Annotated in this window: 57 protein-coding genes, 1 tRNA gene and 8 pseudogenes (2 of these 66 running past the window's edge); 23 read left to right on the top strand and 43 right to left on the bottom strand. The window is 44.3% G+C overall.

Features of this window, described 5'->3' with window-relative positions; genetic code table 11:
- Together MMY81_RS12150 and MMY81_RS12145 are read left to right on the top strand one after the other, a co-directional pair.
- Positions 1–1,447: the 3' portion of a plasmid pRiA4b ORF-3 family protein gene (locus tag MMY81_RS12150; protein WP_252313110.1), read on the top strand. It extends 41 nt beyond the left edge of the window; only the last 1,447 of its 1,488 coding nucleotides appear in the window; its start codon lies off the left edge, out of view; the stop codon is at positions 1,445–1,447.
- A 141-nt stretch (positions 1,448–1,588) separates the two neighbouring features.
- Positions 1,589–2,464, top strand: coding sequence for an SDR family oxidoreductase (locus MMY81_RS12145; RefSeq protein ID WP_252313109.1), 876 nt, complete (start codon positions 1,589–1,591; stop codon positions 2,462–2,464).
- A gap of 23 nt (positions 2,465–2,487) precedes the next feature.
- Here MMY81_RS12145 and MMY81_RS12140 read toward each other — a convergent pair whose 3' ends face one another.
- The 3 genes from MMY81_RS12140 to MMY81_RS12130 form a co-directional block, all read right to left on the bottom strand.
- Entirely contained in the window at positions 2,488–3,120 is a 633-nt protein-coding gene (locus tag MMY81_RS12140; RefSeq protein WP_252313108.1) for an NAD(P)-dependent oxidoreductase, read from the bottom strand.
- A 60-nt stretch (positions 3,121–3,180) separates the two neighbouring features.
- On the bottom strand, positions 3,181–3,594 hold the full coding sequence (locus MMY81_RS12135) for an Rrf2 family transcriptional regulator (RefSeq protein WP_120192967.1): 414 nt from the start codon (positions 3,592–3,594) through the stop codon (positions 3,181–3,183).
- Positions 3,595–3,707: 113 nt separating this feature from the next.
- The gene (locus tag MMY81_RS12130) at positions 3,708–4,532 is read right to left on the bottom strand and encodes an aldo/keto reductase (protein ID WP_252313107.1); all 825 of its coding nucleotides are present in this window, start codon (positions 4,530–4,532) and stop codon (positions 3,708–3,710) included.
- 288 nt (positions 4,533–4,820) lie between these two features.
- On the opposite strand from MMY81_RS12130, the gene MMY81_RS12125 reads away from it, so the two are divergent.
- The 3 genes from MMY81_RS12125 to MMY81_RS12115 all read left to right on the top strand — a co-directional run bounded on the left by MMY81_RS12125 (position 4,821) and on the right by MMY81_RS12115 (position 7,423).
- The gene (locus MMY81_RS12125; RefSeq protein WP_252313106.1) at positions 4,821–5,912 is read left to right on the top strand and encodes a glycosyltransferase; all 1,092 of its coding nucleotides are present in this window, start codon (positions 4,821–4,823) and stop codon (positions 5,910–5,912) included.
- Between the two features lie 126 nt (positions 5,913–6,038).
- Positions 6,039–6,536, top strand: a complete 498-nt coding sequence (gene pgaD / locus MMY81_RS12120; protein WP_252313105.1) for a poly-beta-1,6-N-acetyl-D-glucosamine biosynthesis protein PgaD — start codon at positions 6,039–6,041, stop codon at positions 6,534–6,536.
- Positions 6,533–7,423, top strand: coding sequence for a polysaccharide deacetylase family protein (locus MMY81_RS12115; protein ID WP_252313104.1), 891 nt, complete (start codon positions 6,533–6,535; stop codon positions 7,421–7,423). The genes pgaD and MMY81_RS12115 overlap by 4 nt, the downstream gene beginning before the upstream one ends.
- A 50-nt stretch (positions 7,424–7,473) precedes the next feature.
- Here the strand turns inward: MMY81_RS12115 and MMY81_RS12110 are convergent, their stop codons facing one another.
- The 3 genes from MMY81_RS12110 to MMY81_RS12100 are packed head-to-tail and all read right to left on the bottom strand — an operon-like array spanning position 7,474 to position 10,441.
- Positions 7,474–8,994 (bottom strand): glycosyl hydrolase family 18 protein, encoded by a 1,521-nt coding sequence (locus tag MMY81_RS12110; RefSeq protein ID WP_252313103.1) that lies wholly within the window; start codon positions 8,992–8,994, stop codon positions 7,474–7,476.
- Complete coding sequence (locus MMY81_RS12105) at positions 8,991–10,238, bottom strand: hypothetical protein (RefSeq protein ID WP_252313102.1); 1,248 nt, start codon at positions 10,236–10,238, stop codon at positions 8,991–8,993. The genes MMY81_RS12110 and MMY81_RS12105 overlap by 4 nt, the downstream gene beginning before the upstream one ends.
- Positions 10,239–10,255: 17 nt before the next feature.
- Positions 10,256–10,441, bottom strand: coding sequence for a hypothetical protein (locus MMY81_RS12100; protein WP_252313101.1), 186 nt, complete (start codon positions 10,439–10,441; stop codon positions 10,256–10,258).
- 331 nt (positions 10,442–10,772) lie between these two features.
- On the opposite strand from MMY81_RS12100, the gene MMY81_RS12095 reads away from it, so the two are divergent.
- Positions 10,773–10,967: a hypothetical protein gene (locus MMY81_RS12095; protein ID WP_120192975.1), complete on the top strand. Its 195-nt coding sequence runs from the start codon at positions 10,773–10,775 to the stop codon at positions 10,965–10,967.
- Between the two features lie 45 nt (positions 10,968–11,012).
- Here the strand turns inward: MMY81_RS12095 and MMY81_RS12090 are convergent, their stop codons facing one another.
- The 5 genes and pseudogenes from MMY81_RS12090 to garR all read right to left on the bottom strand — a co-directional run bounded on the left by MMY81_RS12090 (position 11,013) and on the right by garR (position 16,748).
- Positions 11,013–11,819, bottom strand: a complete 807-nt coding sequence (locus tag MMY81_RS12090) for a carotenoid biosynthesis protein (protein ID WP_252313100.1) — start codon at positions 11,817–11,819, stop codon at positions 11,013–11,015.
- 14 nt (positions 11,820–11,833) lie between these two features.
- Positions 11,834–12,886 (bottom strand): aldo/keto reductase, encoded by a 1,053-nt coding sequence (locus MMY81_RS12085; RefSeq protein ID WP_252313099.1) that lies wholly within the window; start codon positions 12,884–12,886, stop codon positions 11,834–11,836.
- A gap of 134 nt (positions 12,887–13,020) precedes the next feature.
- Positions 13,021–14,370, bottom strand: coding sequence for a GntP family permease (locus MMY81_RS12080; protein WP_252313098.1), 1,350 nt, complete (start codon positions 14,368–14,370; stop codon positions 13,021–13,023).
- 13 nt (positions 14,371–14,383) lie between these two features.
- Positions 14,384–15,813, bottom strand: a pseudogene (locus tag MMY81_RS12075) (four-carbon acid sugar kinase family protein).
- On the bottom strand, positions 15,813–16,748 hold the full coding sequence (gene garR, locus MMY81_RS12070) for a 2-hydroxy-3-oxopropionate reductase (RefSeq protein WP_374561722.1): 936 nt from the start codon (positions 16,746–16,748) through the stop codon (positions 15,813–15,815). The pseudogene MMY81_RS12075 and the gene garR overlap by 1 nt, the downstream one beginning before the upstream one ends.
- 177 nt (positions 16,749–16,925) lie before the next feature.
- On the opposite strand from garR, the gene MMY81_RS12065 reads away from it, so the two are divergent.
- Positions 16,926–17,630, top strand: coding sequence for a GntR family transcriptional regulator (locus MMY81_RS12065; RefSeq protein ID WP_252313134.1), 705 nt, complete (start codon positions 16,926–16,928; stop codon positions 17,628–17,630).
- Here the strand turns inward: MMY81_RS12065 and MMY81_RS12060 are convergent.
- From MMY81_RS12060 to MMY81_RS12050, 3 genes and pseudogenes are all read right to left on the bottom strand, one after another.
- Complete coding sequence (locus MMY81_RS12060; protein ID WP_252313096.1) at positions 17,569–18,048, bottom strand: GNAT family N-acetyltransferase; 480 nt, start codon at positions 18,046–18,048, stop codon at positions 17,569–17,571. The genes MMY81_RS12065 and MMY81_RS12060 overlap by 62 nt on opposite strands.
- A 71-nt stretch (positions 18,049–18,119) precedes the next feature.
- Positions 18,120–20,162 (bottom strand): annotated as a pseudogene (locus MMY81_RS12055) (molybdopterin-containing oxidoreductase family protein).
- A gap of 5 nt (positions 20,163–20,167) precedes the next feature.
- The gene (locus tag MMY81_RS12050) at positions 20,168–20,614 is read right to left on the bottom strand and encodes a MarR family winged helix-turn-helix transcriptional regulator (protein ID WP_252313095.1); all 447 of its coding nucleotides are present in this window, start codon (positions 20,612–20,614) and stop codon (positions 20,168–20,170) included.
- Between the two features lie 120 nt (positions 20,615–20,734).
- Between MMY81_RS12050 and MMY81_RS12045 the strand changes: the two are divergent.
- The 5 genes and pseudogenes from MMY81_RS12045 (at position 20,735) to MMY81_RS12025 (ending at position 23,594) form a co-directional block, all read left to right on the top strand.
- Positions 20,735–21,674, top strand: a pseudogene (locus MMY81_RS12045) (ATP-binding cassette domain-containing protein).
- A gap of 30 nt (positions 21,675–21,704) precedes the next feature.
- A complete protein-coding gene (locus MMY81_RS12040; RefSeq protein WP_252313094.1) occupies positions 21,705–21,908 on the top strand; it encodes a hypothetical protein in 204 nt (67 codons plus the stop codon).
- 8 nt (positions 21,909–21,916) lie between these two features.
- A complete protein-coding gene (locus MMY81_RS12035; RefSeq protein WP_252313093.1) occupies positions 21,917–22,519 on the top strand; it encodes an ABC transporter permease in 603 nt (200 codons plus the stop codon).
- 536 nt (positions 22,520–23,055) lie between these two features.
- Positions 23,056–23,259 (top strand): hypothetical protein, encoded by a 204-nt coding sequence (locus tag MMY81_RS12030; protein WP_252313092.1) that lies wholly within the window; start codon positions 23,056–23,058, stop codon positions 23,257–23,259.
- Between the two features lie 5 nt (positions 23,260–23,264).
- The gene (locus MMY81_RS12025) at positions 23,265–23,594 is read left to right on the top strand and encodes a DUF4352 domain-containing protein (protein WP_252313091.1); all 330 of its coding nucleotides are present in this window, start codon (positions 23,265–23,267) and stop codon (positions 23,592–23,594) included.
- Between the two features lie 321 nt (positions 23,595–23,915).
- Here MMY81_RS12025 and MMY81_RS12020 read toward each other — a convergent pair.
- The 4 genes and pseudogenes from MMY81_RS12020 to MMY81_RS12005 form a co-directional block, all read right to left on the bottom strand.
- Positions 23,916–23,990 (bottom strand) — tRNA-Arg (locus MMY81_RS12020).
- Between the two features lie 424 nt (positions 23,991–24,414).
- A pseudogene (locus MMY81_RS12015) lies at positions 24,415–26,192 on the bottom strand (L-lactate permease).
- A gap of 288 nt (positions 26,193–26,480) precedes the next feature.
- Positions 26,481–27,239, bottom strand: coding sequence for an IclR family transcriptional regulator (locus MMY81_RS12010; protein WP_252313090.1), 759 nt, complete (start codon positions 27,237–27,239; stop codon positions 26,481–26,483).
- Positions 27,240–27,309: 70 nt separating this feature from the next.
- The gene (locus tag MMY81_RS12005) at positions 27,310–28,119 is read right to left on the bottom strand and encodes an SGNH/GDSL hydrolase family protein (protein ID WP_252313089.1); all 810 of its coding nucleotides are present in this window, start codon (positions 28,117–28,119) and stop codon (positions 27,310–27,312) included.
- Positions 28,120–28,245: 126 nt separating this feature from the next.
- Here MMY81_RS12005 and uvsE point away from each other — a divergent pair.
- From uvsE to MMY81_RS11965, 8 genes and pseudogenes are all read left to right on the top strand, one after another.
- Positions 28,246–29,201 (top strand): annotated as a pseudogene (gene uvsE / locus MMY81_RS12000) (UV DNA damage repair endonuclease UvsE).
- 100 nt (positions 29,202–29,301) lie between these two features.
- The gene (locus tag MMY81_RS11995) at positions 29,302–29,739 is read left to right on the top strand and encodes a MarR family winged helix-turn-helix transcriptional regulator (protein ID WP_120192992.1); all 438 of its coding nucleotides are present in this window, start codon (positions 29,302–29,304) and stop codon (positions 29,737–29,739) included.
- Positions 29,740–29,762: 23 nt separating this feature from the next.
- Entirely contained in the window at positions 29,763–30,932 is a 1,170-nt protein-coding gene (locus MMY81_RS11990; protein ID WP_252313088.1) for an MMPL family transporter, read from the top strand.
- Between the two features lie 32 nt (positions 30,933–30,964).
- Entirely contained in the window at positions 30,965–32,767 is a 1,803-nt protein-coding gene (locus MMY81_RS11985) for an MMPL family transporter (RefSeq protein WP_252313087.1), read from the top strand.
- A gap of 121 nt (positions 32,768–32,888) precedes the next feature.
- Positions 32,889–34,283 (top strand): YfcC family protein, encoded by a 1,395-nt coding sequence (locus MMY81_RS11980; RefSeq protein ID WP_252313086.1) that lies wholly within the window; start codon positions 32,889–32,891, stop codon positions 34,281–34,283.
- 27 nt (positions 34,284–34,310) lie between these two features.
- The gene (locus MMY81_RS11975) at positions 34,311–35,102 is read left to right on the top strand and encodes a PhzF family phenazine biosynthesis protein (protein WP_252313085.1); all 792 of its coding nucleotides are present in this window, start codon (positions 34,311–34,313) and stop codon (positions 35,100–35,102) included.
- Positions 35,103–35,279: 177 nt separating this feature from the next.
- The gene (locus MMY81_RS11970; RefSeq protein WP_170146882.1) at positions 35,280–35,444 is read left to right on the top strand and encodes an antitoxin VbhA family protein; all 165 of its coding nucleotides are present in this window, start codon (positions 35,280–35,282) and stop codon (positions 35,442–35,444) included.
- A 3-nt stretch (positions 35,445–35,447) separates the two neighbouring features.
- A complete protein-coding gene (locus MMY81_RS11965; protein WP_252313084.1) occupies positions 35,448–36,074 on the top strand; it encodes a Fic/DOC family protein in 627 nt (208 codons plus the stop codon).
- A gap of 31 nt (positions 36,075–36,105) precedes the next feature.
- Here the strand turns inward: MMY81_RS11965 and MMY81_RS11960 are convergent, their stop codons facing one another.
- The 4 genes from MMY81_RS11960 to MMY81_RS11945 form a co-directional block, all read right to left on the bottom strand.
- Positions 36,106–36,663: a GNAT family N-acetyltransferase gene (locus MMY81_RS11960; RefSeq protein ID WP_252313083.1), complete on the bottom strand. Its 558-nt coding sequence runs from the start codon at positions 36,661–36,663 to the stop codon at positions 36,106–36,108.
- A gap of 61 nt (positions 36,664–36,724) precedes the next feature.
- On the bottom strand, positions 36,725–37,588 hold the full coding sequence (locus tag MMY81_RS11955) for a GAF domain-containing protein (RefSeq protein WP_252313082.1): 864 nt from the start codon (positions 37,586–37,588) through the stop codon (positions 36,725–36,727).
- Between the two features lie 98 nt (positions 37,589–37,686).
- Entirely contained in the window at positions 37,687–38,604 is a 918-nt protein-coding gene (locus MMY81_RS11950; RefSeq protein ID WP_252313081.1) for a hypothetical protein, read from the bottom strand.
- A gap of 73 nt (positions 38,605–38,677) precedes the next feature.
- Positions 38,678–39,262, bottom strand: a complete 585-nt coding sequence (locus tag MMY81_RS11945; RefSeq protein ID WP_252313080.1) for a GNAT family N-acetyltransferase — start codon at positions 39,260–39,262, stop codon at positions 38,678–38,680.
- 373 nt (positions 39,263–39,635) lie between these two features.
- Between MMY81_RS11945 and MMY81_RS11940 the strand changes: the two genes are divergently transcribed.
- Together MMY81_RS11940 and MMY81_RS11935 are read left to right on the top strand one after the other, a co-directional pair.
- The gene (locus tag MMY81_RS11940; RefSeq protein ID WP_252313079.1) at positions 39,636–40,292 is read left to right on the top strand and encodes a cache domain-containing protein; all 657 of its coding nucleotides are present in this window, start codon (positions 39,636–39,638) and stop codon (positions 40,290–40,292) included.
- Positions 40,202–41,434: a methyl-accepting chemotaxis protein gene (locus MMY81_RS11935; RefSeq protein ID WP_252313078.1), complete on the top strand. Its 1,233-nt coding sequence runs from the start codon at positions 40,202–40,204 to the stop codon at positions 41,432–41,434. Before MMY81_RS11940 ends, MMY81_RS11935 begins: the two co-directional genes overlap by 91 nt.
- Before the next feature lie 140 nt (positions 41,435–41,574).
- On the opposite strand, the gene MMY81_RS11930 is transcribed toward MMY81_RS11935, so the two are convergent.
- The 4 genes and pseudogenes from MMY81_RS11930 to MMY81_RS11915 all read right to left on the bottom strand — a co-directional run bounded on the left by MMY81_RS11930 (position 41,575) and on the right by MMY81_RS11915 (position 45,136).
- Positions 41,575–41,919, bottom strand: a complete 345-nt coding sequence (locus tag MMY81_RS11930) for an AbrB/MazE/SpoVT family DNA-binding domain-containing protein (RefSeq protein WP_252313077.1) — start codon at positions 41,917–41,919, stop codon at positions 41,575–41,577.
- A gap of 91 nt (positions 41,920–42,010) precedes the next feature.
- A complete protein-coding gene (locus tag MMY81_RS11925) occupies positions 42,011–43,660 on the bottom strand; it encodes a putative bifunctional diguanylate cyclase/phosphodiesterase (protein WP_252313076.1) in 1,650 nt (549 codons plus the stop codon).
- Positions 43,651–43,836 carry a hypothetical protein gene (locus tag MMY81_RS11920; RefSeq protein ID WP_252313075.1) on the bottom strand — a complete coding sequence of 62 codons (186 nt, stop codon included), beginning with the start codon at positions 43,834–43,836 and terminating at the stop codon, positions 43,651–43,653. Before MMY81_RS11920 ends, MMY81_RS11925 begins: the two co-directional genes overlap by 10 nt.
- A pseudogene (locus MMY81_RS11915) lies at positions 43,823–45,136 on the bottom strand (D-serine ammonia-lyase). Before MMY81_RS11915 ends, MMY81_RS11920 begins: the two are co-directional and overlap by 14 nt.
- 117 nt (positions 45,137–45,253) lie before the next feature.
- Here MMY81_RS11915 and MMY81_RS11910 point away from each other — a divergent pair.
- On the top strand, positions 45,254–45,697 hold the full coding sequence (locus MMY81_RS11910; protein WP_252313074.1) for a hypothetical protein: 444 nt from the start codon (positions 45,254–45,256) through the stop codon (positions 45,695–45,697).
- A gap of 153 nt (positions 45,698–45,850) precedes the next feature.
- Here MMY81_RS11910 and MMY81_RS11905 read toward each other — a convergent pair whose 3' ends face one another.
- From MMY81_RS11905 to MMY81_RS11825, 17 genes and pseudogenes are all read right to left on the bottom strand, one after another.
- Positions 45,851–46,489 (bottom strand): alpha/beta hydrolase, encoded by a 639-nt coding sequence (locus MMY81_RS11905; protein ID WP_252313073.1) that lies wholly within the window; start codon positions 46,487–46,489, stop codon positions 45,851–45,853.
- 181 nt (positions 46,490–46,670) lie between these two features.
- On the bottom strand, positions 46,671–46,814 hold the full coding sequence (locus MMY81_RS11900; protein ID WP_252313072.1) for a hypothetical protein: 144 nt from the start codon (positions 46,812–46,814) through the stop codon (positions 46,671–46,673).
- A gap of 298 nt (positions 46,815–47,112) precedes the next feature.
- Positions 47,113–47,358, bottom strand: a complete 246-nt coding sequence (locus tag MMY81_RS11895; RefSeq protein WP_252313071.1) for a hypothetical protein — start codon at positions 47,356–47,358, stop codon at positions 47,113–47,115.
- A gap of 231 nt (positions 47,359–47,589) precedes the next feature.
- Positions 47,590–47,868: an SDR family NAD(P)-dependent oxidoreductase gene (locus MMY81_RS35195; protein ID WP_374561716.1), complete on the bottom strand. Its 279-nt coding sequence runs from the start codon at positions 47,866–47,868 to the stop codon at positions 47,590–47,592.
- Complete coding sequence (locus MMY81_RS11890; RefSeq protein WP_308215314.1) at positions 47,823–48,212, bottom strand: SDR family NAD(P)-dependent oxidoreductase; 390 nt, start codon at positions 48,210–48,212, stop codon at positions 47,823–47,825. Before MMY81_RS11890 ends, MMY81_RS35195 begins: the two co-directional genes overlap by 46 nt.
- A gap of 569 nt (positions 48,213–48,781) precedes the next feature.
- Positions 48,782–49,062, bottom strand: a pseudogene (locus tag MMY81_RS11880) (AbrB/MazE/SpoVT family DNA-binding domain-containing protein).
- A gap of 24 nt (positions 49,063–49,086) precedes the next feature.
- Entirely contained in the window at positions 49,087–49,500 is a 414-nt protein-coding gene (locus tag MMY81_RS11875) for an Asp23/Gls24 family envelope stress response protein (protein WP_252313070.1), read from the bottom strand.
- Between the two features lie 393 nt (positions 49,501–49,893).
- On the bottom strand, positions 49,894–50,550 hold the full coding sequence (locus MMY81_RS11870; protein ID WP_252313069.1) for a carboxymuconolactone decarboxylase family protein: 657 nt from the start codon (positions 50,548–50,550) through the stop codon (positions 49,894–49,896).
- Positions 50,551–50,695: 145 nt separating this feature from the next.
- Positions 50,696–51,584, bottom strand: a pseudogene (locus MMY81_RS11865) (cation diffusion facilitator family transporter).
- Positions 51,585–51,874: 290 nt separating this feature from the next.
- Positions 51,875–52,240: an ABC transporter permease gene (locus MMY81_RS11860; RefSeq protein WP_252313132.1), complete on the bottom strand. Its 366-nt coding sequence runs from the start codon at positions 52,238–52,240 to the stop codon at positions 51,875–51,877.
- Positions 52,241–52,283: 43 nt separating this feature from the next.
- Positions 52,284–52,445, bottom strand: coding sequence for a hypothetical protein (locus tag MMY81_RS11855; protein WP_252313068.1), 162 nt, complete (start codon positions 52,443–52,445; stop codon positions 52,284–52,286).
- A 78-nt stretch (positions 52,446–52,523) separates the two neighbouring features.
- Positions 52,524–53,291 carry an ABC transporter ATP-binding protein gene (locus MMY81_RS11850; RefSeq protein ID WP_308215308.1) on the bottom strand — a complete coding sequence of 256 codons (768 nt, stop codon included), beginning with the start codon at positions 53,289–53,291 and terminating at the stop codon, positions 52,524–52,526.
- A gap of 134 nt (positions 53,292–53,425) precedes the next feature.
- On the bottom strand, positions 53,426–54,463 hold the full coding sequence (locus tag MMY81_RS11845; RefSeq protein ID WP_252313067.1) for a LytTR family transcriptional regulator DNA-binding domain-containing protein: 1,038 nt from the start codon (positions 54,461–54,463) through the stop codon (positions 53,426–53,428).
- Positions 54,464–54,544: 81 nt separating this feature from the next.
- Complete coding sequence (locus MMY81_RS11840; protein ID WP_252313066.1) at positions 54,545–55,045, bottom strand: MFS transporter; 501 nt, start codon at positions 55,043–55,045, stop codon at positions 54,545–54,547.
- Complete coding sequence (locus MMY81_RS11835; protein ID WP_252313065.1) at positions 55,042–55,746, bottom strand: MFS transporter; 705 nt, start codon at positions 55,744–55,746, stop codon at positions 55,042–55,044. The genes MMY81_RS11840 and MMY81_RS11835 overlap by 4 nt, the downstream gene beginning before the upstream one ends.
- A 105-nt stretch (positions 55,747–55,851) precedes the next feature.
- A complete protein-coding gene (locus tag MMY81_RS11830; protein WP_252313064.1) occupies positions 55,852–56,235 on the bottom strand; it encodes a Rieske (2Fe-2S) protein in 384 nt (127 codons plus the stop codon).
- Positions 56,235–57,080 carry the 3' portion of an amidohydrolase family protein gene (locus tag MMY81_RS11825; RefSeq protein WP_252313063.1) on the bottom strand. 234 nt of this gene lie beyond the right edge of the window, so the window shows 846 of its 1,080 coding nt (coding positions 235–1,080); its start codon lies beyond the right edge, outside the window — the gene reads right to left on this strand; the stop codon is at positions 56,235–56,237. Before MMY81_RS11825 ends, MMY81_RS11830 begins: the two co-directional genes overlap by 1 nt.

The raw sequence follows: 57,080 nt of genomic DNA, 5'->3' as shown, positions 1-57,080 counted from the left end.
TCCTGTCTGGAGGCGTGTTCAGCTCGACAGCCAAACATCCCTTGCCGATGTTCATTCTGTAATAGCCACCAGCTTTCTGCTTGAAGAGAAAGCGTCTTATACTTTTTCCATAAATAATACTTCACTTGATTCCAACACTTCCCTGGATTCTGTCTTAAAAGAAGAAAAAGACCAGGCTGCTTATGACTCAGAGGCGGACAGTGAAGCAGGCTATATCGTTCAGCTTGAAAAAAAGACAGAAGAGGATCCGAAAAAAACATACCCGCTCTGCATAAAGGTAACGAAACCTTTGGCCCAGCATGGCGAAGATTTTAATGAAACACAAGAAAAACACCGTTTGAATGAAGCGTTCGCTTCCCTGCAGCAAGGAGAAAGCAGCGAAGACAGCCGTTCCCATGATAACAGCATTACCGTACCCGGCATTCCAGCTTCTGAACAGGCCAGTGCCTCCGAATGGAAAACCCTGTTTGAAAAAGCAAAAACATTTTATCACCAGGCACCGTGGGAACGGATCGAAGACCAGGAAATTTTCATTGTCCGGGATGAACAGACAGATGAGACAGATGAGACAGATGAAACAGCTTATTGCAGTATTTTAAAAGGTAATACAAGCGTACACGGCATTGCCGTATACCATGGAGAAGAAGGAAAAGACGCGCTTTACAGCCTTCTTCACGGCAATAATTACCAGGCTCTTCACCAAAAGTGCATCATATTAACATTTGACAGCCGCGAGGATCTTGAAACAGAAGATGCCCGTATTATCGATGAATCCGGTGCTTCCTTCGGAGAAGGACAGGAATGGCCTGTTATCCGCAGTATGCTGCCCGGGTATTATCCGTGGTTTTTAACGTCTTCGGAGACGATATTCATGACAAAAGTTCTCGAGCAGGCCGCTGTAGTAGACGAGCATGTTCGAAACGACAGCAGCTTTCTGGAAGAAACACCTAAAAAACAGCGCCGCGCCCGTCTTTATACAAACGGAGCATGGATTGACACAGAACTTCCCTTTACATCATCAGACGAACCTCTCCGCTATACCGGCGGCTTAAAAGTAGACCAGTGGACGATGACCCGCCTGCAGCAGCAGCCGCAGATTAAGACAAAGCTTGCGCTTGGCGTATTCACGCTTCCAAATGCTCTTCAAAGCGAAGAAGAAGAACGTCCCCTTCTCGTAGAGAGCTCCATATGGTTTAACGCAGACAATGAAAAAATGATCGATCATAAAGAATTTCCTTTCTTAAAAAGAGCTGCGTACCTGCAGAACAAATTAGTAAATATTATTTTCAACCATTTAAAAGGACGCCCTTCCCAGATTTTAGCCGCCGATCCGGAAATCTGCGACATTCTGATGCCCGTTGCTAAACAGATTGGAGTAGAAGTATATTTAACATCCAAGCTGCCTCCAATGGAAAAATTAATGAAGCAGATGGCGAAATCCAAATAATAAATAAAAAAACAAGGTTCAGATTAAAAATCTGCCTTGTTTTTTTATTTATAAAGCGGGATAGTTAATATATACAAACGTTTTCCTGCGCTTTTTCTCTGTTTGTCACACTATCTTTAATAAAAAAGGAGGCGGCAGAACATGAAAGCTTTAGAAGGAAAAACTGCCCTTGTGGCCGGCGCTACGAGGGGAGCCGGCCGGGGTATTGCAGTGATGCTTGGAGAAGCCGGAGCCACAGTCTACTGCACCGGAAGAAGCACCCGCGGCGCTCCATCAGACTTAAACAGGCCGGAAACCATTGAGGACACAGCGGAAATGGTCACGGCTTACGGCGGCCGGGGTATCCCTGTACAAACGGACCATACGGTTATTTCTGAAGTAGAATCTTTATTTGCACGCATTGACCGCGAACAGCAGGGCCGGCTTGATTTGGTTGTTAACGACATCTGGGGCGGCGAAAAATGGACGGAATGGAACACACCTTTTTGGAAGCACAGCCTGTCCAATGGCCTGATGATGCAGGAACGGGCGGTTCACAGTCATATGATTACCAGCTACCATGCAGCCGGGATGATGGTCAAAAACCGCAGCGGCCTGATCGTAGAAATTACGGACGGCACCGATTACAGCTACCGCGGTAATCTTTATTATACGCTTGCCAAATCTTCCGTTATTAATCTCGTTACTTCCATGTCCGAAGAGCTGAGTCCTTATAATATATCCGCCGTTTCTCTCACTCCCGGCTTTCTGCGTTCCGAAGAAATGCTGGATCACTTTGGCGTGAGTGAGAGCAATTGGCAGGATGCAGCCGCTAAGGATTCGCATTTTGCGCAGTCAGAGACACCGTTTTTTATCGGGCGTGCGGTAGCTTCGCTCGCCGCAGATCCAAAAGCTTTTTCAAAAACCGGCCGCTCTCTTTCGAGCTGGGGTCTCTCTGAAGAGTATGGATTTAAAGACATTGATGGAAGAAAGCCGCACTGGGGCAACTACTATAAAACCATCAAGCATATGTATTAACCCCCTGTTGAGGGGGCGGGGAATTATTCTGCTTCCCCAACGATGGTAAAGCGCTCATTGACATGCTGTGGATTTTCTATTTCATCCAGCACAGCGACGGCATAGTCGGGATAGCTGATATAGCTGTCCCCTTTTTTGTTCATCATGAGGTGATCTTTTCCGGTTTCATAAGAACCTGTTTTTGGTCCGTCCGGGTCAAACATGGCTGCCGGACTCAGAAAAGTCCAGGTAATGCCTTCTGCCTGTTCAAGCTGAGTTAACAGTTTGGCCATACCGCCTGCCATCGGTTTATAGGCATCCGGAAATTCCGGTGTATCAATCAACCGGGTCGTTTTATCTTCGTCCACAAACAAGCTTGCCGCTCCGCCTACCACGATCATTTTGGTATCTACTTTTTGCAGCGCCGGTATAAGAACATGTCCCGCCTGAACGTAAGGCTCTCCTTCAAAGGAACCAAACGCATTGACTATTACTTCATAAGGGGCCAGGTCTTCTGCGTTTATATCAAAAATATCTTTCTCCACTACTGATACTTCCGGCGTATCAACTTTAGATGAGTTCCGGACAATTGCCGTAACTTTATGTCCTCTGTTCAACGCCTCTTGTGTGATTAATTTCCCTGCTTTACCTGTTGCTCCTATAATTCCAATATTCATCTGTCATCCTCCTATTTGTAACTAGTATTGTTACATTGATGGTCTGAAAAAATCTCTTTCTTAAGAAAAGAGATCGTTCATAATATTCTTCAGTGAGATGCCGGCCAGTTCCTGCTCCATTGCATGCCGGGCGCTTCCGAAAGCTGTATCAAGAGCCCCTTGAATATTCTGTCCCACCGGACAGCGCGGATTGGGACTCGGATGTACCCCAAACAATGCTTCCTCTTCTTTTTGTACAGCCTGATAAATATCCAAAAGCGTGATAGCTTCCGGCTGTGCAGCCAGAGCGAAGCCGCGGATACCTGCCTGGGACTCAAGAAGTCCTGCTTTTTTCAGCATACTTCCAATCCTTCGAATAACAACAGGGTTCGTATTCACGCTTCCAGCAATATATTCAGATGTGAGCTTTTCCCTTGGCACCGAAGCAGACAAAGCTAAAATATGGACCGCTACTGAAAATCGAGTATTAATCATTGCTTCACCACCATTGTAACTATCTTAGTTACATTACAGCCATTTGTCAACTGTCTTTATTCAGTATTTTCCCCATAAAAAAAAGCGCCGTGCAGGCGCTTTTTCTTCTGTTCTTAGCGTGTATTCATTTCACTTGGCTGAGGTCCTTTTCTTTCGCCCCGGTCCAATTCGTTTATTTTCTGCATCTCTTCTGAAGACAATTCAAAGTCAAACACATCGAAGTTTTCTTCAATACGGGACGGAGTAACCGATTTAGGAATAACGATAGTATTATTTTGAAGGTGCCAGCGCAGAACGACCTGTGCCGGAGTTTTGCTGTGTTCTTTAGCAATACTCTGAACAACCTCATCCTTTAAAACATCGCCGCCCTGCATTAATGGGCTCCATGCTTCTACAAAAATATCATGCTTCGCACAAAACTCTTTTACTTCTTTCTGAGCAAGGTATGGATGGCATTCAATTTGGTTTAGCACCGGCTTGACATTACATTCATCCAAAATACGCTGCAGGTGGTCGACATCGAAATTACAGACGCCAATGGCTTTTACCTTTCCATCGTTATACAGCTTTTCCATTGCTTTATACGTATCCACATAATCATCAAATTCCGGAGTCGGCCAGTGGATCAGATAAAGATCGACATAATCCATGCCCAGTCTTTCCAGACTTTCGTCAAAAGCACGGATAGTATTATCGTACCCTTGATCAGCATTCCATACTTTTGTTGTTATAAACAAATCTTCGCGATTAATGCCGCTGTTTTTAATTCCACGGCCTACGCCATTCTCATTTTTATAAATCATAGCAGTATCAATAGAGCGGTAGCCTGTCTGAATCGCTTTCTCTACTGCCGAGGCGGCTTCGTCGTCCTCAACCTGCCATACTCCAAATCCAAGCTGAGGCATTTTTAATTTATTGTTCAACGTTACATGCTGCATCCTATCGCTCCTTCAAATATTATTTCGAATCCAGAAATAATTATACCATTCCTTATTTAAACATGCTTCTTCTTTGATTTTCCGGAATAATTGTCCATTAAACGTTCGTTATAAAAAATTAACAAAATTGAAACATACTGATTAAAACCTTGAAGTGTAAGGGAAATGTCAATACTTTCCCAAAAAATTATTAATAGGCTGTTGTGTTTTATAAAGAACGGGTCTATACTGTCGATACGTTCGTTATAGCGTATTAAAAATAATTTTTTAAAGAACAGGAGATTGAGAATGCCCGCTTGGTTTGAAACATCTAATGAATTTATACAATGGTCGTCCCCATTTGTTTTTCTTGCTCCTTTTTTATTGTCTTTATTCTGGATAGCAGGAGCACTCGTGTTTGCATGGTACAGAGAGCGCAGAGAACCGCTTGACTTAAATGAAATCAACTGGCCTCACGTTAATATATTGGTACCCTGTTACAACGAAGAAGAAACCATAAGGGAAACAATACGCCTCCTTCATGAACTTCCTTATCCGTCTTTTGATATTATCGCGGTTAACGATGGAAGCAGTGACCATACAAGCGATGCTCTTCATGAACTTGTTGATCATTATCCAAATTTAAGAGTTATTGACTGCCTGGAAAATAAAGGAAAAGCAAATGCCCTTCACATGGCCGCTCATGCTTCTAATTCAGAATATCTTGTCTGCGTAGACAGCGATGCCATTCTTGATCCTTATGCCATTCATCACCTGATCCGGCACTTCTTCCACAGAGGAGAAAGAGTGGGCGCCGTTACGGGGAACCCGAGAATCCGTAATCGCGACACGCTTCTCAGCCGGATGCAGCTCGTAGAATACGCTTCTATCATTGGCTCTATTAAAAGAACCCAGCGCGTCATCGGAAAAATTATGACCGTTTCCGGTGTCGTTGTCGCTTTTCGTAAAAAAGCGCTGATTGACGTGAATCTCTGGGACCGCGACATGATTACAGAAGATATTGCTGTCTCCTGGAAGCTTCAGGCTAATTTCTGGGATATTCGTTTCGAGCCGCGCGCTTTATGCTGGATGCTTGTTCCGGAAACCGTTAAAGGCATCTGGAATCAGCGCGTCCGCTGGGCCCAGGGCGGACAGGAAGTAATGTTCCGGTACTGGTATCTGATGTTCAGCTGGAAAACACCGCAGGCTGTGGCCCATTTATATCGAGCAGTGCATCAGCACGCTCTGGTCTTTTGCATGGGTATCCGTCACTTTCTATTTGATTATGTTTTCAGATTCCCCGCAGGATCTATTGATCTGGCTGACGTTTACATCGTTTGCCCTTGTCCTTTTGTGCCTGATCCAGCTGTTTGTTTCGATCCGTATCGACTCGCAGTATGACCAGATTAAACGTTATTATTTCTGGGCTGCCTGGTACCCGATTTTCTACTGGTTTATCAACGCTTTTGTTGTTGTAGCCGCTATGCCTAAAACAATCAAGTCCCGTCTTAAAGGAGGATATGCTACATGGAACAGCCCAGATCGTGGCCAGCGCAAAACCGATTCATAATCAAATCCCGCCAATCCTATCTGACCACTTTTGTATCGGTTATTCTTACGCTTGTACTTTGGGCCTACAGCGCAGTGGTCGCATGGTTTTTTCTCAGCGCCGCACTGTTTATTAACGACCCCTACTCCAGTTTGTTAAAAATCACTTTTAAAATAAACAACGGAGAAATACGAACGTTTATGCTGAGTACGCTGATAGCCTTTGTCGCTATGCTCGTACTGCTTCTACTGTGGAGAAAATACAACTATCATCGTTTCGGCTCACTAAGAAGAAGAAATTATCCGCCTGATTCCACTAAGGCTGATATGGAAGAGCTCGGTCTGATGTCTAAAAAAGATATCAATAAACTCAAAAGCTCCCGCTATGTGACCTTCACGAAAAGTCCAGTAAGAGAAATCTCAAAAGACACAAAAAGTTCCGTAAGAGAAATCTCAAAAGAAAGGAAGCGGTCATGAAATTGAAAAAAGGAATGAGCATACTTCTGGTCATTGCGGTTATAGGAGGAATGGCTGCGTTCCTTATCCCTCATTACCAGGCTGAAAGCGAAAAAATTCATAAGCTTGAGGAGCCTTTGAATGATGAGGGCTGCCTCGCCCTGAACTACCACCGCGTAAAAGATGGAAGCGTCTGGAATAAAGGCGTTCAAGCAATGACCAACTCTGATGAACTGACTACGTATACTGTCTACTCCGATGATTTCGAAGATCAGCTCGATAAAATGATCGAAGAAAATGCCACCTTCGTTACTCCCGATGAACTTCGTGAATATCAGGAGCAGGGGGAATTCCCTCCTAACTGCGTCTGGATTTCTTTTGATGATGCAGATAAAACGATTGTAGATGAAGCTCTTCCTATTCTCGAAGAACGGGATATCCCCTTCACTGTATTTGTTATTTCCGGGCAGGTCGGCGAAAATGATTTCGAAAGCCAGCCACTTGCAGATTGGGGCGATTTAAGAACTCTCCGGGACAGTGGACTTGCTACGATCGGCTCGCATACGCATGATCTTCATAAGCTTGCAGAGGAAAATCAGGACAAAGCGATCTTCCTGGAAAAAGAAAATGAGGAAATGTTCGAAGAAGATCTGGCTAAAAGTGTGGAAGTGCTGGAATCCCAACTCGATATTGACGTAACCGAATTCGCTTATCCTTTTGGTGAAGGCACTGAAGACCTTGCAGACATTGCCCGAGCGCAGGGAATCGAAGGCACACACATCCTTGCTCCACGGGCCGTTATGCCCGATGAAGACCCTCACTGGACCAACCGTATTCTGTTGAGTACACCATTCTTTGAAGAAAACATTGATCCTTACCTGGAACGAAATGACCCGGAAGCTTCATAACCACAAAAAAACAAGAGAAGGCAGCTGAGCTGCTTTCTCTTGTTTCGTTTTTACCACGGAAGCCATTTTTTATAAAAAGGCTTTTTCTTTCTGCCAACGGCTTTCTCTTCATAGAAATAATCGAGGACGTCTCCATCGTCTGCTTTCCATATTCCGATGCCGCCATAGCCTCTTGCGGCGGCCGTCTTTTCAGCTCTTTCTATCGTAAGAGGGGAAGAAAAATAACAGGCAGCTTCTTCCGTTTCCCAAAAACACTCCCCGTTTTTAAATTCTTCGATAAAGGCTTTATGAAGAACAGCTTCTGCCACCGCTTCATGGGTAGTCACATACCTGCCTTGAAAAGAACCATCTTCCTGTTTTGTCCATATGCGTCCAAAAGCGTTGACGCCAACCAAAATTTTATTCCGGTCTTTTTTTCTGATGGAGCGGTCCACGCAGTCATACACCTGCTGATGAAAATGATCCGGGGCATGAGGCTGGGGAGGCTCATCGTCGACTCCCTCGGTATAGGACATAATTTTCAGGGCGTCTACGTGCTCCGCCAGAAATCTATAATCCGCCCATCCGGTCCACTCCTCTAGATCATAGGAAGTGCCGGTTGCAGCTGGAACTGTTTGATGAAGCAGCCTGCCCTTCTGGTGAAGAACGGAAGCTAATTCTTTTATAAATTCATTCATCGGCTGTCTATCACCGGGATAGACCCACTCCAGATTAATGGTGACTCCATCCCAGCCGCCCTGCTCGCATATTTCTGCAATTTGGCTGATGTAATTGGATTTGTCCTGAAGAACGCTGTGGGCAATGGCCCCATCCGGCTCATCGAGTTCAAAGCTGAAGTTGGAAAAAACAAGCAGTATATCTGCTCCGCGTTCTTTAGCCGCCTGCTTATCCTTTTCGTTAATGTCTCCCGGTTCAATATGTCCGCCGTGTTCGAAATAATACGTATCAAACGCTGCATACGAAAAGGAATGATTATAGAGCGTGGCTGTGCCGGCTGCATCGTATTCAATCGATATCTGTCTTAGAGGCGTTTCCTTCAGGTTTGATTTTTTGTCAAAGAGAAGTCCTGTATACACTTCAAGCTGCCGAAGCAGGGAAGCATTGTCAGCGTCCCCATACACCATAAACCTCGGAAGGGCATAACGGTCATGCCGGAGGCCCGGCTCTGCCGGTTCTCCTCTGAGCCGGATTCGTTCCGGATAAACACTCCATCCTGCCTGTATGTTTTCTCTTTTCAACATTTCCCGGATAACAGGGTGCACCATTGTATCCCCTTCGTCGGTTTGAGGATAATAGGCTCCAAACGGAAAACAAAATTGATCAGCCTGATGCTTTTTCTGCTGTGGTACTGCTTCCATAAAGACAAAGGGAGTTTCTCCATTTTTGACTGTTAGATATCCTGGATTTGCAGAAGGAATCCCTTTGGTTTCCAATGTCACAACGTATCGTTTTCCCTTTTGAAAAGCATACGGTTTTAATGCAGCCTCTTCCATCTCTTCTCCCCATCCAGGCACATACGATGCGGCTTCAACAGGGTCTTTTCCTTCGGCTTCTTGAATCGAAACGGTCATTCGGAATGGATACCATGATCCTCCCGCTCCTCCCCAGTGGAACTTGATGAGTTCGGCTGTAAAATCAGCCGCCGCTTCATAATAAAAGAGGTGTGTATTTTCTCTCCGGCTTCACTTGTGCCGGCTGTTTCCTGCTGGTCTGGTGTATGGTTTTCTATTTTCCCTTTATGTTCAATCCACTCTGCGCCAAGGTAGGTCTGAACGGCAGAATTCCAAAGCTGCACATCTTCTCTAATCAGACTCTTATAGACTTTACTGCTCATTGGAGAGCCTTCACCGCTGCCGAGCAGTCCTATTAATTTCACCGGCCATAGGGCGCCTGCTTCAATGTCGGCAGAGACGTCCGTACTTACAGCGGTGCTGTCCTGTTCTGCATTAAGCCGGGCATGTGCACGGAACGTACCGTTTCCCTGATTTTTAGTAATAAAGCGTACGGTCGTTTCTTTCCCCTGCTTCAATTTCATTCTTTCGGTGAAGGAAAATACTATCCATTCGTTTTCTGTCCAGTCTGCAGACAGGCTTCCACTGAAGACGGACTTCTCGTTAATTCTTATTTCCACTTCTACTTCGTGCGGGACACCGGCATGTCCGCAGGCAAAAATAGTGAGCTCCTGAACAAGAGCTGTTTTTTTCGGTTGAAAGGTGACGGACGATTCAATCGGCTGCCCGGTTTCCGGATCGGTTCCGAAAATAGGAAAAGCCAAAGAATCTTCCAGAAGTCTCCGCTCATACACTTTCGGTGATCCTTTCTTTTCCTCCCACATTACAATCCCGTCCTCTATCCAGGGCGGTGCTTCGAGAAAAGGGGCGGATGCCGTGCTTCCATCTTCCTTGTTTAAAACGTAATGATGCGCGTCATACGTATGATGGAGAAGTTCAGCCAGCCCGGTATCCACATAAGAGGCGATCTGTTTCCATGACAAATACCCATCTTCCGGAATTCGTTTTCGCTGCCTGGAGGCAATAACAGCAATGCCAAAAGGAATGGCTTCTGTTATCAGCCACTGTGCTGCGGTATCCATACTTTCCAATGCATCATCGAAATGAATAACGGCAGGAGGATTTCCAGCGGTACGTCCCTCATACCATTCCGGAAACTTCGAAGGAGAAACAAATACATATCCCTGGTTTTGAAGCATAGTTATCTGCGCTTTTATATCGTCAATATGAGAAACCAGCTCGTCCGTTTCGCTTCTTTTGTCTGTTACGCCGTGATAGCATAAAATAACCGGATATCTGCTCATGCCGGGCCCTCTTTCTTTTATATCGTATTCTTCTTTTTTACCCATACACTTACAGCTAAAAACATGAGTCCGGCCAGTACATGGGCAAGGGCCCAGATAAAATTGCCAACGATAAAATAAACCGCCGCTGCAAGACCGAGGTTCCATACCCCGAGCAGAATCCATACTAATACAAGAAACAGCTTAAACTTACTACTTTTCATATAATTTCCTCCTTTTCATCCTGGCTTCTATGACGTATTCAGGCAGAATTAATGGTAAAATAATGGTATTCATACTGAGAAAGAAGGAATACCCATGCTTCGCTTACTGCTTTTCCCTTTCTTTTCTCTTATTCTTCTGTTGTTTTTGACCGGACTATATTTATTACTTGAACCATACGAACATGCCTTTTTCACGTTTTTTACGCGAGACGTTCTTCTACTGCTCACAGGCGGGGCCCTTGTCCTGTTTTTATTTTCTATGCTTCCTGTTTTCACAACGCTTTATAGAAAGCGCAGCAGCATAAAATCCCAGCGAAAGAAGTGAAGATACATGGATTCTTTCATCATATATGTGCTGTTGGGATTTATTTATTTCCTTGCAGCTCTAGCTGTCCTTATTTTTCTTCTTGGAAGCCAGCCTGTCGCGGCCCTGGTTATTTTAGCCATCCTCGCCGTCACCGTTTACCCGGCCAAGAAAACATTGGATGGGTGGAATAGACGCTGGCTCGACAAAAAGCAGCGCTGATAAAAACAAGCAAAGCAGGATCTGTCTGCTTTGCTTGTTTTTTCATTACTGTACTCGGCTCAAGCGTCGTTTCCTCGCCAGCTTATTTCCCTGCACTGTAATAACAGTACATACAATAACCAGCACCAGACCGATCACTCCTGCCACCCACAGACCTCCGGCCGCAGCAAGAATCGTAAACATTGCCGTCATCAGTACATAAACCGCAGCAGCTCTCGGCTCCCAGTAAACGGACCGATTCAGCTTAAAGCCGGAATGGTTCCGCAGGACAAAAAACAAAAGTGCATGCATCAGGATACCGATAATAAACCAGCCTTGAAAATTAGAGAAAGGAATATCATAATACCAGCCTCCTTCATTCCAAAGCCAGTACTCCTGCAGCTTATAGTTAACCGGATCGAGAACGAAATCAATGCCGACTACAAGAATCCCCCCCAGAAAGATAAACCCCGGCGCCCTGCGCCATCTGCTTGCTGCAGGAAACAGCCAGTAAATATACTTTACAATATTATGCGACGTCGCTACAATCGCTACCCACGCGGCTCCTATGGTGAGCGGCACGCCGAGAATCATCATTCCAAAATCAGAATTATACTCATAGCTCCCAAAAAATAAGTTGTACTGGACACCAATGCCTTCAAGCGTCATCGAAAAAAAGAAAATGATCAGTGCCAGTAAAGTACCAAGCGCTGTTCCATAGGTTCTCGCCAGGTAAACAGCACCAATCAGACCGGCTCCCCATAAATAAACGGCATTAGCCCATTCCAGCCAGGAGGGTACCAGGTCAAGCAGAAGAAGGACAACTCCAATACTGTACCAGGTCAGAAAAATCGAAACAGCCAGTGATCCCAAGCAGTATTTCTCATCTAATACCCCGCTTTGACTATGTATTGTACTTTCTCTAATATACAGAAGCGTTCGTTATAAGAAAAGCAAAGCGCCGTGAATGTTTTTTGACAGAATAAAGGATCCCTGCTTTGAGGGACCCTCTTCCATTTATTTCTGCACGGCCTGTGGATGGTTTGTTGTAACAATATCAATTCTGCAGCTTTCGCGTTGGCTTCTACCTGTTCCGGATTTTTACATCCTGGAATAACTGTGGAAACAGCCGGATGTTTCAGACACCATGCCAGCGCCCACTGGGACATAGGAACGCCTTCCGGTACTTCCGTATTATATAACGTTTCTACCATTTCCAGCTTTTTGCGGGTTTCTTCTTTGTCGTGACGGTGACGAACATCATTATCTGCAAATACAGCACCGGGTTTATATTTCCCGCTTAAATAGCCGCTTGCCATTGGAACACGTGCCATGACGCCAAGATCCTGCTCTTCACAGAGAGAGAACACTTCTTCTTCCGGCGTCCGGTCCAGACGGTTGTAGACGATCTGCATGCTTTTGGCACCAATATCAGCCGCATGTTTTGTCTGGTACGTATTATCGTTTTTACTGATCGACAAGCCGATATGGCCTATTTTTCCAGCCTCTACCTGCTTATCAAGCATTGTCCAAAGCGCATCATTATCAAATTCTTCATCTGTTCCTGAATGAAACTGGTAGATATCAATATAATCAGTACGTAGAGCCCTGAGAGAATCCTCCAGCTGCTTTTGCACGTCTTCTGCTTTGTAATGACGGGTGCGCTCATACAAATCATGAAATTTGTGGCCGAACTTGGTAGCAAGCACCCAGCGGTCCCTGTTTTTTTCGATGGCTGCCCCTATGAATTCCTCGGATAAATGGTCTCCATAGCACTCCGCGGTGTCGATAAAATTAATGCCGGTTTCTTCCGCTTTGTTAAAAATGGCATCCACTTCTTTTTGTTTATAATCAATGCCCCATTCTCCGCCAAACTGCCATGTTCCCAGGCCGATAACGGATACATCTAAATTGGTTTTTCCTAATCTCCGGTACTTCATTCTATTCGCTTCCTTTCTATACTAAAGGTCTTTTCTATTATATCTTCCCACAAAAGCATTCATCCACACCTTTTCCTTCTATCTGTATTCGGCAAAACAAAAACACGCCGCTGCATCAGGGCGTGTTCTGTTCGTTAAGATAGTCCCGGAAGAATACCAGATAGTGCTTGCAGCAGGTACACCATTCCAAGAGCAGTAAGGCCAGCGATAAATCCTCCGACAGTCCATGCTTTCAGCGTTTGCGGAATTGTCAGCTTACCAAATTTATTTACAACCCAGAATCCGGAGTCATTTGGAAGAGATAGACCAACAGCACCGGCACATATAGCCAGTCCCAGCAGAACAGGAGAAGCTCCAAGCTCTCCGGCAAGCGGACCGAGAATGCTGGACGTTGTAACAAGAGCTACTGTTGCAGACCCTAGAGAGGCGCGTAAAATCTGTGAGAAAATGAAGGCCAGTATAAAAACAGGAATACTCCAGCCTTGCATGACAGCAATTAAATGATCACCAATTCCGCTTTGGTTAATAACAGCGCCAAATGCACCACCGGCTCCTGTTACAAGGATAATCAGACCTGCTGAACTGATAGCGTCTGAATAAAGAGTCTGACTGGAGGTTGAAATGTAAGGACGCAGCACTACAACAGCGACAATCACACTTATAAATAAGGCCACATTTTTGTCCCCGATAAACCCAATAATAGTAGAGAGTATTCCCTCTCCAATCCAGAACTGCGATATCGTATTAGCCAGAATTAAAAAGATCGGAAGAATAAGAAGGGCAAAGGATAAAGATGTGCTGATTTCTTTCTTTGGTTCAGCTGCTACTTTTTCTGCTATTGTTTCTTCTAAATCGACAACAGATTTTACATGCCTTCCAATAAACATGCCATACAAGTATCCACCAACGATTGTAGCCGGAACCGCGCAGATAATACCGTACAATATAAATAAACCAAGATCTGAATTAGTATTTTCTGCTACAACCAGCGGGCCGGGAGTTGGGGCAATCATACTATGGGAAACAATCAATCCAACTCCTAAAGCGGTTACAAAACTGACAATAGAAATACCTGTTTTTTTCGAAAGGCTTTTAATTAACCCGCTTAAAATAACAAATGCAGCATCAAAAAACACTGGTATAGAAACAGCGGTTCCTGTAAGAGCGAGCCCCATAGGAGATTTCTGGATGCCGAATACTTTCAGAACAGCCTGCGCTATTTTTTCAATAGCACCAGAGGCTGCCAGAAACTGTCCAAATATAACGCCCAGGCCTATTAAAATCCCGACTCCTATTAACGTTTCACCAAAACCCGTTGTTACAACTCCCGGCACGTCAGCTGCGGGAATACCTACTGCAAGAGCGGTGGCAAAAGCCACCCCTATTAATGCAATAAAAGGCTCGAGCTTGAGCTTTAAAATTAAAAAGAATAAAGCAGCCAGTGATAAGATAAATACAAGAATTAATAAATTACCAGTTAACATCCTTTTTCCTCCTTCAGCTCTGCTCGAGCATCATCACAATCTTTTTCATCGTATCTATCTCTCCAACATTTCCAGGGAAAACAATATAGGGGATATAAGGAAACAGACTTTCTTCCTTCGTCTCCCATACTGGAATTCCAGGTGCAATCTGACCTTTCACTGTAGCTTTTCTTACTCCCAGCCCTTTGGTCCCCACATCACTTGATGTAATGCCACCTTTAGCCAGAATGTAAGCCGGACTTGACGCAGCATTCCGTACAATACTTGTCAGAGCATCTGAAATCCGCACCGATTGTTTCAATTCTTCTTCTTTTCTGCCTTCTCCCATGTCGAGACGCTCGCGATTTGTGTATACAACGGTAGTAATTCCTTCTTTTAACCGTTATCTACCTGCTTTTGAACGTTTTCTACTTCTTTTTGGAAAACTTCCGGCTCTACAATTAAGTGGCTGTCAAAATGAATAAAGCGCAGATCTCCTAATTCCATTAAAGCTTCCAGCTGCTGCGTTGTTTTCTTTACATGGGAACCGATAACAATCAGTCCACCCTTTTGGCTTTCTGCTGAAAGAAGATCTTTTTTTTCAAGCAGCGCCTTTTCAGAAATATCTCCAATAATTTTTGTAAATGTGGCAGCTGTTCGATAGAGGAATTTTTTGTTTTGCCTTAAAGCCCGCATCAACGCAATCGTGAAAACCCTGACATCTGCTTCTTCTACAGCATTGACGATCACTTTATGAAAATTCTGCACCGCCAGCAGCTGTTCAGTTATAGCCTCTATCTGCAACCCTCGAAGAGAAGCAAGGCTTATATATATAGCTTTATCTTTTTTATAGCGCCCTTCCGTTTTTTCCTGCACCCATTCACCAAGATGACTCGAGGTGAAACCGAATGTCCGGTCTTCAGCAAATTCTGTCTGACCGGCAGGAATCAGCTTTTCTCCCTGTTTTACGTAATGAACATTATCGATTGTCAGCCTTCCACCCTGTTTGAAATACGGCAGGATAATTTCTCCGTCGACTTTACTGTCCGTCTGCTTTTCGAGCGTATCTTTCAGCACTTCCGTTTCCAGTGGATAATGGCCCCGCAGAGTAGAATCTCCACGGCTGATAATAAGATAGGGAACTTTCTTCTGCGCAGCGACGCGTTCAATTCTTTCGGCAATTGTTTTGTGCAGATGTTCCGTCTCTTTCGAATCTAAAGCTCGGGAATTGGTCAAAATGAAGAAAATATTTCCCGTTTCTTCAAATCCTTCTTCAATTATTTCTTCTGTCCAATCTGTATAAACCGATACCCCATGCACGGTCTGGACTCCTGTCGGATCATCATCCAGTACGATGATCTGATGGGAAAAAGATGCTCGTTCTGCTTTCCAGAGAGTATTTATTTTTTCTTCATTAATAGGTTCAAAAGAGTTCTGCACATCGTGATAGTCTAGTACTTTCATTACAGTTCCTCCTTGCGCTTTACTTCTGTATGAGCTAATTTCTCGTAATACTGTACAAGACCCCCGTGGTCGTCTGCCGCTTTCCCGTCTGCTTTCATAGCATGAAACATTTCCAGCACCTGGCTTGATAAAGGAAGCGGCGTATCCAGAGCATGTGCGGTTTCCATTACATTGGTTAAATCCTTCATGTTAATGTCAATACGCCCCCCTGCTATAAAGTCCCTATCCAGAATTTTAGGAATTTTCGCATCTAATACTGCGCTGCCTGCGAGACCTCCACGAATAGCCTGATACATTTTTTCAATATTGATACCGGCTTTTGCAGCAAGAACAAGTCCTTCTGACATCGCTGCTATGTTTACGTTTACAATAATTTGATTGGCCAGCTTTGCTGTTGTCCCGCACCCGCTGTCTCCAACAAGCGTAATCTCTTCTCCCATTCCTTCAAGCACCTCATATACTTGTTCAAAAACACTTTTTTCCCCTCCGGCCATAATAGCCAATGTGCCATCTATCGCTTTCGGTTCTCCTCCGCTTACAGGCGCATCAATCATATGTATGCTCTGCTCGCTCAGCCTTATAGACAAACTCTTGGAAACCACTGGAGAAATAGAACTCATATCTATTACTACAGAGCCTGCTTTCAGTGACTCCGCCGCCCCTTCCGGTCCAAAAAGAACACTTTCTACGTGCACCGCCTGCGGAAGCATCGTAATGACTATATCTTTCTCTGCTGCTGTTTCTTTTGGTGTGAAAGCAGCCGATGCCCCCTGCCCTGCAAGCTCCTGAACCGCTGTCGTGTTTATATCAAACACTGTAACGTTATAGCCTTTTTTCAGTAAATTTAGTGCCATAGGTTTTCCCATAATTCCCAGTCCGATAAAACCAATATTCATTTTTTTCTGCCTCCTAATAATAAAAGCGTTTTCATTCATAAAGCGATTGTACACGATTGCTTATATTTTGTATACATTTTTTTAAAATTGTATACATTTTCTGTTCTTTTCATTCTTTCATGTAAGCTCTATACTAAAAGAAAGACTTATTTATTAAGTATGTTAAGGAGGCGCGACTGAAGGATTTATTTTAAATACTTCAGGAACACAACTATGATGGCTAAACAATCTACTCAGCACGCTTATATAAAAGCTTACGAAATTATTAGAGATAGAATATTGAGCGGAGAGATAGAAGGCGGCACAAAGCTTGTAGAAGAACGGCTTGCTGATGATATTGGAGTCAGCCGTACCCCTATCCGTGAATCCATCCGCCGTCTGGAGCAGGAAGGCCTTATTTCGAAAAAGAAAGTCATTCAGCCTACAGAAAGCGATCTGCGCCATTCGTTTCAGGTTCGTATTCTTCTTGAAGGAGAAGCGGCCCGTGCCGCCGCTTCCTATATGACTGAAGAACATTTAGACGTTCTCCGCCAATGTGTAGATATTGGAAAATCAGGCTCAAAAGAAGAAGTAATGGAAGCAAACAAACAGTTTCATGATATTATTATGCAGGCCAGCCGAAACCCCGTCATGATCGGTATTATTGACCAAATGCAATCTATTATTTATCTGTTTCGAAAAACCGTAGTTTATCACCAGCGTCCTCTTCTTATCGAAGAGCACGAAAAAATATACAAAGCCATCCGGCAGCATCAGCCTGATCAAGCTGAACAGCTGATGAAAAAGCACCTGCAGGCAGATCTGGATTTTTCTCTTCATGTTTTTAGAATCAATAAAGAAACCGTCCCGACACAAGGTGTCAGGACGGTTTCTTTATTGATTCTGCATCTGATTTTGTCTGTTCCAGACGGGTCAAAATAATTCCCGGAGACACCTCCAGCTCTTCGGCCTCCTGAAAACCTTCACTTTTGTAAAGCGACAAGGCCGGTTCGTTCACGCTCCCGGTGCATACAGTTGCAAAATCCCAGGACGGTTCACGAAGTACAAATTCGACAAGCTGCCTGCCGATTCCTTTTCGGAAATAGGAAGGGGAAACCACCAGCCGGCAAAGCTCGAGCATGCCTTCTTTTAAATGATAGGAGACAAGTCCGATAACCGCTCCATCGTGTTCATATCCATAAAAAGACTCCCCGCACTTTTTGAGAGCGGACTCGTTATCGCGCATAGGAGGTATATCGTCTGTTTCCATCATATCTGCTTCAATCCGATAGGCCGTGCGCTGCAGCTCCAGAATACGCTGCGCTGTATCGGCGTCTTCCACATTTAATGGAATAATCATATATCCGTGCTCCTTATCCGTCCGCGAAGGCCTTCGCGTTAAAAAAGACCTTCTGAGTAATCATTATTTTATCATATTTCCGCTTTCTCCACATGGACCCGACCGGAAAAAAATGTCGCTCCACCTCCCATATCTGCCAGCCTGTCCGGCGTCAGGTCGTTTACACGTCTGGCGGTCCCCGGTTCATCAGCCCAAAGACCCTGCGTGACGATCACTCCGGAAAGCACAGTATCTCCGACGGAGGCAGGAAGAAGACATTCTCCCCGTGAATTATACAAACGCACCATATCTTCATTCTGGATACCTAAAGCGTTGGCATCTTCCTCATTTATAAAAGCTTTAGGCTTTTTTTCAAGCTTGGTATGCTTTGCGTTATGAGCAAACGTAGAATTCAGGAAATGATGATTGGGTGCCGGAATAAACAGAAAATCCCCTTCTTCATCGGGAAGCGGCTGATACGTCGGTACACCTGAAAATCCGGCCTTTTCCATTTTCTCTGAAAACAGCTCGATCTTTCCGCTCGGCGTAGCAAGATGTTCGAGCCAATTATCCGAACGATGGGCTTTTATATAATGATCCTGCTTCAAGCCGCCAAGTGTAACATGGTCGGCGCTTTTATTTCCAGTGTTTTTGAAAGCCTGTGCAATCATTTCTTCATCTTTCTCATACAAAGCAGGCTCATCAAATGCCATCGCTTTTGCCAGCAGGCGGAACACCTCTGCGTTATTTTTGCTTTCGCTGTACGGTTCCATGACCGGCTGCTGCATCTGGACGTAATGATGCCAGTAGGAGGTGTAGAAATCGGTACTTTCAAAGCTGGAGGCTGCAGGTAGAACAATATCTGCATAACGGGCAGTTTCTGTTGCAAACATATCGTGGACGACCAGAAACAGATCTTCCCGCGCCAATCCTTGATGAACTTTATTTGTTTCCGGCGCCACAAGCGCAGGATTACTGTTATAGACATACATGGAACGGACTGCCGGCTCTTTTTTTTGTTAACAGAGCTTCTCCGATCTGATTCATATTAATAGCACGCGTTCGTTTATCTGCCAGCAGATCCGGACGCTGCATAGCTGTTGTATTAAAAGCAAGAACGGCACTGTTGCCTTTAATGGCTCCGCCTCCCTTTTTCAGCCACTGGCCGGTAAGAGCCGGAAGACAGGCAATGGTACGTACACACATACCGCCGTTATCATGGTGCTGATGCCGTTGCCAATACGGATAAATGCAGGCTCTACTTTGCCGTACATCCGTGCCAGCTCGTATAAATCTTTTTGGCTGACCCCTGTAATAGCGGATACCACTTCAGGAGTATAGGAAGCGGCTTCCTGTTTAAGCTCGTCACGACCGATCGTATATTTTTTCATGAACGCGTGGTCTACAAGATCCTCTGCAAATAAAATATGCATCATCCCTAAAGCGAGAGCGGCATCCGTACCGGGCTTAATGGGAATAAACCAGTCGGCAAAGCGGCGCCCGTCTGATTTTTATGAACGTCGATGACTACTACTTTTGCTCCTTTTTTCCTCGCCTTCTGTGCCTGGGTAATCTGATGCATATTAGTACTAACCGCATTAATCCCCCAGAAAATAATAAGTTTCGCATCCTCGGTATCCTCAGGATCGGTCCCTATGCTCGATCCCATTGTATAGTTATAACCGACGCCTCCGGCTGTAGAACAAATCGTCCGTTCCAGACGGCTCGCCCCCATATAGTGAAAAAAGCGGTGCCCCATCCCTTCTGCGCTGAGGTTACCCATATTTCCGTAAAAAGCTGTATGGCAGAATACTCTGCGGCCCTTCCGTTTTAATGAGCTGTTTCCATCGCTGCGTTATTTCTTCTATTGCTTCGCTCCACGTAATCCGCTCGAATACACCTTCCCCTTTTTTCCCCGTCCGCCTTAATGGATGAGTCAGGCGCTTTTCATCATACAGCCGTTCTTTCATATTTCGTACTTTGTTGCATATCGCGCCCTGTGTGACAGGATGATCAGGATCTCCTTCTATTTTTTCAATGCGTCCTTCTTTTTTATGGATCAACAGACCGCACTGATCGGGGCAGTCGAGGGGACAGACAGATTTATATACGCCGTCCTGCTTTACTTTTTCCATTCTGCTTACTCCTCCTCTATTTTCAATAATACTTCTTCAAGAGATCGGACAGCGGCAGCGAGTGTATCAAGATCGTCCGCTTCCAGGGCCTGCAGTCTTGCTGCTACACTCTCATGAAACCGGCCGTGCTGCACTTCCAAAAAATGCCCTCCTGCTTCTGTGAGGTGTATATACATTACCCGTTTGTCTGTCTCATCCCTGCGCTTTTCCGCCAGCTGGTGTTCCAGAATCTTCTTTAACAGCGGCGTTATATTGGATTTTTGAATACCCATTTCCCTGGCCAGATCCGTCGGTCGTATTCTGCCTTTTTCCTGAAGCATACGCAGAATCATAAAGTGCGTACGATGCAGGCCATCACAATGAAGTGACTGCATAGGCATAAATTTTCTTTTAATCAGCGGGAATACGGCAAGCAGCCGGTCTGCTACCTGTTCTTCTTTTGTTAATGGCATGTTCGCACCTCTATTTTATCCTTCATTTCTTTTTCTGCATGGATCAATTGACTTCTTTCTGCAAAAGAGGAATAATTAGTTATGATATCATAACTAATTATAACAGAAGCGGGTGACAGAATGAATAACATTATTGAAGTTCGTGAGCTCAATAAAACATATAAAGACAAAACAGCTGTTGATTCCATTGACTTTGATGTAAAAGAAGGAGAAATTTTCGGCTTTCTTGGTCCCAACGGTGCCGGAAAAAGCACAACCATCAACATGATCTGTACAATGCTTGCCCCGACAAGCGGAAGCATTACTATAAACGGCTTTGATGGCAACAAAGACCGACGCGATGTCCGGAAAAGCATCGGGATTATTTTTCAGGAAAACACGCTTGATGAAAAGCTGACGGCAAAGGAAAACCTGATGCTTCACTGCCGGTTTTATAACGTACCCCGCAGTAAGAGAAAAGAGCGGATCCAGGAAGTTCTTATGATTGTCGACTTGGTGGAAGAAAAGGAAAACAGAGTCGAAACGTTCTCCGGGGGAATGAAAAGACGGCTCGAAATCGCCCGCGGCCTGCTCCATTATCCGAAAGTTCTTTTTCTCGATGAGCCGACGGTCGTCTTGATCCGCAGACGAGAGCACACATTTGGGAATACATTCTCCGTTTAAAAGAAAAAGAAGGTATTACGATGTTTTTAACTACCCACTACCTTGATGAAGCGGAAATCAGCGACCGGATTGCTATTATGGATCACGGGAAAATTATTGCAATGGACTCACCCGAAAATCTGAAAAATACGCTCGGCGGCGACATTATTGAGCTTTCTACGCAGGACAATGAAAAAGCGATGCTCGAAATTCAGGCAAAAGCCCCGAAGCTGAAGTAACGTCCAAAGAAGATATTATTTACCTGAAAGTAGCAAGCAGCGACGCGTTTATTTCAGAATTCATTAAAAATCTGGAAGTGCCTTTAACCCGGCTGAATATTAGAAAGCCTACCTTAAATGATGTATTTCTTTCTTTTACCGGCCGGAATATCGGCAGCACTGAACCAGAAAAACAATAGAGAGGAGACACAAAGCTATGGAAGGTATATTTGCTATTTGGATTAGAGGACATGACTCGTTTTTTCCGGGACCGTGCGCGTTTAATCGGTTCTTTTTCCATGCCGATCCTGTTTCTGCTGATTTTCGGCGGAGGCATGGGAGGTACGATGGAAAGCTTGATCGGCAGCAGCATGCCTGATGCCGGAGAGGATTTTCAATACCTGCAGTTTGTGTTTCCCGGTATGTTTCCATGACTCTCTTGATGACTTCTATTTTTCTTCATTATCCATTATTGAAGAACAAAAACTTCGGCTACATGAAGGAAATACTCGTCTCCCCGATTTCAAGGGTGAGTATTGCCGTCGGAAAAGTATTAAGTGCCTCAACAATCGCTACTTTTCAGGGGATCATGCTTTTTCTGCTTATTCCGTTTCTCGGAATTAATTACAGCCTGACCTCCCTGCTTCTGGTAGTCCCATTTATGTTTCTGCTGGCCTGTGCCCTGTCCTCCTTCGGTCTTTTGATCGCAAGCTTTCTGCGTTCTACACAGGGATTCCAGCTCATTGTCCAGATTTTGGTCATGCCGATGATTTTTCTATCGGGCGCATTATTCCCTATTAACAATATGCCCGGCTGGATGGACGTAGTCGTTAAACTCAACCCGGTTACCTATGGCGTTGACGTGATGAAGAAAATAATGATCGACGTGGAAAGCCTCTCCCCTATGATACGGGACGCCATGGGACTTAACCTTCAGCTTTTCGGCACCACGCTGACTGTTGCTATGGAAATCGCATTTATTTTCACCTTCACCGTTATTCTTATTCTATTTGCTACGCTCAGCTTCAGACGCGCCAACGCCTAAAAACGGATGCTGCTTTTTTTTGCAGCGCCATATACAACAGCGGACCTTTGCCTTTTCACAGGTAAATAAAGGTTCGCTGTTTTCTGTTTAAAAAGACTTTTTGAGAAAACCTGATCAAACAATATTTATAGTACTTATAACCTAAGTTGATTGAAGTGTTTAAAATAATGAAGTTTTGTTTATTGGGCATCAATCTCTTACATAAATATCCTTTAAAGCGTATTTAATTTCAGAAGAAATAAATTAAAGAACACAGCAAACCCTTACAGGTTATAAAGTTGAGGAAATATATACCTAAGTCACTCTTAGTGAATTATCAGCAGTTTTTTATGGACATTTTTTATAAATATATAATAAATTCCCTTTTTTGTTACATTTTGTTCACTATAGTTGTTACAATTGACGTAATACAAAAGATCAGGAAAGAAATCATCAGTAAAACTATTTCTTTTACTTTTGAAACTAAAATGATTTCTGCAAATTAATAACCAGATAATTGGTTTTATATAGATATACGAAATTAGGAGGCGCTTCACTTGAAAAAATTTGGAATTGGTTGTTTAGGACTTATCGGTATTCTCGTTATCATTGTTATTATTATCGTAGCAGTTAGTGGTGGTGATGAAGCATCTACCTCTAATGAAGATGGGGAAAGTTCCTCTGAGAATTCATCTGAAAGCAATGAAGAAGTTTATTCCATGGAGAAGAAGCCCAAGCAGGTGATGTTACATATGTTATAAATAATATGGATACAGCCAGCAGCGCAGGAGCAGAAGGCATGGAGCAAGAAGCGAACGGCATTTTTATAGTATTGGATGTTGACGTTACAAATAACGGTAGTGAAGCCATCACTATGGATTCTTCTTACCTTTCTCTATTAAGTAGTGGAAACACTTACGATGCCGATGGAGTTAATTCTGATTTATTTTTAGAACAGATTAATCCCGGCTCCTCAAACAGCGGTGAAGTTGTATTTGACGTAAATCCAGATGTAGCAGAATCAGATGATTTACAAGCTCAGCTGAATGAAGGTATGTTTGGCAGCAATTCTGCAGTTGTTAATTTAACAGAGTAACAAGGTTACTAATTGATCTATTGTAAATTTATACAAACAAAATAATATGCTTGTATTATAGTTGTGAATTTTATGTATTGGTGGCTATATTATTTATTCAAGAAAATGAAGAAGAAAAATAAACAGGGGTGACTCCAGCAGAACAGCCATAGCAGAAGATAAAGAGGCGTTTTTCCCTCTTTAGCTGAGGCATGGCCTGCGGAAAGCACCCCTGTAAAGATTTTGTATAAAAATACTTATTTTTTGTCTTTTTCAACAGCCTAAAAACGGATGCTTATCTCACATAAGCATCCGTTTTTTATTATTATGCAAAAAGTAAAATGGCGCCCTAGACAGGATTCGAACCTGTGACCTACAGCTTAGGAGGCTGTTGCTCTTCCTCTGAGCTACTAGGGCATGGGATTTGGTATTGTACAATCCTTTATGATTATGCGCTATTTTTAAAATAACTGTAAACCGAACATTTGTTCCATTTAAGAATTGATCATCCTATGGTTACCACTTTCCATTTAAAGGGTATAGTATAATATACTTTTCTATAAAGGAGCGTGACGGAATTGAACAGATCCAGGGGATACGATAGTCTAATGAACAGTACATTTTTTGTCGCTTTTGCTTCTGCTTTATTAACGAACCTTTTTCTGCATTACATTGTAGACTTAAATGTAAACTGGTTTTTTGAATACACTTGTTTTTATCTTCTTCTTTCTAGTTTTCTTTTTTGTTATCAAGTATATATACGTCACGTATTTCACAAAAGACCGAAGAAAATAAACGAAACAGCCGGCCTCTCCTTATGGAGAAGCCGGCTGTTTTTTACTTACGATACTGCTTTTCTATTTTGAATATCATTTCCCAGTCTCTTTTTATTGCTCGCAATAATGTAGATGACAAGAAGGAAAATAGCTGCTGTAATTAAAGTACCAAGATTAAAGAATCCTTTTTCTCCGATCCAGACTATCGAATATCCAATCGATCCGGCTAATAATGCATAGTAGAAGAAAGGAAGCAGCGTCTTTCGAATGATGAGTCCTTCTTTTCCTACTAATCCTACTACGGCGCAGGCTGCTACTACGTTGTGCACGCAGATCATATTACCTGCTGCACCGCCTACCGCCTGCAGTGCCACCACCCAGTTCGGGTTAACGCCAATCTGTGTTCCTACGTTGTATTGGAATAACGAGAACATCATATTACTTACTGTGTTACTTCCTGCAATAAATGCACCCAGTCCCCCTACAAATGTAGCGAATATCGGCCACAAGTCTCCTGTAAAGGAAGCTACGCTGTTTGCCAGCACTACCGGCATTTCAGCATAACCGGCCGTGCCCCCGCCGGAGTTTAGAAACACCTGCACCATCGGTACTGTGAAAATCAGAGCGACCGAAGCGGCCAGCATCGTTTTTCCGGACTGTTTCCAAGCTCTTGCATAGGACTGACTGTCCATGCCATGAAGGAAAAATGTAATAACGGATACGAGAATAAAAGTAAAGCCAGGGGAATATAAAGGCTGGAAACTAGCCGTTATGTCAGAACCGAATATCCCTGGATACTCCAGCGTTAAGGACTGAAGGATTCCTTGAAAAGGCAGAAATGCCTGCCTGGATAAGACAAGGAACAGCCCAATTAAAACGTACGGCGTCCATGCTTTTACCATGCTCATGCTGCCGCTCTTATGTCCGATATCCTTAATTTCAATGCTGCCGGTCCATTCCGGATCCCATTTCGATTTTTCGTCGAAATCCCAAATGTCGTCTCCTTTCGGCATAAGAAACCCTCTTTTGGAAGCTGTAATAACGATAAGCAGTCCAACAAGACCTCCGACCATAGACGGGAATTCAGGGCCAAGCACATTGGCTACAATGACGTATGGAATCGTCATAGCCACTGAGGCAAATAACGCAAATTTCCATATTTTAATACCTTCAGCGAATGATTTGTTTTTTCCGAAGAATCTGGTCATAACTGCTACTACGAATAATGGAATAAATAATCCGGCAATGGCGTGAAGAATCGCTACCTGGCCGGCAATTTCTGTTGTGAGAGCCAGAAAGTTTGATGTAATAGAAGCATCAGCGGAAAGCCCGGTCTGCACTCCTACCAGCATCGGGGTTCCTGCTGCCCCAAAGGACACCGGCGTACTTTGGATAATCATGCCGGCGACTACTGCGGCCATTGCCGGGAAACCAAGTCCTACTAACAGCGGAACAGCTACTGCAGCCGGTGTTCCAAAACCAGCTGACCCTTCAATAAAAGATCCAAACAGCCAGGCAATGATAATAACCTGGACACGGCGGTCCGGGGAAATATCCGTAAAGCCCTGGCGGATCGTCCGCATGGCCCCGCTTTCCTGAAGAGTGTTCAATAAAAGAATCGCTCCGAAAATAATAAACAAAAGCGTTCCGGCAGTGATTAAACCATTCAGAGAAGCAGCGGCGACTACGTTTCCCGGAACCCCCCATACAAAAAAGCCAGCACTACCGCTACCAATAAAGACAACGGCATAGCCTTACTTGCCGGCCACCTTAACCCAACAAGGAATATACCTACAACCAGAATAGGAAGCAGCGACAGCAATGCTAGTAAACCTGTACTCATAGTGTTTCCCCCTTCATTTTCGTTTTATAAAATAAATGGTATGTAGTTCATTGTTTCCTAATAAGAAACCTTGTTTCCTTTATAATAAAAGCATACAATGAAAGCGCTTTTATTACAATCCGAATTTTCTCCGTTTTCTGTAAATTTTGGTATCCACACTGTCTTTTTTATCGTAATGTGTCCTGTAAAAAATAGATATGTACAAATATACAAATTTAAGCGCTTACATATTGGGCATTTATATAACAGCGCAAAAAAAACCGGGAGCATAAAGCATCCCGGCAGATCTTATATTGCTTTAATATAGCCAAGTCTTGAAGATATGCGGCTTGTTACATCTATGAGAAGCGGACTGATCTTCTGAATCCGCTCTTTGGACATTCGGATGGAAGGACCGGAAATACTCACCGCTCCTGTAATCTTTTTTTTATTATCAAACACCGGTGCCGCTATACACGTAATACCCAGCTCATTTTCCTGCTCCTCTACTGCATATCCCCTGTTTCTTACTGCTTCGAGTTCTTTTAGCAAAACTCCTTTATCGGTAATGGTGTAGGGAGTGTGCGGCTCCATCCCCTGCTCCCGCAGCACGTGCTCTACTTCTTCGGGAGAAAGATGGGCCAGAATCATTTTACCTGCACTTGTACAATGACCCGGCGCCCGTCTTCCTACCTTTGAATGCATACGAAGCGTCTCATACCCTTCCAGCTTGTCGATGTATACCATCTGCTCCTGGTCCATCACCACAAGATGAATCACTTCATTTGTCTCTTCTTCCAACTCCTGTAGAAAAGGGCGGGCCAGTGTCCGGATATCCATAGATTCGAGAAGAAGAGAACTCAGTTCCAGGTATTTGTAGCCGAGCTTGTACTTTTTTGTCGTTCTATCCTGTTCTGCATAACCGTGCTCTACCAGAGTAGTAAGTATTTTAAAAGCTGCGCTTTTTGTTACCCCTATTTTCTCTGCTAAGCCGGTTACCCCTATTCCTTCTTTATGCGTGCTGATAACAGCTATCATTTGCAATGCCCGGTCCACCGACTTAACCATGGGGAAAGCCTCCTCTTTGGCAGCGTTTTTTGGGTCTAGTATAGCACAAGCTGTGCAGCTTCCTGCGGTATTAAAATAAATACCTCTCCAGCACGTTATACCACATGCTGTATCCTGTATCGTTTGGATGAACGCCGTCATCAAGAATATCATCAATGTCATAACCCTGTTCCTGCCGTTCTGCTTCTATCTCTGTGTAGCTGTCTACATAATTCCATTCGTTCTCTATAATATGCTCCTGAGTCTCCGTTAGATAATCCAAATATGTATTACCTCTAATATTTGCGGAAGATGTTTCAAGCGGGTTGGGAGAGATAACAACAATTTCTGCTTCCGGCAGCTCTGCTTCCAGCTGCTTCATTAACGTATCAATAGATTCCACTGTTGTATCCAGCGCTTCTCCCTGCCGGTAGCTGTTAATCACGCTCGTTTCAAATACAATAAAGTCAGGACGCGCTTGAATCAGGCTGTCTACTATACCTTGTTCAAGCAGGTCATTCGCTTTATAGCCATTCATTCCAAAATTCCCGAAGGTAATTGTTGTTTCGCTGAGCTCTTCTCTTGATTCGAGATCGCTTTTTAATAAGCCGGCCCAGCTCGTTGCGGTGGAACTTGCTCCCATTCCTCTGGCTACACTGCTCCCGATAACAGCTACCCGCAGCTCACCGTTTTCCTGTGCCTGCTGCTCAAAAAATTCCATGTAGTCCCCTCTTCCGGTTTCTTCTTCTGCAAGCTCGTCTTCCTGCTGCCTTTGTTCTTCTGCATCACCTTTATAGACCATCTGATAGAGGAAATATGCCCCTGCGCCCAGCAGCAGCAATGCCGCAAAGGCTGCCCATCTTCTTTTTAACACATTCGTTGCTCCTTTATTTTTCTGCATTCATTAATCTCTGTTATCTTTTTCCCTGAGAGGGAATAGATGAAATACTGTATTCATTTCGTTATTTGTATATGCTATTACATTCATGAAAATATTTCCATCAAAATCCCCAAAGGAGTTTTTACAATGATCATCCGTATTGGCTACGTATCGCAGTCACTTCATCTCTGGGAAGCAACCCCCGCAAGCACGGTAACCCTTTCCCGTTGGAAAGCATATTCCCCCGCTGAAAGAAAAGATAAACTACATCAGGCTGTCGAAAAAAATTTAACAAACACCATCCGTATGCTTCATTATAACGCAGCCCAGGAAATCAAGCTTTTTCGCTTTTCTTCTGCGCTCGTGCCTCTTGCTACACACAAAGAAGCTGCCTGGGATTACATTACACCATTTACAGATCTATATAAAGAAATTGGTGCACTTGTAAAAAAACACGATATCCGTCCAAGCTTTCACCCCAATCAGTTTACGCTGTTTACAAGTGATAAGCCGGAAGTTACAGAAAACGCAGTTAAAGACATGGAATATCATTATGAAATGATGAAGGCGATGGAAATAGAAAAAGACACTTATATTAATCTTCATGTGGGCGGGGCTTACGGAAATAAAAGTGCCGCTGTGGAAAGGTTTCACGAGAACCTTAAATCCCTTCCGGCCCCATTAAAAAACAGATGACGCTGGAAAATGACGACAAAACCTATACAACTTCTGAAGTGTTGGACATCTGCGAAAAAGAGGACATTCCTCTTATGTTTGATTATCATCACTTTGCAGCAAACCACAGCGACGAAGAAGAATTAAGCAGCCTTCTTCTGCGTTTTTTCAAAACCTGGGATAAAACCGGCCTTCCTCCCAAAATCCATGCTTCTTCCCCCAAAACGGAAAAAGAGTTCCGGAGCCACGCGGATTATGTAGATTCAGCATTTCTTGAGCCAATGATGAAAGAACTCCGTAGATTAAACACGTCGGTGGATTTCATGGTCGAAGCCAAAGCGAAAGACCTTGCTGCCCTAAAGCTGACCGAAGATTTATCAGCCGCACGCGGCGTTAAACGAACCGCCGCTGCCGTTCTTAAGCTCTGATATATTTCACCTATTCAGCCATCTTGTAAAAAGATGGTTTTTTTATTGACTTAAATAAGTTTATGGGGTAAACTTCTTTTAGTTTAGGGGGTATACTAATATGAATCAAAAGCTTCAGCGCGCAACTGAATTGTTCAGCGACGTGATGGTATATGGAAAAAATAAAGTATATGAACATATTAATTATGAAATTCAGGGTGAATTTTCTATTGAGCAGATGAAAGTTCTTGAACTGCTTCACACCCACCATTCACTGACGTCAAAAGAACTGCAGTCGATGCTTGGCATCCACAAAAGCGCCATCTCCAACCGTTTGAAAAAATTAAGCGACCGTGGCGATATCGTATTTATCCAGGAAGATAAAGACCAGCGCGTCAAGCATGTAAAGTTAACAGATCAAGGGACAGAAGCCTACGTCGTCATTTCTGCGCAGGTAGATGAATACTTAAGCCATTTATTAGGTGACATAAAAGACGAAGAGCTTGATCAGCTTATTGCTACGTTTGAAAAAGTGAAAGATATTTTCCAAAAAAACTAATCTATATTTAAAGGGGTTTATCGATGCGTACTATATTAAAATTCAGATGGCTTATTGCCTCTCTTTTGCTGATTATTACGGTTGTTTCTGTTTTTATATCGCCCAGCTTATCGGATATAGCCGGAGAACAGGACGGGTTTCAGCTTCCTTCTGACATGAGTTCCCAAATTGCAGGTGATGTACTCGAGGCTGAAGGAGAAAGCGGCGAAACCATTAGTATTGTTCTTGAATGGGAAGATGCTTTAACCGGGCAGCAGGAAGAAGAGCTGGCCCGCTACATCGAAGATATTCAGGATGGGGAGCTGGTGGCTAATGTCAGCAGCGTAACCGATCCTCTGGAGAGTGAGAACACACGGGAACAGCTCGTTTCTGAAGATGAAAATGTCGTACTGATTCCTATCAGCATTGACGGAGGAAGCGATGAATCCATTGCTGCTTCTGAAGACATTGAGGAGCTGACTGCTCCTGAGGGTGCTGATTCCTATATTACCGGGAATTCCATTATCAGCCATGAAATAGACGAACAGACCCAGGAAGGCCTGGAGCGAACAGAGGTTATTACCGTACTGCTGATTCTATCTCTTCTCGTCCTTGTCTTCCGGTCGCTCGTAGCTCCGCTTATTCCACTCTTCTCTGTCGCCATTGCCTTTTTATTAAGTCAGTCGGTGGTGGGATTTCTTGGAGAATGGTTTGGGTTTCCGGTTACGACCTATACGCAGGTATTTCTCGTTGCCGTACTGTTTGGCATAGGAACAGATTATTGTATTCTGCTTCTCAGCCGCTACCGGGAAGAACTTGCATCCGGTAAAGACACGCATGAAGCCATTATTCACACCTACAAAACGGCTGGAAAGACGCTGTTTTTCAGCGGACTTGCTGTCTTTGTCGGCTTTGCGGCTTTGGGCTTTGCTGAATTCGCGATGTATCAGGCTACAGTCAGCGTAGCTATCGGTGTATTCATATTAGTATTAGTCCTTTATCTGCTGTTGCCGTTCTTTATGGCCGTTTTAAAGGAAAAAATGTTCTGGCCTTCTAAAAAACCTGCATCACACAGCCATAACAAACTCTGGAAACAGCTGGGCCGGCTTTCTATTTTCCGCCCGGTCCTTTCCCTGCTTCTTGTAGCGGCGATTACGCTTCCTTTTATTTTAACGTATGACAACAATACTTCTATAACAATACAGACGAAATAAGCGGCGGCACACAGTCACTGGATGGACTTGAAGTGATCGCAGACGCCTTCGGGGAAGGTCAGGCTCTGCCTCTTGAAATTATTATTGATGGAGATGATAACCTCATTAATGAGGAAACAATGGCCTATACCGAAGCATTATCTGCAGCTATTGCTGAATCTGAAGATGTATCGGAAGTCCGGAGCGTTACACGGCCGGCCGGCTCCATTATTGACGAGATCTATGTAGATAATCAAATGGAGACCGTCTCTGAAGGGCTCGATGAAGCCCGTAATGGCCTGACGTCCATTGAAGAAGGCCTGGATGAGGCAGACAGTGGCTTTGATGAAACCAGCTCTGGAGCCTCAGACTTAGAAACTGGAATCGGCGAACTGGAAAATGGTCTGTCTGAACTCGATGCCGGCTTTACCGAGGTAAACAACGGCTTAAACGAAATCACCGGAAGCCTTGGGGAAGTTCAGTCTGGTGCAGAGGAATTGGAAGCAGGATTGGAAAGCATTGAAGCCGGACTTCCTGAAGGCCAGGAAGCGGCCGGCGGGGCACTGGATGAACCTGTAGCAGCGTTGAACCAAATCAATGGCCAGCTCGCAGCTATCCCCGGCCAGCTTCAGCAGGCTCAATCACCGGAGGAAATTACTGCCGTAGCTGAACAAACAGCTGCCCTTCAGGCTGCCCTTGCTGAAGTAGAAGCCGGCCTTGCTGAAGGTAATGAACAGCTGACGGCTCAGCAGCAGCAGGCTTCCGCCCAGCTGGATGCGTTAAGTGACGGTATTAATGAGCTAACGGCAGGAGCCGGTGAACTGTCTGCCGCTCTTGGGGAGATCCAAAACGGGCTCGAAGAGGTAACGGCTGCAAATGAACAGCTTGCAGACGGTGCCTCTGAACTGCAGGAAGGTGCAGGCACACTAGAAGAAGGTGCAGGCGGCCTTGCTTCCGGCATTGAACAGCTTCAGGATGGCGTTGCGGAAGCAAACAACGGACTTGGTGAAGTCAACACTGGACTCGAAGACGCGCAGACGTTTACGCAGGATATTTCTGAAGCATCTTACGTGCGGGGCACCGGTGTATTTGTACCGGAAGAATTTCTTAACAACGATGACTTCCAAGAATCTCTTGATACGTATATCTTTGCCTCGGAAGAAGGCATGACTATGAGCGTCAGCCTGGCTGCCGATCCTTACTCACTTGAAGCTATCGATGCCACCGAAGACATTAAGCAGCTGGTCAGCCAGCAGGTGCAGGGTACACCATTTGAAAATGCGGAAATTTCCTACAGCGGGGTTTCAAGCTCCAATGCTGATCTGGAGGAAATTTCAAGCGCAGACTTTACACACACGATTACGATTATTTTAATCGGGCTGTTTATTGTTCTGGCCATTTTACTGCGTTCTTTATTTAAGCCGATAGTCATACTGGGTGCACTTCTGCTCACCTACTATACGTCCATGGGCATTACCGAAATGATATTCGTCAATGGACTGGGCTATCCGGGTATTATGTGGCCCGTTCACTTCTTTACTTTCATTATGCTCATAGCACTCGGAGTCGACTATTCTATCTTCCTGTTCGACAGATACCAGGAGGAAGCCGGCCTGGGTGTCCGTGAAGGCATGATGCAGGCAATGATTAAAATGGGAACTGTTATTATTACAGCCGTTATTATTCTGTGCGGTACGTTCGGCGCCATGATTCCTTCCGGTGTTCTAACACTGATGCAGGTAGGTACAGGGGTAGTAACGGGGCTTCTCCTCTTCGGCCTGATTATACTTCCTCTATTAGTCACAGCGATTATCAGTTTGGAAGAGCCGAGAAAGCCTAAAACCAAAAAAGAATAATTGTGCATACCCCGGTCTTTCTATATAGAAAGCCGGGGTATTTATTTATGTACCAATTTGTCATCTTTTGTGTTTTCCTATATAATCTGTTGTTATATTCTGAATATAAGGGAGGTCTATTATGAATGAACCAGCACACCACCCTAAAAAAAGATGGGAAATGCCTGATACATATGTGATTTTATTTGGCGTGCTGTTGTTTGCTTTTCTTTTAACATACCTGCTTCCTTCCGGCTCTTTTGAGCGGGAGACAGTAGACGGAGTAGAACGGGTGGTACCGGGAACCTTTTCTTTTACCGAAGCCGGCAATGTAGGTCTTATGGATTTTTTCTATGCGATACAAATGGGAATGGTGGAATCGGCTGACATCATTTTCATGGTGCTGTTCACCGGCGGCGCCTTTGAGATTATTGAACGCTCCGGTGCTCTGCGGGGCGGTATTCACCGCGCCGTTTCTCTTACCCAGGGAAAAGAGTTCTGGATGATTGCTTCCATCTGTACTATTTTTGCGCTTGGAGGAGCGGTTGGAGCGGTCGCCAACGCCGTTATCGCCTTTGTGGTTATAGGTATTATTATCGCGCGTACGTTGAAGCTTGATCCTATTGTGGCAGTAGCTATTACGTTCGGAGCTAACTTTGCCGGATTTAATGTAGGTTTTATTAATCCCTATACCCTTGGCATCGCCCAGGATATTGCCGACCTGCCTCTGTTTTCCGGACTGTTGCTGCGTATTATCGTTTTTGTATTGATATTATACGTAACGATTTTCTACATATGGAGGTACACAAAGCGTATTCTTAAAGATCCTTCTAAAAGTTTAATGAATGTTTATGAAGAGGAAGAAACAGAAGGCCTGGAAGCTCCATTTACGCGGCGCCATAAAGCAATACTCTGCTTTATCGGAGCGGGACTTATTTTCTTTGTATACGGCTCGATTCAACTCGGCTGGACCATCAATCACATGGCGGCATTTTTCGTCTTCCTCGGTCTGAGCTGCGGGGTCATTGCCGGTATGCACTACAATACGATAGCTCTCACCTTTCTGCAGGGAATACAAAAGCTCGCTTACGGAGCGCTCGTTGTCGGGCTTGCCCGTGCTATTATTGTGATGCTTGAGGAAGGAACCGTGCTCGATACGATCGTTTACGGCCTCGCCGTTCCCCTGGAAACCATGCCTCCTGTACTTGCTGCACTCGGAATGTTTGGCGCCAACGGAGTACTCAACTTCCTAGTAAACTCCGGCAGCGGCCAGGCCATGATCGCGATGCCTATGCTCGTGCCTCTGGCAGATATGGTTGGCGTAACCCGCCAGGTCGCTGTGCAGGCTTTTCAGTTCGGAGACGGGTTAACCAATATTATTTTCCCTACCTCTGGTATTTTAATGGCAAGCCTTGCCGTCGCAGGCGTACCCTGGACCACCTGGGCACGCTGGGTATTTCCATTATTCTGTATTTGGGCCGGTATAGCGGTCGTTACGTTAACGATTGGTGTTCTTATCGGGTGGGGCCCCTTTTAATGTTTATGAGAAAGAAGGCTGACATGAATGAAAATATATACAGTTGATGCTTTTACAAACGAACCCTTTGCCGGAAATCCGGCCGCCGTCTGCCTGCTGGAAAAGCCCGCAGAAGACATGTGGATGCAGAAGACGGCTATGGAAATGAACTTATCGGAAACTGCTTTTTTAGTAAAAGAGTCCGAACCTTTTCATTATCAGCTCCGCTGGTTCACACCCTCGTCGGAAGTTGATCTATGCGGCCATGCGACTCTCGCCTCCGCTCATATCTTATGGGAGCAGGATTCTGTGCCTTTTGATCAGGTATTATATTTTCATACAAAAAGCGGATTATTATCTGCCTCTTACGACCAGGGACGGATCATCCTTGATTTCCCGGTAGAAATGCCGGGTGAATGTTCGATTCCCGATGTCCTGCTGGACAGCCTTTCCGTACCTGTTGTAAGCATAGAAAAAAACAGGCTGGAATATATCGTGGAAACGACCGATGAAGAAGCTGTTTTTCAGGCCAAACCGGATACTCGTCGTTTTCTGGAGCTTGATGCACGGGGCGTTATCTTAACTGCCGGAAGCAGTCAGGAAAAATATGATTTTGTTTCCCGCTGTTTTTATCCGGCACTTGGCGTAGAAGAAGACCCTGTAACCGGTTCTGCCCACTGCGGGCTAGCACCGTTTTGGGAGAAGCGTCTGCACAAATCTTCTTTTTCAGCTAGACAGGCATCCAGCCGCGGAGGAGATCTATTCATTACTATTGAAAAAGACCGCTGTTTGATTGCCGGATCCGCCGTTACCGTTCTAGAAAGTACTCTCTTTTTCTAACGACAAAAAGCTTCCTCTGTTTTACAAATAGAGGGAGCTTTTTTTGTATCGTTCTTTCTGTTTTCTGCATCTAATTAACGCTTCCCGGGACTCCCCTCCTTCAGCCCTTTCCCCCATTTAACGGGAGTTTATGGTATAATAGAGGAGGAATATACACTGGATTTCAGGAGGTTTTTCATGTCAGTCGTCGAGAAAAACAAGGCATTTGATAATGCGCTTGCCTCCATGGAAATGGAAGGCTTCACTTACTCTGCCCATGAAATGAAAATCGCCGAAGATTTCTGCAGAGGTCATATCTCCCGTGAAGAAATTCTGCAGATGATCAAAGAAAAGAAAGCCTGACCGATGACTCAGCACACATATATGTATCCCGGTACAAACGTTCTAAAAAACAAGCTGAACATACGAAACAAAGAAGAACTCGAGCAGGCAGAGAAATATCTCACGCTGAAACGGATGGTAGAGCTTTACAACAGCAGGCGGGTCACGGGCTCTTTTAACAGAAAGCATATTCAGGACATTCATTATCATATTTTTCAGGATTTATATGAATGGGCTGGAGAATGGCGGACCGTACAGATTCAGAAAGGTTCTACCAATTTTCTTGCCACGTCTTTTCTTCACATTGGACTGGGTGATTTAGAAAAGCGTCTTGTAAAGATGAACACTGGAGGATTTAAGACAAAAGAAGCATTCTCTGACGCTGCCGCTGTAATTTATACTGACCTGAATTATATTCACCCTTTCCGGGAAGGAAACGGACGGACGCAGCGGGAGTTTATCCGACAGCTTGCTTTATACCATGGATTTGAAATGGATTATATTGATGAGCGCCGGGAAAAGCTGTTTGAAGCAAGCGTTGTCGATGACTACACCATGGCAAAGGACGCACTTATGGCTATTATTAAAAACGATACAGTAGATACTGCCTTAAAAGAACGAATCCGCTACGACGAAGAAGAGAACAGCTGATCAGCTGTTCTCTTCTTCATTTAAAAATCTGTCAGCTCTTCGCTTTATTTATTTCCCACTCTTCTGCCAGAATTCCATAGACCGCGTGGTCGACAAAATGATCATACAGCCATTCTGACTGACGTCTTGTGCCTTCATAACTGTATCCTGCCTTTTCTGCTACGGCCCGGCTTTTCTGGTTTTTAACCGCTGCCGAAATTTCCACCCGGTTCATTCCCAGTTCTTTTATGGCATAGTCGGTAAGGGCCCGTGCTGCCTTTGTCATAATCCCAAAACCTTGAAACGGCTGATGAAGCCAATAGCCAATATAAGCCGTGCGGTTACTGGCATCAATCTGGTTAAAACCGGCAACCCCGGCAGGGCGGCCTTGATAGAGAATAAGGGTGTTCATCTGCCTTCCTTCGGCATATCCGTATAAAGAAGATCGGATATACGCTTTTGTATCTTCTTCTTTTGTTATAGCGTCAAGCCAGGGAAGCCATTCTCTTAAATACTGCCTCGACTCCTCTGTCATCGCAAATACAGCCGGGGCATCTTCATACGAAAGCAGCTTGAGCTGCAGGTCGTTATCCACTTTATAAAGGAACATAGGCTGCCTCCTTTTTTATGTATAACAAACAGCCGCTGGTTTACACCGGCTGTTGTTTTTTTTATTTTTTAGCCAGATAAAAACCAATATTATGCAGGGCCTGTTCCAGCGTTCCGACAATTTTGGTCTGCTTAAGGTCTTCTTTCACATCCATCCCAATGGCTTTAATGGCAAGATCCGGACGAATACCTGTTAAAATCGGCTCCACACCAATAAGATCAAGAATTTTAATAATCTTTAACAAATGAGCTCCCACTTGATTGTTTATGCTTAAAATACCGGAAAGATCGATAATAAGGTAATCAAGGTTATACTCTTTGCTTTTTGTAAGGGCAGTATGAATAATACTGTCTGCCCGCTTTTCATTCACATCGCCAATAATGGGCAGTATGGCCACTCCTTCTGTAATCGGAACGAGCGGAGCAGAAAGGCTTAAAATCTGCTCATGGGCCTTTTCGATTTCAATTACGTGAGTCAGCATAGAAGCCATTGCTTTAAATAATTCGCGGTGTTTTTCTGTGAACTCAAATTGCTTCGTATCAATGCCGCAGATGGTTCCATAATTTTCTCCATCGCCGTAATAGACCGGTATACCGATAAAAGAGCCTCCGCCAAGCTGCTTGGTTACTTCCAGCTGTCTGGTTGATGCATGGGCGTTTAAATCTTCTATTACATAAACATCCGAGCCCCGCTCTACGCTCAAATAGCAGAACGTCTCTTTAAAGGGAGTAATGTCTCCTTCTTCGAGCAGCGGCGCTTCGACATTCAGTACTTTTATCATTTCGTTATGGCTGCCGTCATTTCTAGCAATAAACAACGTATTAATATCTATAAATTCACTCATTAACTGCAGTATATTGGCTGTAGCTTCTTCAAACGTCTGAAGAATCGGGGCGGACGGCTGTGCTTCCGTATTTAATAGCATAATAGGTACCTTTCTTTTTATCATGATAGACTATATATTATTACTTTGTTTATCTTACTATATTTAGTCTAAATTGTAATACATAACCTCTCAGCCAATTATTTCCTGGAAGAGGGAGCGTAATTTTCCGGCAGCTTTACCTTATACTTCTCTTTTAGACGCCGGTTGCTGTCTACATATTTTTCTTTCAGCATTAAATGAAGCGATTCAGGCAGCATGTAGCGTTTATAGTGAACTTTAAAGCTCGCTTTGCTTTGGAGAATCCGTCTTGGAGAAACCTTGCCTATTACAGGAAAACGCCGGATCGGAAGTTTCCCATTAGGGTTAAGGTTTGTTTTAAACAAGTAATTCAGGCGTCTTCCCACTTTGGCCTGGGCCGCCCCAAAACTCCGGTTTACATGGGTGTTGGAATAAGAAGGGACCATATCTTCTCCCATATATGCAAGCAGATCCTTGAGACCTTTGTTAATATCCTCATTAAATGTTTCATATACCATACAGTAATAGCTGCCTTGACCAAAAATGTCTTCTACCATTTCCAGGTAACGATCATAATAAAAATGATCCAGCACACCGTATTCCTGCATGTCCTTAAAATAATTTTCCGGCTTATTGGTGCCGCCCTGATGAATATACTGGAGATACAAAGAAGTAACCAGCTTTACCTGCTCCCGAATTCCAATAATGATGCGCACATCGTAGGAATCCGCTGGAAACACCCTCCGAAGGTCTTGTAATACAGATTTCTGCTGTTTGGACCGCTTCTGCGAAAAAGGACTGCCGGACAGTCCTTCGTATGAGATTAACAGCGGTTTTCCTTCTTCCCATTTTTCAAAACGTTCCCGTATCAACTCGATATTTCCATCTGTTAAGGATTTCAGGCGGATGTCGTAAAGTGTTTCACTGATATGCTTATTTTTAATATGAGTAACGTTCTGCATTTTTGGATAAATGCGACGCTGTAAAAACGTTGTGGCTGTTTTATGAAACCCAACATGTATGTATACTTTTTTCATGATCTCTAACCCCTATATAAATAATAGTTTTCTGAATTCTCCCGCTGCTGTGCTTCAGGCACTGTAGATTTATTTACGTTATAAAAGCTCTCGGCTTTTGTTTCCAGATGGAAAAACACCGTTCCTCGTCTTTTATTAACTGCCGGTTCTTTTTTGCTGCATAGTAAGTATATACGCCATCTTTTACTACGGAAGCCTGCTGAAAGTCCAGTTTTTCCATTAATCGCTGAGAAGAAAGATTTTCCCTTTTTACAAGTGCAGTAACGACTTCCAGGTTCATCGAACGAAAGCCATACTCTAATATAACATGCATTGCATGAGTCATGATATGAAGCCCCCAGAATGATGGATGAAGTTCCATCGCCACTTCTGCCCGGCCGCTTTTTTGATGCCAATTGTGAAAACCGCAGCTTCCAATTACCCGTTCCTGGTCCTGCAGCACAATACCAAACCGGCATCCGGTTCCGTCGGATTCTATATCATGATACCACTGAATTTCCTCCACCGCCTCCTGAACGCTGCGGAGCGGTTCCATTCCATAGTGCTCTACTACTTCCGCCCTGGATAAATAGCTCCACACATCAGCTGCATCTTCTTCTTTTAAAGTACGCAGATAGAATAGAGGCTGTTCCTGGAAATACCCTTTTTTTTGTCTCATGCTATTCCTCCTTCATGTTTGCGTTCGGACTCTCATCTATTCAATGTAGGTATTTTGTCTTATTATAGGTTTTTATCATAACTAATTTGCTTCTTCTATGCTTATTTATATTTTTATCTGATATTTTCATTCATATTTTCTTTTTAATTCCGATATAACAGGATATACCATACTATTAAAGGAGAATAAAATGAGAAAAAAATCCCGGAAAACATCCTCGAAAAACTTATCATTGCGCAACAAACTGTTTTGTCTTTTTTACTTATATTAGTTGTTCCCGGTCTAATTATAGGCTCTTTGTCCTATGCATCTGCAAAAGAAGAAGTACGTAACCAATTAATCGAGAACATGGATAAAAGTGCCCTGCTTCTGGATGAGCAGGTGGAGAGGGAAATCGCCTCCAAAAAAAAATGATGTCACTTTTTATGCCTCTGACATCAGCGGAGCAGATTTTGAAGACAGCGGGGCCGCAATGGAAAAGCTGAACGCCTATATTTCGCAGAACAGTGACGTTCTATCCATATATACCGGCTCTGCTGACGGCGATATGCTGATGGCTCCCGAGAATGAACTACCCGATGATTATGATCCGACTGTGAGAGACTGGTATACACTTGCCGCTGCCTCTCCTGATGAAGCTGTAGTCACCGAACCCTACATTGATGCCGTCACAGGAAATTTAACCGTCACCATTGCAAAAATGCTGGAAGACGGATCAGGTGTCGCAGGTATTGATTATGATCTGACGGCTCTCATGAGTTTTGCAGACAGCAATACGATAGGTGAAGAAGGCTATATGATTATCACTGACACCACAGGAAATTACCTTTACAATCCGGAACAAGAGCCCGGCACTCCCCTTCAGGAGAACGTTCAGCCGGCCTGGCCGATGCTGAAGAAGGCATCTTCAATTACAAAATTGACGGTGAAGACAAAGTCATGGATTTCACGACAAATGAAGCCACCGGCTGGAAAATCGGCGCCACCATGTACGAACATGAAGTCACCAATGCAGCTTCCGGTATTCTAAAAGAAATGGCTGTCGTTATCGGTATTTCTATTCTGCTGGGATCTCTCATCGTATTTTTCATTATCCGTTCCATCATTCAGCCGCTTCGTCGTTTATCAAACAGCGCTGAGCGCATCAGCGAAGGAGACTTGACGGAGTCAGTTGAAGTTAATTCTTCTGATGAAATCGGCCAGCTCGGTACAAGCTTTAATAAAATGGCTGACTCGCTCCGGACCGTGATTACGAAATTAAATAACTCCATTGACCAGATGAGCTCGTCTTCCGAACAGCTTCTTGCAAGCTCCGATCAAACCGCTGCAGCTACAAGAGAAGTGGCTTCAGCCACCGAGCAGGTAGCAAGCGGAGCAGAGAATCAAACGATCAAAATTGATCAGACAAATGAAGAAATCAGCCAGGTCTTCCTTGGCGTACAGACGATCGCAGAGCGCTCTTCGCTTGTGTCGGAACTAACCTCCGCCGCCTCAGACCGTGCCAAAGAGGGTGAAAAACATGTGAAACACAACCTGGAGCAAATGGAATTTATTCATCAGTCCGTTAGCAGCTCTAATACAGTTATCCAATCCCTGGCCGAGCGCTCTAAAGAAATAGGAAATATTCTGGAAGTGATCAGCGGTATTTCCAGCCAGACAAATCTGCTGGCGTTAAACGCCGCTATAGAGGCAGCAAGAGCCGGCGAACAGGGTAAGGGATTTGCGGTTGTTGCTGATGAAGTTCGAAAGCTCGCAGAACAGTCTTCTGAGTCTGCCAAGCAGATCGGCACGCTGATTACGAGTATTCAGCAGGATACCGAACAGTCTGTCCAGCAGATGGGCGCGGTTTCGGTTAATGCAGAGCAGGGCCTTGTCGTAACAAAGGAAACGTCGAATCAGTTTCAGGAAATTCTGCAGAGCATGGAGCAGATTGCCCCGAAAATAGAAGATGTCTCTTCGACAGCCAAGCAAATCACAGACCGCATCAGCGGTGTAACAGCTTCTGCTGAAGACATTTCCACCATTGCCCAGGAAAATGCAGCTTCTTCCCAGGAAGTTGCTGCTTCCACCGAAGAACAGCTGGCTTCCATGGAGGAAATAAATGCGGCAGCCCAGTCGCTGAACCGTATGTCTGCTGAACTTAAAGATTTAGTCAATTCGTTTAATATTTAATAGACTAAAAGAAATTCCAATACCGCGCTGCCGCGGATGATTGGGATTTCTTTTTTTAGTCAGCTTTCTTTCATCCAATAAAATATAAAATAAATACCCCTGACGAAACAAGCGTTTCGAAAAGGAGTACAGAGTCAGTCTTATGTTTCTTCCGGGAAAAGTTCGGGCATTAACGGTCCTTCTTCTTCAGATTCCGTTTTCTTATCGTTTGGCGTAACGTGCATGGAAGACTTCCGATATTTAAATTCCTCTATCAGCTGTTCCCCCTGAAAGCCTTCTGCGATAAGCTGTTCCAGTATTTCTTCTGACACATCTTCCAATGGTTCCCTGTAAGGAGTAATGACCAGCTTTTTATTGTCGACATTCTCAATCATTATTTCTTCTTCAATATCCAGTGCCTCAAAAAACTCCTTCGGGATACTCATCTGTCTTTTGGATGATACTGCAATTCTTTTGATTTTCCGCTCTTTTCTTTTTTCTTCCATGCTATCCGGCCTCTCTCTGCCGCTTTGCGGCTCCTTCTTACAGCTATTTTATCATAATGACGTCCCTAATCTCCAAGCCTGCTGCTGCTTTTTACCCGGTAACTTCCTGCTTTAAATGATTTTTATCCAAAGGATGGTAATGGTAATAACCCTGGGCCTGTCTGCAGCCGGCCTCTTTTAAGAAATGAAGTTCTTCCTCCACTTCAATTCCTTCGGCAAGAACATCCATTTTCAAATCATTGGCCATACGGATAATGAACTGAACAATGTGCTGTTTTCTTGAATTCATGTGAACGTTCTGAATAAACTCTCTCGGAATTTTAATTTTATCGAGTGGAAAGCTCTGCAGGACATATAAAGACGAGTAGCCGGTGCCAAAATCATCAATCGCGATGCGGACTCCATTCAATCGAAGCATCTGCAGCTGTGTCCGGGCTTCTTCCATATGAAGCGCCAGGACATGTTCAGTAATTTCCAGCTCCAGCGAATCCGGCGGGAAATTTGTTTCTTTTAAAATAGCGAGAACGCTTTCTGCAAAGCCGGCATTAGTAAGCTGCTGCGGAGAGATATTAACAGCCACTTTGACCTTTCCGTCTGCCGCCCATTCTACTGTCTGTTTACACGCTTCCCTAAGTACCCAGTCGCCAAGTGGATGAATAAATCCATTCTGCTCTGCAATAGGTATGAACGTTTCCGGGGAGACAAAGCCATTTTCCGGCTCTTCCCAGCGAATTAATGCCTCTACGCCCGTAATTCTGCCTGAACCCGTTTCGCACTGCGGCTGAAACAGCAGGCTGAATTCTTTCTGCAGGGCTTCCGGAGTCATTCGATTGGTAATGAGCATTCTGTACTGTGATTCTTCCGACAGCTCCTTTGTACAGACCACAGCCTGGCCTCCCCCCTGGTGCTTGGCTTCTCTCAGGGCGTATTCAGCGCTTTTCATAACATATGCTGCATCTGTTCCTACCTGGTCTGACGGCGCCATTCCCATACTGGCCTTCAGTCTGAACTGGTGATTTTTATATTGAATTGGTTCATAAATAGATTGAAGCAGACTTTCTTCCAGGCCTCCATACTTTTGATACAGCTTTTCAGACAGGTAAACGAGAAAGTCATCCTGATGTCCTCTTGCAACATAGGCTTCTTTTGGCAGCACGTCATTTATTCGTTGTTTTATCTGATACAGTACATTATCACCTATTTGATAGCCTGCAATTTCATTAATAACATGGAACCGGTCTATATTGATGATCCATACCTGAAAATGATGTTCTTCCTTCCATTCTTCAAGCCTGCGCTCAAAAGCACGGCGGTTGGGCATATGGAGAGTGCTGTCAGTTAAAGAAGCATTTTCTATCTCTTCTGTGTAGGCAAGCATTATACGCTCTTTACCGATAGACAATGTATTAATCCAAAAAGCAATCAGAAGGGAAATAATAATTAATGACATTCGGGCAATGTGATCGGATACCTGCAGATAGAGCGTTGCTTCCGGGAGATACCACCAAAGCACGGCAAGAGTAAATAAACCCGTGACACCTGCGGAAATAAGCGGAAGCCTCGACAGCGAAAAAAGGGAAAAGATAATAAAAACAAAGATCAATGCCCAGATCGTCTGCCCGCCAACCATTGCATAGCGGAAGTTTAATAAAGGGACGATTAAAGCTAATAAAGAAATGACATATGTCTGCACTTTTGGAGACAGGCTGCTTTTTGTGACCCACAAAACGATCAATGCCAATACAATAATACTGCGCCTATTAGTATAGAATAGGGCATATCAGAAAAATAATAATCAACGACTGCAAAGGAAACCGCTCCGATAATTAAAGCAGTACCTATAATCTGCCCCAAAGCTTTTGTATGGCTGCGGAGAAAAGCCTCTTTTCGTTTCGAATATGATTCAATCTGCTTCATTTTGGAACTCCTTTGGGCTTTTCCTTTTTCTTCTATCCTCTGCTCTTATATCTTCCGGCACCAGGCCGCCCCCGGTTCCCCAGACCACATGAGTAACGGTGCCCGGATCAATAGCGTACTTCTCGAAATAGCCGGATGCGGCTGTTTTTCCGGCCCTGCCATACCAGCCAGAGCAGAAGGCTCTAAATAAAACTGTTCTGTTTTCATTAACAGATCCAGATACTCATACAGCCTGTTGTCTTCTATCGTATAGACGCCGCTTAATAAAGGCTCCATCACTTTGGATGCCAGAGCGGAAGGACGTCCGACAGCCAGGCCGTCCGCTTCCGTCTGGTTATCCAGCCCCAGATCCTGTACGCATATCCTTTCATGCTCTCCTGTAACAAGCCCAAGGAGCATCGCCGGGGAGTGAGTGGGTTCTGCAAAGAAACAGTGAACGTGTTTACCAAATAAACGCTTTAATCCAAACGCCACCCCACCCGGACCACCTCCTACACCGCAGGGCAGATAAAACAAATAAAGGATGGTTTTCATCCGGATACAGACCGGCTCCGCGCAGCTGCACTGCCAGCTCAGAAGCTGCTGTAGTATAACCTGCAAAAAGCAGCGTGGATCGTTCATCATCAACAAAGTGGCAGGTCTCATCCTTCAAACACTGCCGCCTGCCTTCTTCCACCGCCCTGCTGTAATCGCCCGTAATTCCAGAACACGAGCCCCGCTGTTTCTCAATCTGTCTTTTTTCCATTTTTTAGCATCATTTGACATATGAACCGTTGATTGAAAACCAAATGATGTTCCCATTATGCCAATACTCATGCCTAAATTACCGGTTGATCCTACTGCTATCGTATAAGATGAAAACAAGGCCTTTGCTTCCGGTGTATTTAATCTGCGGTAATCATCCGACCATCCTGTCAGCAGGTGATGCTTTAAAGCCAGCTGTTCTGCCCAGGCAAATACTTCATGAAAACCGCCGCGCGCTTTAATTGACCCTGCCACAGGGAGTTCGCTGTCCTGTTTAATAAAAAGCCGTCCGGGAATCTGCAGCATGTGCTGGAGTTTCCTCACTTCAGTAAGCGGTGATTGATACGGTTCATCGATGGAAAAAACTTCCTGCATCCACGGCTTAAAGCGCAGAAAACCTTTTTTCAGCTTCTTCTACCATACTTTCTTTAATGGAAGTCCTATGTACAGAATGAAAGGGAGAAAAAGAAGGATTGAGCCATATTATTTCTTCTGCCGCCGCGGCCCGCCGCAGCAAAGGAAATTTTTCTGTCCATTTTGGCTGTTCATGACACATCTCCCATTCTTTTCACATTTTTTTTAATCAGATGATTACATTTATTAAAGGAAGGGTAAAGATATAAAATAGAGATCAGTATTTTAAAATATCTATTACTCAAAAGGAGGACTAACAATGGCAAAACAAACAAACACAAAAGCTGGAAGCAAAATCGGCTTAGGTATTGTAATTGGTGCATTAAGCGGTGTAGCTTTTGTACTCTCGAATTCAGCTTCAAGAGAAAAAGTAAAATCAAGTTCATCCAAGCTTAAAGAATCAGGCAATAAAATGGTTCAGGATTACAAGCAGGATCCGGAAGGCAGCAGAGAGCGTGTTAAAAACCGCACTCAGAATACGGTTACGATCGTAAGAGAAGCTGTTACCAAACTACAGGAGATATTAGATGAAAGAGGATCAGAGCTTAGCGAACAGGCTCAAAAAGTAAAAGACGATTCTCAGGATATTATGTCTTCTGCCAAAAGTACAGAACAGGAATTAAAAGATGTAGGAGAAAAAGTAAAAGAAGCAAAAAACAGAATTGAGCGGAGACGGCTCAGCATCAACGTCCAGCTCGTCTGAAACAAACGCTTCCGGCACAAGCTCTTCTAATGATAATACATCCAGCGAATCGTCAAACGACAGTTCTTCTGATGAATCTTCGGATGACGATAATACAGATCACCACGTGACAAATCGTCCCGTGTAATACAGTATATGGGATAAAGCAGCCTTTTAACAGGCTGCTTTTATTTGTCGTTCATGTTTTTTTAAAAAGGAAGCAATCTGTTTTTTATATTCCTGCTCGTCTTCGCTGAAGGCCTGACCGTGTCCGGCTTCTTTTGCTACATACAGGCTTTTTTCTGCACTGGTTTGCTCATGGAGCTGATATACCATTGATGTGGGCACATAATAATCTTCTCCTCCATGAATATATAAAATAGGCACAGAAGCCTTTTTTACCTGTTTTAAGGCAGAAGCTTCCTTGAAAAAATGGCCGGCATACCATTTGTTAATAAGGCTTGCTGCAGGCATTAAAGGAAATGGCGGAAGCCCGAATGACCGTTTAAGCTGATGAGCGAGCTGATCATGCATAGAGGTAAACGCACAGTCTGAAATAATACCTTTTACCTGCGCAGGAAGAGGCTCTCCGCTCACGGAAAGAACGATGGCTCCGCCCATTGAAACACCATGCAGGACAATTTCCGCCTGCTTCTCTCTTTCTATTATCAGATCTATCCAGCCGAGATAATCTTTTCGATCCGTCCACCCAAATCCAATGATATTTCCTTCGCTGGCTCCGTGGGCGCGGTTATCCGGACAGAGCACGTTGAATCCGAATTCTTCATGGTACATTCTAGCCAGGGAAGCCATATCACGCAGGCGACTTCTGCTCTATACCCATGGGCCAGTATAACAGTCCGGCGGGTTTTGTTTTCAGCGCGGAGAAAGGACGCCCTGAGCTGAAGGCCGTCAAAGGAAATAATCTGCAGAGATTCCGGCACCAGGCTGAGTGCCCATTCATAATCCCGGCGGGACTGTTCATTCATTTCTTCTACAGCAGCGGGGCTTTTCCTTCTGCCTGCTTTATCATCGTTCTATTTTGTCTGGAAAGCGCATAGCTGTGCATATACCACCCTGCTCCCCCAAGAAGAAGGCTGCCCCCCGTTATCAATCCCGCTGCCCAGAACCGCTTCATTTGACTCCACACCCTCTCGTTATTGAAAAATCTCCTCCAGCATTTTGTTTTCTTTTGATATATCTTATGCATAAAATACATTAAAATAATCAGCGCAAACATAGACGTATTCTCTTCTATTTCTTCACTCACTTCATAGGTTACTTTAAAAAAAGTAGTTCCGGGATAAAAAGAAGCAAGCTTTCGGCCTTTTATTGATAAATCCAGGCCTTCCCTCCAATTTTCTTCTATAACAACGGGCGTTTATCAATTTTGCCTTCCATTCGAAAATACAAAAACGCCGTCCCGGCTTTGCTTTTTAAATAATATGTACGTTTTTCTCCTGCGAATCCATACGACGCGGTAATATAGGAAGTCGGGAAGGTTTTTTTCCTAAATAATAGCTTCTGCCTTCGGCATTACAATAAGTGAATCCCTCTTTATCTTTGTATCCACGCCGGTCTTCCTGCTGGATGGAACCAATCTGTTTTCCTTCGCTGTTCTCTACCGTAATCGTTGTAAGGTTTGATAAAAATATACTGTCTTTGAATAGATATTCCCGCATTTCTTCCCCCCTTCTGCTTTTCTTCCATATACCCTTTTTAAAATAGAGTACAAACCCGTACCGCCCCTCATTCGTCAGTTGAAAAACCGCTGGGGTACTGCTGCCCAGCGGAAGTTCTACATATAGAAATTTACGGATACCGAGCTGCCGTTGGAAGGCGGTTTTTCCAGAAGCCGTTCGAGAGCTTCAGCTACTTTTTCCGGGGGAAGCATGCCTTCTTTTTTGTAGGATTTAAATGTTCCAGATCACGAAAGTTGTCTTTACTAACTGACCGGATCGATTCCTGCATAGGGGTATCAACAATGCCCGGGAAAATGCATACACGGAAACGGGATAAGACGTATCTTGCTGTTCCATTGCCGCTGTTTTCGTGAACTGCTCGAGCCCTGCTTTTGAACTGCTGTAGGCACTCCATCCAAATATGGTGGAATGGGCGGCTCCGGATGAAATGTTTATAATAGTTTTTAATCCTTTATCTCTTCCAGGCTTCTCATAAAGTGAGCAGCACATACAATGGGAGCAGATAAGTTAAGTTCCATATGCCTGGATACATCTTCGCTCCTATAGGAAGCGGAAGGACCAACCGGATCAACCATTCCCGCATTGTTAATGAGGACCGCTTCTTCCGGATTCTCCCGGCTGATTTCCTGTTCTGCGGCTTCCATCATCTTATCTGCTTCCCCGCTTATCGACAAATCTGCCTGAAAGACGGAAACATAGGCTCCCTTCTCTTCGATTAGCGGAACCAGTTCCTCCAGACTTGACCGGGCTGATAAAAACAGATGAGTATCTTTTTTAGCGAGCTGAAGCGCAGCTGCCCGTCCAATACCTTTGGAAGCCCCGGTAAATAATATATTTCATTCTAATTCCTCCTTTATAAAAAAGCCTCTACATTAAAGTATAGGCTTTCTATCAAACCATTCTACAGCATTATTCAGATTCCGGGTCTTTTTCATTACTTCCTAGTGCTTTTACAAAGTAAGCGGAAGGCAGCAGCACACCAATGCCTGCCTGGATCAAAGCAAAAAAACGTGCTGAGCCTACAGGCACCAGGTCACCGTAAACCAACCGACAATATGGTTACGCCACTAAAGTAAAGACAGTTCAGAAAACTCGTATCTGCTATGGCGTCGGTTGGATCGTTAATAACCAGTATTTCTTCATTAAAAGAAAGCAGATAATATAATAATGCAAATCCGAATGTAACAGCCAGCAAAACAAAAAACAGCTTATAAAATAAAGCTGAGTCAAAACCGCTTTTCTTATGTGTTTTGTTCGTAAAAAATAATACAGGTTTGCAATAACAAATAGTATAGTTATTCCGATCAAAATCGTTGAAATCATAAGAGTTCCCCTCTCTCCTCTATCTTCCTTCCCCTGGAGAAGAGAGAGAAAACCCTCTATTTTTGTTTATAAGCGTTTCTTAGTTCTTTCCTGTGTACTCTTTAAGCGCTGCAAGAATTTCTTCTGCACCTTCGGGACTCAATACAATTTGTCCGTTGGCAAGCGAGATGTTGTCATCATCGACATCCCCTGTCACAATGCAGGCATGATTCGCTTTGTACTTCTGCAGAATAATCTTATCTCCGTCCACATAAATTTCCATGGGATCCTTCTGTTCAATGTCGAGTGATCTTCTAATTCTCTTGGAAGCACGACTCTTCCTAATTCATCTACTTTACGAATGATACCTGTTGATTTCATGAATAACTTTCACCCTTTATCTTTCTATTCAAGTACTCTTTGTTCTGTATTTTCCTCTGTTTCTGTTTTTTCAAAACCGAGCTTGCCTTCTCCTTCAGAATCAATATCTGAAACAGCCATTGTAAACTCTACCAGCTCAAGCCCCGTCATTTGAGCCAGATTTGCTTTAATTTTTTGTTTTGCTTCGTCATATACCTTTGGAACGCTGGATCCATATTTAACGACAACACTTACATCAATGGCTGCCTGCTTTCTGCCTACCTCTGCGGTAAGACCTTTGGTCAGATCTTTTCTGCCCAGCCGCTCCGTAAGATTACTCCCTGCTCCACCATCCATTGATAGAATGCCTGGAATTTCATTCAAAGTAAGAGCTGCTATTTTTTCCATTACTCTATTTTCAATGTGCAGATCACGCTGATTTGTGTGTGCTTCAGTCATTAGGATCCATCCTTTGCTATTGAATTTTCTACTGATTTTTACCCGCAGAACAAAAAACAAGCTTCTCGTATTCCCCCTCTCCTATGATCTCAATGTAACAAATGCCCTTTTGAAAGACCAATCCGCCTTTGGAGTATATAAGAACCTCTAAAAATCACTGCCTGCCGGCACTTCTTTCAATTAGAGCAAACTTACATTTTCTCCTGTATGCTCTCGTTTGCATCCACTTATAAGCATGAGAGCGCACAAAAGCCACTGAATGGACACATGTTCTTTCTTTCTATTTCTTACGCTTAGTATATAACACATCCAATTGTATAAAAAGAAATAATTCAGAATATTCAATTCAAAATAAGGAAAAACTTCCCTTCAAAAGGGAAGTCTGACTTTCTCTTATGAATCATAGGCATTCAATGCATTTACACCATGGGCCAGTGCTGATCCCGCTTTAAGCGCTGCAGCTACCATTATAATTTCCGCCGTATCCTCCATCGATGCTCCTGCAGCTTTTGCCGCTTTTGTATGCACTTCTATACAGTAGGGACAGCCGGTTGTGTGAGCTGTGGCAACAGCAATCAGTTCCTTTTCTTTAACAGAGAGAGTTCCTCCCTTTACCGCTTCGGCATCAAATGCTGCAAAGGATTGAAAAGCCGCCGGCACAAGTTTTGAGAATTCGGAAAGCCTGTTAAAATATTCTTTTTTATAGAGAATGTCGTCCTCTTTTTCATCATAGGCATTTAATGCATTTACACCGTGAGCCAGCGCTGATCCCGCTTTAAGCGCTGCAGCCGTCAAAATAGCCTCCCCCATTTCTTCTTTGGAGGCTCCTGCTGCTTTGGCATTTCCTACATGCAGTTCAATACAATACGGGCAGCCCGTCGTATGCGCAACCGCAATGGCAGCAAGTTCCTTTAATTTAAGATCGAGTGAACCGCTTTCCATTACCTGCTGGTCAAAAGCTATAAACGTACGAAAGGCCTCCGGTGCTAACGATGCAAATTCCTCCAAACGGGTGAAATACTCCTTTTTGTACAATATTCCCTCTTCCATTTTTCCACCTCTTTCTTCTTATTGATTGCACCCCTATCTTTTGCAAGAGCCGTGCCACCCTGCCGGTCCGGCAGGACAGACCGGCTTCAATAAGAAAAAAACCTGCTTGCACCAGCAGAAGACAAATTATCGGCTTGTTCCGGCTTTATTTCGGCCTGCTCCGCCTGGAAGGTTCAACATGAACATGAACGTCATATACGTTGAACCGCTGAACAAGCACGTCTTCCACCTGTGTGGAAACATCATGGGCACTTTCAATGCTGAGCTCCGGAGGAACACTGAGCACAATGTCCACCACCGTATTGTTTCCATATTTTCTTGCTCGTATATCGCGTACCCCGGACACTTCCGGCACAAGGCAGGCGGCTTCTTTATAGGAAGTGAGATCCTCTTCGCTGAACCCATCCGTTAAATAATGAGACGTTTCTCTAAATATTCCCCATGGGTTTTGCAGATTAATAATCCGACAGCAATCGCTGCCACCGAATCGAGCCACGGAAGATAGAACCGGGCTCCTAAGATTCCAATGACCGCACCGATACTGACCCATGCATCAGATAAATTATCTTTTGCTGCCGCTTTAACAGCCTGGCTGTCTATTTTTTCCCCGAGACGGTGGTTGAACCGGTAAATGCCGTACATAAAGACAGCACAAAAAACCCGGTAGATGCCGCTGCCCAATCCGGTGTGACATACTCTCCGGACCAAATCGACATGACCGCGCCGAATAACACCTGGATACCTACCGCCATCATAATAAAAGAGGCAAGAAGAGATGCAATTGATTCTGATTTCCAATGACCGTACGGATGATTACTGTCAGCAGGTTTTCGGGATATCATTAAACCTATTAAAATAGCGGCAGAGGCCGCTATATCGGTGACGTTATTCCATCCATCCGCCGTTAATGCTTCAGAATTTGCAGATTCCCCTACCACCAGCTTAATAGAAGCCAAAAACAGATAAGCCGCTATGCTGAGCATTGCACCCCGTTCACCCATTTTTATTTTTTTGTATTTTTCTTCATTTTTCATAACTACTCCTCCGCTCTTTATTATTCTATCAAGCGGAGTTCTAGTGGGGATACAGCAACGTTTTGTCTTATTACTTACTTATTATCCAGATGCTAACAATGTTTCATTCAGCCAAAAAAAACCGATGCAGCCATTCGTCTGCACCGGTTGTGTATTAGCTGTCTGTCATTCTTTTAGTGTAAACGATCCATGCGGCAGCGAGTGCTGCAGCAAACCATGCCGTAATGATTAAAGGGGCTGCCATGCTTCCGCAAACCCGCCTCCTGTTTCCATCCGAGCAGCCAGGTCAATCAGCTGCATATTAGGCATATATTCCAAAAAGAGAGGCCCGGATACTGGTTAATAATGGCATCGATTAAGGGAGTCAAACCAAAGACAAACATGACCGGCAATAAAGCAACAGATGCTTCCATCACCGTTTTTGTCACCAGACCCAGCAGCGTTCCGAGTGCTGTATAAAATAAGCCCGATAGGAATAATGCTGCTATAATCACAGGAACATTGGGAATTTCATAGCCGACAAAGAAAATACTAAGCGCCAGCGTAACACCCGTAAAAGCTAACGTTAATAGACTTTTCCCGATGAGTATCTCTCCTGCGGAAGCCGGTGAGAGCATCAGCCCCCGGAGCGTATTTTTTTCCTTTTCTTCTGCAATGATGGCGGCCTGGACAAAGACAGCTACGATAGAAAACGTAAAGTTAATAATAAGATAACATATCTAATTGAATATTATCCATTCGTCCGTAAAAGAAAGCCAAAATAATAGGGGTCAATGCTGTAGTAGAGATATACATATTCTTCGATACGTCTTTCATGTCTTTCTGAAAAATAGCATACATTCGTCTCAGCGCCAGTGTCATACGAGCTCCCTCCCTGTTAGTTTTACAAAAATATCTCCCAGTGTCGGTTCGTTTGTGTGTACGGAAGCAACCTGCTCATCAGCCATATAGGCATACATTTTTTTGGCATTTTCCGGAACGTTGTCTAACGTAATTTTTTTTGCCGGTTGTTAACTCTATCGTCATCGTATTATCGGCAAACCGGCGGCGCAGCTTCTGTGGAGCATCTAACAGCTGTATCTTTCCGTGATCGAGAAAGGCCACCCGGTCGCACAGTATTTCCGCTTCGTGCATATTATGGGTCGTCAAAAAGATAGTCGTGCCTTTTTTGTTCAGTTCCCGCAGACTCTTGTAAATGTGTGCTGCGTTAGTGGGATCAAGTGCGGACGTTGGTTCATCCAGAAACAAAAGCTCCGGTGCATGTAGAAAAGCACGGGCAAGCATTGCGCGCTGAGTCATGCCTTTTGAAAGCTTACCGACCACTTTTTTGCCTGTATCTTCGAGATTCACCATTTCGAGTGCTTCTTCAATACGGCTGTACGATAGATTGTAAAGATCGCAGTAAAGTTTCAGGTTTTCGTAAACGCTCAGTCTTTCATACAAAGCACTGTTATCAGTTAGTACTCCCATCCGCTGCTGGAAATCGTCCTTCCAGCTCTTTGTCATGGACCGGCCTAACACTAAAGCTTCACCGTCTGTCGGACGAAGCTGGTTCGTCAGCATCTTAATCGTCGTTGTTTTTCCGGCTCCACTGGGACCGAGAAAACCAAAAATTTCTCCAGTGGCCACTTTAAAATCGAGGTTCTTCAATGCTTCATAATTACTGAAAACCTTGGACACATTATTCACTTCAATACTGTATTCCATTATTATCCCTCCTGGATGTCAGCTGGTATGCTGCTGATTCCAGAATAAAAGAAATGCCGGCGCCCCGCCTTATATTTACGGTAAACAGCGCCGGCCGGTATGTGAATGGAGCAGATCCCGGGATGAATGAAACACTATTTCATGCCGATCATCGCTTTCAGCTCCGCCATTTTTGTTTTAGACAGCGGTATTTCTGTTTTCTTGTCGTCTTCTAAAATGAGCGTATAGCTGTTTCGTGTCCACGTAATCACTTCTCTTACTTTCTGCAGGTTCACAATATAGGAACGGTGGCAGCGGAAAAACCCAAAAGGCTGAAGCCTGGTTTCCAGTTCTGTTAATGTAAAAACGCCGGGAAATCCTTCTCCTTTAATATGAATAAGCACCTGTCCGGCGGAAGTTTCCACAAAGTCTATTTCCGTAGGATCAAATAAAATAATTTTATCATCAATCTTTGTTGGAATTTTATCAAATTGGACTACCGGCTTTATTTCTTCAACAGATGCCTCGTCTTCTTGAGCTTCCGGCTCGTCTTCTTGTTCCATTTCAATAGAATGACATCCAGTTTCATCGAGCCTGTAGACATGATCAGCCATTGTAATGGCACTTTCCATGTTGCTTGTCAGGAGCAGAATAGTTTTCCCAGCCTGCTTTAACTCCTGAATAAGCTTGATAAAAATACGTTTTGTTTCCATATCTACATTCTGGTCCGCTTCTTCAAATACAAACAAGGCGGGATTCTGGAATAAGAGACGTCCTGCCTGCACACGGCGCTGTTCTGAATAAGAAAGGTGCTGGACCCGGACTTTATGCTTCGTTTCAAGCTGCAGCACGTGAAGAACTTCCGGAATGGTTCTGCTGGAGTTGTAAAGACCCCGGTAAAACGTAAAAACATCTTTTACTGTAAGCCTGGGATACAGTCCATCGTCCAAATAAGAAACGCCGATACACGTATAATCCGGCTTCGTAAATGTGGTAATTGGTTTATTCAGGACGTGAATATCTCCATTCGACCCCGTCATATCTCCATTCAGCATACGCAGGAGAATGTTTCGTATGTTTGTATTGGAATGAAGAGCCACTGCCTGGCCCTGTGAGACTTCCAGTCCAAAAGCCGGGAAAATAACCGCGTCTTCAGTTTGTTTTTCTAAAGCTTCAATTCTTAACACCGACATAAAAACATCTCCTGTTTTTTATTTAATCGAAGCATGAGCATGATGGATGGCGGGGTTTTGTGAAAAAATGCTTTTATCCTCTTACACATATTTATTGCGGCCGGCACCAATGCCTGCCGTCATCTGGCAGACCGCGATAACCATTAAGAAAATCAGGCCTGCACTCCATGCCCCCGTCCAGTCGTAAAAAAATCCCACGACCAGCGGGCCGAATGCAGCTAATAAATACCCGACCGATTGTCCCATACCTGAAAGCTCTGCCGCCTTGCCGGCCGTTTCTGCACGAAGGCCAAACAAAGCCAACGCCAGGCTGATGCTTGCTCCCTGTACAAGTCCTATGCAGAGTACCGCTGCAATAAGCATAGAAAAAAGAGAAGCTGCAAGCAGAAGGCTGAGCCCTGTTAATGCTGTGATGCCTATCGTGATGATAATTCCAACCTGATGACGAAACCGCTCGGCCAAAATTGGTGTAACAAAAGAGGCAGGCAGACTGGCTGCCTGCATCATAGCTACCATCCAGCCGGCACTCGTTAACGCGACGCCTCCGGTTTCTACGAGAATGTCCGGAAGCCATGTAATCATGACGTAAAACCGATGGATTGAAAGCCCATAAACAGCGTTACCTGCCAGGCAAGAGGGGACTTCCAAATAAGAGTAGTACGATCGATTTCTTTAACCGGCGGTGCTTTTTTCTTTTCCCCATGTAAAATAAATGCCCATAAAATGATGCCGGCTAATGCCGGAAGCGTCCATAAAAGAAGCGCACCCTGCCACCCGGTGCCTGACTGTTCTGCAATAGGCGCGGAGAGTCCGGACGCAAATGCCGCGGAAATAGCCATACATGTTGTATAAATGCTCGTCATCAGCCCCATCTTCGTTGGGAAAGACCATTTAATAACGCCCGGCAGCAGTACGTTACAGACTGCAATGCCGGCTCCTACCGCAACGCTTCCCGCGTATAAAAACCACAAATTGGGTACCGTTCGTATAAGAATACCCGCCACCAGTACGATTAACCCTAGAAATAAGGCTCTTTGATGCCCCACTCTATTTCCAAATCTGTATGCTACCGCCGAAACACCAGCAAACGTAAGCAGCACCATAGTCGTCAACACCCCGACCGAACTGTGATCAACGCCGAGATCTTCCCGGATAAAGCCAAGCACCGGGCCGACTGATGTAATAGCTGCGCGGAGATTAAAAGCAATTAGTACAATTCCTATAACAAGAAGAATTCTGTATTTTTTGTTCTGTTCTTTTTCCTGCATCGTTTCTAATGACATGACGTTCCCCGCTTTTTCTCATAAAGCTGAGCTCTATTTTATTTTCAGTATTCTACCTTCCTATCATAACAAAAAGCATCGGATTTCTCCGATGCTTTCCTAAATTTAAGACTGTGCTGTTTTTGATTTCTTTCTCTCTGTAGAAACAATCACATTTTCTCCCTCAATCTTGATCATAAACTCCTTCAGCTTACTACGGTCCGGAGTCAGCGTATTCCCTCCATCCGTAATATCAAATTCCCTTCCATGCCATGGGCAGCGGAGAATTTCTCCTTCACGCTGAAAGCAGTACTCACCGGGATTTTTGGTTGCAGCAGGGGAACCTCCAATTTTCCCTTTTGATAAGAGGGCCCCTTGATGAGGACAGCGGTTAAGGAAGGCATAAATTCCCTGCTCCGAGCGGCAGATAATGATGGATTTTCCGGAAAATGTTCGTTCTATCATATCTCCCGGCCTCAGATCCTGCATCGTACACATTTTTTCTTCCATTACATATCCCTTCTTTTCAGCTTCGGATAAAAACGAAGAGCATTCTCCACCATAATCTTATGACGGACCTCTTCGCTTAATCCATTCGGCAGCGCCTGATCAGGAGAATCATAGTCCCAGTGCGGATAATCTGTGGAAAACGCAATAATATCGTCGGTGCCCATCTGCTCGACCAGGTTGTTCCATTCCCGTTTTGTCATTTCTTCGAGAGGCTGGGTCGTGAAACAAAAATGATTTTTTATCGTTTCGCTCGGCATTTTGGTTACCCAGGGCACTTCATGACGGAGGTCTTTATACTGCTGGTCCAGCTTTTTCATTAAGAATGGAACATAGGTAAAGCCACCTTCGATCATCATGACTTTCAGCTTAGGGTATTTTTCGAACACGCCGTTCAGGATCATGTTGGTTACCTGAATCATATGGGAGATTGGAATAAGCGCATGCCATTCGATGAAATAACGGGGCCATTTGCCAAACTGGACGGGCGGCTCATTGTGATGCATGCCAATCATCAGATCATGTTTTTCAGCGGCTTCATAAATGGGATGATACATAGGATCTCCCCAGGCAATATCATCTATCGGCAGAAGAACCTGCAGCATTTTTGGATGATCGCCGATGCGTTCAATCTCTTCTACTGCTGTCTTCGGATCCTGGGCAGCAATGTGAATAGAACCGTACAGTCTTTCTTCTTTTTCAAGCCAGTGCTCAATCTGCCAGTCATTGTAGGCTGTGGCCAGTGCAGCAGCCATTTCGTACCAGCCATGCATAGAAGAAGGAGAAGGATCCAGTGCCCCTGTTAAAATACCAATATCGTGTCCGCATGCATCCAGAAGCTGCTCACG

Source organism: Sinobaca sp. H24 (assembly GCF_023845525.1).
Note: the sequence above shows the minus strand (reverse complement) of the source record. Positions and strands in the feature narration are given on the sequence as shown.

Bases quoted from the DNA above. Each gene is read 5' to 3' on its own strand.
- MMY81_RS12145 (WP_252313109.1), top strand. From the start codon at position 1,589: ATGAAAGCTTTAGAAGGAAAAACTGCCCTTGTGGCCGGCGCTACGAGG.
- MMY81_RS12140 (WP_252313108.1), bottom strand. From the start codon at position 3,120: ATGAATATTGGAATTATAGGAGCAACAGGTAAAGCAGGGAAATTAATC.
- MMY81_RS12135 (WP_120192967.1), bottom strand. From the start codon at position 3,594: ATGATTAATACTCGATTTTCAGTAGCGGTCCATATTTTAGCTTTGTCT.
- MMY81_RS12130 (WP_252313107.1), bottom strand. From the start codon at position 4,532: ATGCAGCATGTAACGTTGAACAATAAATTAAAAATGCCTCAGCTTGGA.
- MMY81_RS12125 (WP_252313106.1), top strand. From the start codon at position 4,821: ATGCCCGCTTGGTTTGAAACATCTAATGAATTTATACAATGGTCGTCC.
- pgaD (WP_252313105.1), top strand. From the start codon at position 6,039: ATGGAACAGCCCAGATCGTGGCCAGCGCAAAACCGATTCATAATCAAA.
- MMY81_RS12115 (WP_252313104.1), top strand. From the start codon at position 6,533: ATGAAATTGAAAAAAGGAATGAGCATACTTCTGGTCATTGCGGTTATA.
- MMY81_RS12110 (WP_252313103.1), bottom strand. From the start codon at position 8,994: ATGACCGTTTCGATTCAAGAAGCCGAAGGAAAAGACCCTGTTGAAGCC.
- MMY81_RS12105 (WP_252313102.1), bottom strand. From the start codon at position 10,238: ATGAGCAGATATCCGGTTATTTTATGCTATCACGGCGTAACAGACAAA.
- MMY81_RS12100 (WP_252313101.1), bottom strand. From the start codon at position 10,441: ATGAAAAGTAGTAAGTTTAAGCTGTTTCTTGTATTAGTATGGATTCTG.
- MMY81_RS12095 (WP_120192975.1), top strand. From the start codon at position 10,773: ATGGATTCTTTCATCATATATGTGCTGTTGGGATTTATTTATTTCCTT.
- MMY81_RS12085 (WP_252313099.1), bottom strand. From the start codon at position 12,886: ATGAAGTACCGGAGATTAGGAAAAACCAATTTAGATGTATCCGTTATC.
- MMY81_RS12080 (WP_252313098.1), bottom strand. From the start codon at position 14,370: ATGTTAACTGGTAATTTATTAATTCTTGTATTTATCTTATCACTGGCT.
- garR (WP_374561722.1), bottom strand. From the start codon at position 16,748: ATGAATGAAAACGCTTTTATTATTAGGAGGCAGAAAAAAATGAATATT.
- MMY81_RS12065 (WP_252313134.1), top strand. From the start codon at position 16,926: ATGGCTAAACAATCTACTCAGCACGCTTATATAAAAGCTTACGAAATT.
- MMY81_RS12060 (WP_252313096.1), bottom strand. From the start codon at position 18,048: ATGATTATTCCATTAAATGTGGAAGACGCCGATACAGCGCAGCGTATT.
- MMY81_RS12050 (WP_252313095.1), bottom strand. From the start codon at position 20,614: ATGCCATTAACAAAAGAAGAACAGGTAGCAGACCGGCTGCTTGCCGTA.
- MMY81_RS12035 (WP_252313093.1), top strand. From the start codon at position 21,917: ATGACTTCTATTTTTCTTCATTATCCATTATTGAAGAACAAAAACTTC.
- MMY81_RS12025 (WP_252313091.1), top strand. From the start codon at position 23,265: ATGGATACAGCCAGCAGCGCAGGAGCAGAAGGCATGGAGCAAGAAGCG.
- MMY81_RS12010 (WP_252313090.1), bottom strand. From the start codon at position 27,239: ATGGTTAAGTCGGTGGACCGGGCATTGCAAATGATAGCTGTTATCAGC.
- MMY81_RS12005 (WP_252313089.1), bottom strand. From the start codon at position 28,119: ATGCAGAAAAATAAAGGAGCAACGAATGTGTTAAAAAGAAGATGGGCA.
- MMY81_RS11995 (WP_120192992.1), top strand. From the start codon at position 29,302: ATGAATCAAAAGCTTCAGCGCGCAACTGAATTGTTCAGCGACGTGATG.
- MMY81_RS11990 (WP_252313088.1), top strand. From the start codon at position 29,763: ATGCGTACTATATTAAAATTCAGATGGCTTATTGCCTCTCTTTTGCTG.
- MMY81_RS11980 (WP_252313086.1), top strand. From the start codon at position 32,889: ATGAATGAACCAGCACACCACCCTAAAAAAAGATGGGAAATGCCTGAT.
- MMY81_RS11975 (WP_252313085.1), top strand. From the start codon at position 34,311: ATGAAAATATATACAGTTGATGCTTTTACAAACGAACCCTTTGCCGGA.
- MMY81_RS11970 (WP_170146882.1), top strand. From the start codon at position 35,280: ATGTCAGTCGTCGAGAAAAACAAGGCATTTGATAATGCGCTTGCCTCC.
- MMY81_RS11965 (WP_252313084.1), top strand. From the start codon at position 35,448: ATGACTCAGCACACATATATGTATCCCGGTACAAACGTTCTAAAAAAC.
- MMY81_RS11960 (WP_252313083.1), bottom strand. From the start codon at position 36,663: ATGTTCCTTTATAAAGTGGATAACGACCTGCAGCTCAAGCTGCTTTCG.
- MMY81_RS11955 (WP_252313082.1), bottom strand. From the start codon at position 37,588: ATGCTATTAAATACGGAAGCACAGCCGTCCGCCCCGATTCTTCAGACG.
- MMY81_RS11950 (WP_252313081.1), bottom strand. From the start codon at position 38,604: ATGAAAAAAGTATACATACATGTTGGGTTTCATAAAACAGCCACAACG.
- MMY81_RS11945 (WP_252313080.1), bottom strand. From the start codon at position 39,262: ATGAGACAAAAAAAAGGGTATTTCCAGGAACAGCCTCTATTCTATCTG.
- MMY81_RS11940 (WP_252313079.1), top strand. From the start codon at position 39,636: ATGAGCAGGTGGAGAGGGAAATCGCCTCCAAAAAAAAATGATGTCACT.
- MMY81_RS11935 (WP_252313078.1), top strand. From the start codon at position 40,202: ATGGATTTCACGACAAATGAAGCCACCGGCTGGAAAATCGGCGCCACC.
- MMY81_RS11930 (WP_252313077.1), bottom strand. From the start codon at position 41,919: ATGGAAGAAAAAAGAAAAGAGCGGAAAATCAAAAGAATTGCAGTATCA.
- MMY81_RS11920 (WP_252313075.1), bottom strand. From the start codon at position 43,836: ATGAAGCAGATTGAATCATATTCGAAACGAAAAGAGGCTTTTCTCCGC.
- MMY81_RS11910 (WP_252313074.1), top strand. From the start codon at position 45,254: ATGGCAAAACAAACAAACACAAAAGCTGGAAGCAAAATCGGCTTAGGT.
- MMY81_RS11905 (WP_252313073.1), bottom strand. From the start codon at position 46,489: ATGGCTTCCCTGGCTAGAATGTACCATGAAGAATTCGGATTCAACGTG.
- MMY81_RS11900 (WP_252313072.1), bottom strand. From the start codon at position 46,814: ATGAAGCGGTTCTGGGCAGCGGGATTGATAACGGGGGGCAGCCTTCTT.
- MMY81_RS11895 (WP_252313071.1), bottom strand. From the start codon at position 47,358: ATGCGGGAATATCTATTCAAAGACAGTATATTTTTATCAAACCTTACA.
- MMY81_RS35195 (WP_374561716.1), bottom strand. From the start codon at position 47,868: ATGTGCTGCTCACTTTATGAGAAGCCTGGAAGAGATAAAGGATTAAAA.
- MMY81_RS11875 (WP_252313070.1), bottom strand. From the start codon at position 49,500: ATGACTGAAGCACACACAAATCAGCGTGATCTGCACATTGAAAATAGA.
- MMY81_RS11870 (WP_252313069.1), bottom strand. From the start codon at position 50,550: ATGGAAGAGGGAATATTGTACAAAAAGGAGTATTTCACCCGTTTGGAG.
- MMY81_RS11855 (WP_252313068.1), bottom strand. From the start codon at position 52,445: ATGACACTGGCGCTGAGACGAATGTATGCTATTTTTCAGAAAGACATG.
- MMY81_RS11850 (WP_308215308.1), bottom strand. From the start codon at position 53,291: ATGGAATACAGTATTGAAGTGAATAATGTGTCCAAGGTTTTCAGTAAT.
- MMY81_RS11845 (WP_252313067.1), bottom strand. From the start codon at position 54,463: ATGTCGGTGTTAAGAATTGAAGCTTTAGAAAAACAAACTGAAGACGCG.
- MMY81_RS11840 (WP_252313066.1), bottom strand. From the start codon at position 55,045: ATGATTACATGGCTTCCGGACATTCTCGTAGAAACCGGAGGCGTCGCG.
- MMY81_RS11835 (WP_252313065.1), bottom strand. From the start codon at position 55,746: ATGTCATTAGAAACGATGCAGGAAAAAGAACAGAACAAAAAATACAGA.
- MMY81_RS11830 (WP_252313064.1), bottom strand. From the start codon at position 56,235: ATGGAAGAAAAAATGTGTACGATGCAGGATCTGAGGCCGGGAGATATG.